The 57,411-nt window shown below is 66.8% G+C and carries 48 protein-coding genes (2 of these 48 running past the window's edge); 35 read left to right on the top strand and 13 right to left on the bottom strand.

Translation table 11 applies throughout. The annotated features are described in order from the left end of the window. The 9 genes from WNM05_RS10875 to WNM05_RS10915 form a co-directional block, all read left to right on the top strand. A protein-coding gene (locus tag WNM05_RS10875) for a MarC family protein (protein ID WP_434634965.1) crosses the window boundary here: on the top strand, nt 1-639 show its 3' portion. 63 nt of this gene lie to the left of the window's left edge; 639 of the gene's 702 nt are visible here — the last part of the coding sequence; its start codon lies off the left edge, out of view; it ends in the stop codon at nt 637-639. 90 nt (nt 640-729) lie between these two features. Then, complete coding sequence (yiaY, locus tag WNM05_RS10880) at nt 730-1,863, top strand: L-threonine dehydrogenase (protein ID WP_434634967.1); 1,134 nt, start codon at nt 730-732, stop codon at nt 1,861-1,863. A 164-nt stretch (nt 1,864-2,027) separates the two neighbouring features. Beyond that, nucleotides 2,028-3,209, top strand: a complete 1,182-nt coding sequence (locus WNM05_RS10885) for an O-succinylhomoserine sulfhydrylase (RefSeq protein WP_434634970.1) — start codon at nt 2,028-2,030, stop codon at nt 3,207-3,209. A 200-nt stretch (nt 3,210-3,409) separates the two neighbouring features. Further along, nucleotides 3,410-4,051 carry a TetR/AcrR family transcriptional regulator gene (locus WNM05_RS10890; RefSeq protein ID WP_434634971.1) on the top strand — a complete coding sequence of 214 codons (642 nt, stop codon included), beginning with the start codon at nt 3,410-3,412 and terminating at the stop codon, nt 4,049-4,051. 75 nt (nt 4,052-4,126) lie between these two features. Next, a complete protein-coding gene (locus WNM05_RS10895; RefSeq protein WP_434634973.1) occupies nt 4,127-6,580 on the top strand; it encodes an acyl-CoA dehydrogenase in 2,454 nt (817 codons plus the stop codon). Nucleotides 6,581-6,695: 115 nt separating this feature from the next. After that, nucleotides 6,696-7,073: an acyl-CoA thioesterase gene (locus WNM05_RS10900; protein ID WP_434634974.1), complete on the top strand. Its 378-nt coding sequence runs from the start codon at nt 6,696-6,698 to the stop codon at nt 7,071-7,073. A 174-nt stretch (nt 7,074-7,247) separates the two neighbouring features. Then, entirely contained in the window at nt 7,248-8,702 is a 1,455-nt protein-coding gene (locus WNM05_RS10905; protein WP_434634977.1) for an OmpP1/FadL family transporter, read from the top strand. A 427-nt stretch (nt 8,703-9,129) separates the two neighbouring features. Then, nucleotides 9,130-11,505: a 3-hydroxyacyl-CoA dehydrogenase/enoyl-CoA hydratase family protein gene (locus WNM05_RS10910; protein ID WP_434634980.1), complete on the top strand. Its 2,376-nt coding sequence runs from the start codon at nt 9,130-9,132 to the stop codon at nt 11,503-11,505. Nucleotides 11,506-11,699: 194 nt separating this feature from the next. Beyond that, nucleotides 11,700-12,902, top strand: coding sequence for an acetyl-CoA C-acyltransferase (locus WNM05_RS10915; protein WP_434634982.1), 1,203 nt, complete (start codon nt 11,700-11,702; stop codon nt 12,900-12,902). 131 nt (nt 12,903-13,033) lie between these two features. Here WNM05_RS10915 and WNM05_RS10920 read toward each other — a convergent pair whose 3' ends face one another. The 3 genes from WNM05_RS10920 to WNM05_RS10930 form a co-directional block, all read right to left on the bottom strand. Further along, a complete protein-coding gene (locus WNM05_RS10920) occupies nt 13,034-13,501 on the bottom strand; it encodes a hypothetical protein (RefSeq protein WP_434634985.1) in 468 nt (155 codons plus the stop codon). After that, nucleotides 13,498-15,294 (bottom strand): S8 family serine peptidase, encoded by a 1,797-nt coding sequence (locus WNM05_RS10925; protein WP_434634987.1) that lies wholly within the window; start codon nt 15,292-15,294, stop codon nt 13,498-13,500. The genes WNM05_RS10920 and WNM05_RS10925 overlap by 4 nt, the downstream gene beginning before the upstream one ends. A 198-nt stretch (nt 15,295-15,492) precedes the next feature. After that, nucleotides 15,493-16,950, bottom strand: a complete 1,458-nt coding sequence (locus tag WNM05_RS10930) for a PilZ domain-containing protein (protein WP_434634988.1) — start codon at nt 16,948-16,950, stop codon at nt 15,493-15,495. Between the two features lie 161 nt (nt 16,951-17,111). Between WNM05_RS10930 and WNM05_RS10935 the strand changes: the two genes are divergently transcribed. The 3 genes from WNM05_RS10935 to WNM05_RS10945 all read left to right on the top strand — a co-directional run bounded on the left by WNM05_RS10935 (nt 17,112) and on the right by WNM05_RS10945 (nt 21,388). Next, a complete protein-coding gene (locus WNM05_RS10935; RefSeq protein WP_434634990.1) occupies nt 17,112-19,343 on the top strand; it encodes a patatin-like phospholipase family protein in 2,232 nt (743 codons plus the stop codon). 187 nt (nt 19,344-19,530) lie between these two features. Further along, entirely contained in the window at nt 19,531-20,469 is a 939-nt protein-coding gene (locus tag WNM05_RS10940) for an esterase/lipase family protein (RefSeq protein ID WP_434634992.1), read from the top strand. Between the two features lie 19 nt (nt 20,470-20,488). Next, a complete protein-coding gene (locus WNM05_RS10945) occupies nt 20,489-21,388 on the top strand; it encodes a lipase secretion chaperone (protein WP_434635148.1) in 900 nt (299 codons plus the stop codon). 61 nt (nt 21,389-21,449) lie between these two features. Here WNM05_RS10945 and trpC read toward each other — a convergent pair whose 3' ends face one another. After that, on the bottom strand, nt 21,450-22,247 hold the full coding sequence (gene trpC, locus WNM05_RS10950) for an indole-3-glycerol phosphate synthase TrpC (RefSeq protein ID WP_434634994.1): 798 nt from the start codon (nt 22,245-22,247) through the stop codon (nt 21,450-21,452). A gap of 164 nt (nt 22,248-22,411) precedes the next feature. On the opposite strand from trpC, the gene WNM05_RS10955 reads away from it, so the two are divergent. Further along, the gene (locus WNM05_RS10955; RefSeq protein WP_434634996.1) at nt 22,412-23,596 is read left to right on the top strand and encodes an NnrS family protein; all 1,185 of its coding nucleotides are present in this window, start codon (nt 22,412-22,414) and stop codon (nt 23,594-23,596) included. Between the two features lie 195 nt (nt 23,597-23,791). Here the strand turns inward: WNM05_RS10955 and WNM05_RS10960 are convergent, their stop codons facing one another. Then, the gene (locus WNM05_RS10960; protein WP_434634998.1) at nt 23,792-24,487 is read right to left on the bottom strand and encodes a Crp/Fnr family transcriptional regulator; all 696 of its coding nucleotides are present in this window, start codon (nt 24,485-24,487) and stop codon (nt 23,792-23,794) included. Nucleotides 24,488-24,588: 101 nt separating this feature from the next. Beyond that, nucleotides 24,589-25,347, bottom strand: coding sequence for an SDR family oxidoreductase (locus WNM05_RS10965; protein WP_434634999.1), 759 nt, complete (start codon nt 25,345-25,347; stop codon nt 24,589-24,591). A 153-nt stretch (nt 25,348-25,500) separates the two neighbouring features. On the opposite strand from WNM05_RS10965, the gene WNM05_RS10970 reads away from it, so the two are divergent. The 4 genes from WNM05_RS10970 (at nt 25,501) to WNM05_RS10985 (ending at nt 31,003) form a co-directional block, all read left to right on the top strand. Beyond that, nucleotides 25,501-26,391 (top strand): LysR family transcriptional regulator, encoded by an 891-nt coding sequence (locus WNM05_RS10970; protein ID WP_434635001.1) that lies wholly within the window; start codon nt 25,501-25,503, stop codon nt 26,389-26,391. Between the two features lie 219 nt (nt 26,392-26,610). Then, a complete protein-coding gene (gene macA, locus WNM05_RS10975; RefSeq protein WP_434635003.1) occupies nt 26,611-27,717 on the top strand; it encodes a macrolide transporter subunit MacA in 1,107 nt (368 codons plus the stop codon). Beyond that, entirely contained in the window at nt 27,714-29,651 is a 1,938-nt protein-coding gene (locus tag WNM05_RS10980; protein WP_434635005.1) for a MacB family efflux pump subunit, read from the top strand. Before macA ends, WNM05_RS10980 begins: the two co-directional genes overlap by 4 nt. Before the next feature lie 5 nt (nt 29,652-29,656). Next, nucleotides 29,657-31,003, top strand: a complete 1,347-nt coding sequence (locus WNM05_RS10985) for an efflux transporter outer membrane subunit (RefSeq protein ID WP_434635007.1) — start codon at nt 29,657-29,659, stop codon at nt 31,001-31,003. A 28-nt stretch (nt 31,004-31,031) separates the two neighbouring features. Here WNM05_RS10985 and WNM05_RS10990 read toward each other — a convergent pair whose 3' ends face one another. Both WNM05_RS10990 and WNM05_RS10995 read right to left on the bottom strand, forming a co-directional pair. Then, nucleotides 31,032-31,526: a prolyl-tRNA synthetase associated domain-containing protein gene (locus WNM05_RS10990; RefSeq protein WP_434635010.1), complete on the bottom strand. Its 495-nt coding sequence runs from the start codon at nt 31,524-31,526 to the stop codon at nt 31,032-31,034. Nucleotides 31,527-31,583: 57 nt separating this feature from the next. After that, the gene (locus WNM05_RS10995) at nt 31,584-32,141 is read right to left on the bottom strand and encodes a TetR/AcrR family transcriptional regulator (protein WP_434635011.1); all 558 of its coding nucleotides are present in this window, start codon (nt 32,139-32,141) and stop codon (nt 31,584-31,586) included. 89 nt (nt 32,142-32,230) lie between these two features. Here WNM05_RS10995 and WNM05_RS11000 point away from each other — a divergent pair, with 89 nt between their 5' ends. The 5 genes from WNM05_RS11000 (at nt 32,231) to WNM05_RS11020 (ending at nt 38,090) form a co-directional block, all read left to right on the top strand. Next, entirely contained in the window at nt 32,231-32,698 is a 468-nt protein-coding gene (locus tag WNM05_RS11000) for a DUF1348 family protein (protein WP_434635014.1), read from the top strand. A gap of 217 nt (nt 32,699-32,915) precedes the next feature. Continuing rightward, nucleotides 32,916-34,376: a TldD/PmbA family protein gene (locus tag WNM05_RS11005; RefSeq protein WP_434635016.1), complete on the top strand. Its 1,461-nt coding sequence runs from the start codon at nt 32,916-32,918 to the stop codon at nt 34,374-34,376. After that, nucleotides 34,373-35,692 carry a metallopeptidase TldD-related protein gene (locus WNM05_RS11010; protein ID WP_434635019.1) on the top strand — a complete coding sequence of 440 codons (1,320 nt, stop codon included), beginning with the start codon at nt 34,373-34,375 and terminating at the stop codon, nt 35,690-35,692. Before WNM05_RS11005 ends, WNM05_RS11010 begins: the two co-directional genes overlap by 4 nt. 308 nt (nt 35,693-36,000) lie before the next feature. After that, on the top strand, nt 36,001-37,455 hold the full coding sequence (locus tag WNM05_RS11015; protein WP_434635022.1) for an aminoacyl-histidine dipeptidase: 1,455 nt from the start codon (nt 36,001-36,003) through the stop codon (nt 37,453-37,455). A 110-nt stretch (nt 37,456-37,565) separates the two neighbouring features. Then, complete coding sequence (locus tag WNM05_RS11020) at nt 37,566-38,090, top strand: DUF2165 family protein (RefSeq protein ID WP_434635024.1); 525 nt, start codon at nt 37,566-37,568, stop codon at nt 38,088-38,090. Nucleotides 38,091-38,132: 42 nt separating this feature from the next. Here WNM05_RS11020 and dxs read toward each other — a convergent pair whose 3' ends face one another. From dxs to WNM05_RS11035, 3 genes are all read right to left on the bottom strand, one after another. Further along, on the bottom strand, nt 38,133-39,983 hold the full coding sequence (gene dxs / locus WNM05_RS11025) for a 1-deoxy-D-xylulose-5-phosphate synthase (protein ID WP_434635025.1): 1,851 nt from the start codon (nt 39,981-39,983) through the stop codon (nt 38,133-38,135). A 75-nt stretch (nt 39,984-40,058) separates the two neighbouring features. Next, a complete protein-coding gene (locus WNM05_RS11030) occupies nt 40,059-40,955 on the bottom strand; it encodes a polyprenyl synthetase family protein (RefSeq protein WP_434635027.1) in 897 nt (298 codons plus the stop codon). Further along, entirely contained in the window at nt 40,945-41,178 is a 234-nt protein-coding gene (locus WNM05_RS11035; protein WP_434635028.1) for an exodeoxyribonuclease VII small subunit, read from the bottom strand. Before WNM05_RS11035 ends, WNM05_RS11030 begins: the two co-directional genes overlap by 11 nt. Nucleotides 41,179-41,317: 139 nt before the next feature. On the opposite strand from WNM05_RS11035, the gene WNM05_RS11040 reads away from it, so the two are divergent. From WNM05_RS11040 to WNM05_RS11060, 5 genes are all read left to right on the top strand, one after another. Further along, nucleotides 41,318-42,154 (top strand): SDR family oxidoreductase, encoded by an 837-nt coding sequence (locus WNM05_RS11040; RefSeq protein ID WP_434635030.1) that lies wholly within the window; start codon nt 41,318-41,320, stop codon nt 42,152-42,154. Nucleotides 42,155-42,340: 186 nt separating this feature from the next. Continuing rightward, complete coding sequence (locus tag WNM05_RS11045) at nt 42,341-44,134, top strand: ABC transporter substrate-binding protein (RefSeq protein WP_434635032.1); 1,794 nt, start codon at nt 42,341-42,343, stop codon at nt 44,132-44,134. Between the two features lie 21 nt (nt 44,135-44,155). Next, nucleotides 44,156-45,097, top strand: a complete 942-nt coding sequence (locus WNM05_RS11050) for an ABC transporter permease (protein ID WP_434635034.1) — start codon at nt 44,156-44,158, stop codon at nt 45,095-45,097. 16 nt (nt 45,098-45,113) lie between these two features. Then, nucleotides 45,114-46,166 carry an ABC transporter permease gene (locus WNM05_RS11055; RefSeq protein WP_434635036.1) on the top strand — a complete coding sequence of 351 codons (1,053 nt, stop codon included), beginning with the start codon at nt 45,114-45,116 and terminating at the stop codon, nt 46,164-46,166. A 10-nt stretch (nt 46,167-46,176) separates the two neighbouring features. Next, complete coding sequence (locus WNM05_RS11060) at nt 46,177-47,883, top strand: ABC transporter ATP-binding protein (RefSeq protein WP_434635038.1); 1,707 nt, start codon at nt 46,177-46,179, stop codon at nt 47,881-47,883. Nucleotides 47,884-47,931: 48 nt separating this feature from the next. Here the strand turns inward: WNM05_RS11060 and WNM05_RS11065 are convergent, their stop codons facing one another. Continuing rightward, the gene (locus tag WNM05_RS11065; RefSeq protein ID WP_434635040.1) at nt 47,932-48,306 is read right to left on the bottom strand and encodes a hypothetical protein; all 375 of its coding nucleotides are present in this window, start codon (nt 48,304-48,306) and stop codon (nt 47,932-47,934) included. 152 nt (nt 48,307-48,458) lie between these two features. Between WNM05_RS11065 and WNM05_RS11070 the strand changes: the two genes are divergently transcribed. Beyond that, nucleotides 48,459-48,758: a hypothetical protein gene (locus tag WNM05_RS11070; protein ID WP_434635041.1), complete on the top strand. Its 300-nt coding sequence runs from the start codon at nt 48,459-48,461 to the stop codon at nt 48,756-48,758. A gap of 1 nt (nt 48,759) precedes the next feature. On the opposite strand, the gene WNM05_RS11075 is transcribed toward WNM05_RS11070, so the two are convergent. After that, nucleotides 48,760-49,641 (bottom strand): LysR family transcriptional regulator, encoded by an 882-nt coding sequence (locus WNM05_RS11075; protein ID WP_434635042.1) that lies wholly within the window; start codon nt 49,639-49,641, stop codon nt 48,760-48,762. Nucleotides 49,642-49,730: 89 nt separating this feature from the next. Here WNM05_RS11075 and WNM05_RS11080 point away from each other — a divergent pair, with 89 nt between their 5' ends. From WNM05_RS11080 to bcsZ, 7 genes are all read left to right on the top strand, one after another. Beyond that, on the top strand, nt 49,731-50,180 hold the full coding sequence (locus WNM05_RS11080; RefSeq protein WP_434635043.1) for a multidrug/biocide efflux PACE transporter: 450 nt from the start codon (nt 49,731-49,733) through the stop codon (nt 50,178-50,180). A gap of 3 nt (nt 50,181-50,183) precedes the next feature. Continuing rightward, nucleotides 50,184-50,516 (top strand): DMT family transporter, encoded by a 333-nt coding sequence (locus WNM05_RS11085; RefSeq protein WP_101707963.1) that lies wholly within the window; start codon nt 50,184-50,186, stop codon nt 50,514-50,516. Between the two features lie 416 nt (nt 50,517-50,932). Beyond that, nucleotides 50,933-51,109, top strand: a complete 177-nt coding sequence (gene bcsR, locus WNM05_RS11090; protein ID WP_434635044.1) for a BcsR/BcsP family cellulose biosynthesis protein — start codon at nt 50,933-50,935, stop codon at nt 51,107-51,109. Between the two features lie 11 nt (nt 51,110-51,120). Next, nucleotides 51,121-51,876, top strand: a complete 756-nt coding sequence (gene bcsQ, locus WNM05_RS11095) for a cellulose biosynthesis protein BcsQ (protein WP_434635045.1) — start codon at nt 51,121-51,123, stop codon at nt 51,874-51,876. Continuing rightward, nucleotides 51,873-54,464, top strand: coding sequence for a UDP-forming cellulose synthase catalytic subunit (gene bcsA / locus WNM05_RS11100; RefSeq protein ID WP_434635047.1), 2,592 nt, complete (start codon nt 51,873-51,875; stop codon nt 54,462-54,464). The genes bcsQ and bcsA overlap by 4 nt, the downstream gene beginning before the upstream one ends. Further along, nucleotides 54,461-56,731 (top strand): cellulose biosynthesis cyclic di-GMP-binding regulatory protein BcsB, encoded by a 2,271-nt coding sequence (gene bcsB / locus WNM05_RS11105; RefSeq protein ID WP_434635048.1) that lies wholly within the window; start codon nt 54,461-54,463, stop codon nt 56,729-56,731. The genes bcsA and bcsB overlap by 4 nt, the downstream gene beginning before the upstream one ends. A gap of 1 nt (nt 56,732) precedes the next feature. After that, nucleotides 56,733-57,411: the 5' portion of a cellulose synthase complex periplasmic endoglucanase BcsZ gene (bcsZ, locus tag WNM05_RS11110; RefSeq protein WP_434635050.1), read on the top strand. The gene runs 452 nt beyond the window's last position; only the first 679 of its 1,131 coding nucleotides appear in the window; it begins with the start codon at nt 56,733-56,735; the stop codon falls past the right edge of the window.

Here is a 57,411-nt window from a genome sequence, read left to right on the forward strand (position 1 = left end):
ATGAATCCGCCGGGCCTGGTGCCCATCTTCATTTCGATGACGGCGCGCAACACGCCGCAGCAGCGGCGCTACCTGGCGCGACGCATCGCGCTGTACTGCGCGCTGCTGCTGGTCGGCAGCATGTATGTCGGCGGCTATGTGCTGTCCTTCTTCGGCGTGTCGCTGCCGGTGGTGCAGATGTCCGGCGGCCTGCTGATCACCTTCGCCGCCTGGCGCATGCTGAACGACACGCCGGCCGAGCCCAGCCAGGCCCCGGCCGAGCAGGCGCGCGCCGACAGCCAGGCCGAGCTGAAACAGCGCGCCTTCTACCCGTTGACCTTCCCGCTGACGGTGGGGCCGGGCTCGATCTCGGTCGCGATCACCATAGGCGCGACGCTGACCGGCAGCGGCAAGGGCATCGTCCGCTACGCGGTGGCGCCGCTGGCCGGCTCGGCCGCCATCGTGGCCTGCAGCGTGCTGGTCTATCTGTGCTACAGCCACGCCGACAAGCTGCTGCGCTATCTGGGGCAGACCGGCTCGGTGGTCTTCCTGCGGCTGTCGGCCTTCATCCTGCTGTGCCTGGGCGTGCAGATCATGTGGGACGGCTTCGGCGAGTTGGCCGGCCAGTGGCTGCGCGACAACGCCGCGCTGCTGCGCTGAGACTCCCCCTCGTTTGATCTGAGGCAAGGCGCGGGGGAGGGCGGCGGCTCAGACTGGGCTCATGACATCGTTTTAACCAAGGAGATGTTCATGGGCGTCAGCGCTTTCTTCATTCCCTCGTTCAATCTGATGGGCGCCGGCTGTCTGAGCCAGGCGATAGCCGAGATGCGCGGCCACGGTTTCCGCCGCGCGCTGATCGTCACCGACGCCGGACTGGTCAAGGCCGGCCTGGCGGGCCGGGTGGCCGAAATGCTGGGCCAGGCCGACATCGAGCCGGTGGTGTTCGACGGCGTTCACGCCAACCCCGGCTGCGCCGACGTCGAGGCCGGGCTGGCGCTGCTGCGCGACAAGCGCTGCGACGCCGTGGTGTCGCTGGGCGGCGGTTCGCCGCACGATTGCGCCAAGGCCATCGCGCTGGTGGCGGTGAACGGCGGCCGCATCCAGGATTACGAGGGCGTCGACAAGTCGGCCAAGCCGCAGCTGCCGCTGGTGGCGATCAACACCACGGCCGGCACCGCGTCGGAAATGACGCGCTTCTGCATCATCACCGACGAGGCTCGCCGCATCAAGATGGCCATCGTCGACAAGCACGTCACGCCGATACTGTCGGTCAACGATCCGGAAACGATGGCCGGCATGCCGCCGTCGCTGACGGCCGCCACCGGCATGGATGCGCTGACCCACGCGGTGGAGGCCTATGTGTCCACCGCGGCCACGCCGATCACCGACGCCTGCGCCTTGAAGGCGGTGGAGCTGATCGCCGGCTTCCTGCGCCGCGCGGTGCACGACGGCCGCGACATGGAGGCGCGCGAGGCGATGGCCTGCGCCCAGTTCCTGGCCGGCATGGCCTTCAACAACGCCTCGCTCGGCTATGTGCATGCGATGGCGCACCAGCTGGGCGGCTTCTACGATCTGCCGCACGGCGTCTGCAACGCGGTGCTGCTGCCGCATGTGCAGGCGTTCAACGCCGTCGAGGCCGGCGAGCGCCTCGGCGACGTGGCGCGGGCGCTGGGCGAAGCGGACGGCGACGCCCAGTCCGCCATCAGGGCGATCACCCGGCTGTCGGCCGATGTCGGCATTCCGCCGGGCCTGCGGGCGCTGGACGTGCGCGAGGCCGACATCCCGACGCTGGCCGACAACGCGCTGCGCGACGCCTGCGGCCTGACCAATCCGCGCCGCGCCAGCCACGAGGAACTGTGCGCGATCTTCCGCGCCGCGATGTAGCGCGCGCGGCCGACGACGGCGTTTGGGGCGAGAGGGGGGGCGCCAAATGCCGACGCCGGCCGGGCGATAGCGCCGGATGTGATTTAGCAAGCGCGCGGTTTTCAGGCAAGATAGCCGGGTAATGACAGCCGGCTCGCGGCCGGCGACGAGAAAGAGAGAAGCGAATGTCCGACCCGCATCACGCCCCCCTGCACCCGGAAACGCTGGCCATCCGCGCCGGCCGCGCCGTCAGCGAATTCGGCGAACACAGCCAGGGCCTGTTCCTCACCTCCAGCTTCACCTATGAATCGGCGGCGCAGGCCGCAGCGATGTTCCTCGGCGAAATCGACGGCTACACCTATTCCCGCTTCACCAATCCGACGGTATCGGCGTTCCAGCAGCGGCTGGCGCAGATGGAAGGCGGCGAGCGCGCGATCGCCACCGCCACCGGCATGGCGGCGATCCAGGCCATCATGATGACGCTGCTGCAGGCCGGCGACCACATCGTGTCGTCGCAAAGCCTGTTCGGCTCCACCACCAATCTGTTCGCCAACCAGCTGTCCAAGTTCGCCGTGGCCACCGACTTCGTCGACGCGCGCGACCTGTCCGCCTGGCGCGAGGCGCTGCGGCCGAACACCCGGCTGCTGTTCCTGGAAACGCCGTCCAACCCGCTGACCGAGGTCGCCGACGTCGCCGCGATCGCCGACATCGCCCACGCCCACGGCGCGCTGTTGGTGGTTGACAACAGTTTCTGTTCGCCGGCGCTGCAGCAGCCGCTGAAACTGGGCGCCGATCTGGTCATGCATTCCGCCACCAAGTTCATCGACGGCCACGGCCGGGTGATGGGCGGCGCCGTCGTCGGCAGCGACAAGCTGATCGAGCAGATCTATCTGCATGTGCGCGCGGCCGGCCCGTCCCTGTCGCCGTTCAACGCCTGGACGCTGCTGTCCGGCCTGGAAACGCTGCACCTGCGGATGGAGAAGCACAGCGCCAACGCGCTGGAGCTGGCGCGCTGGCTGGAGGCGCGGCCGGGCGTCGAGCGCGTCTACTATCCGGGCCTGGAGAGCCACCCGCAGCACGAGCTGGCGCTGCGCCAGCAGAAGAGCGGCGGGGCGGTGGTGTCCTTTGTCGTCAGCGGCGGCCGCGAGGCGGCATGGCGCGTGGTCGACGCCGTCGAGGTGATCTCGCGCACCGCCAATCTGGGCGATGTGAAAACCACCATTACCCATCCGGCCAGCACCACCCACGCCCGCGTCACGCCCGAGGCGCGCGCCCAGGCCGGCATCGTCGAGGGGCTGTTGCGCATCAGCGTCGGCCTGGAAAACGTGCTCGATCTCCAACAAGATCTGTTGCGGGGTCTTGACTAAGCGCTTTTAACGCGTGTTTCATTCAAACGGCGGTCTAAAATCAGACTGCCGTTTTTGTTGGCCCAAAAGCGATGGAGGGCGGGGCGATGGGGACATGCCTTGACATCCGTCAAGTTAAAACGTAAGTTTGAAACGCTTGTTCGAAAGCTGAGATGAGCAAGACAAAACCACAAGCAAACACAATAAAGGCACTGGAGACCATGGAGGCCAATCGTCCCGACACCGCAACCCGCATTCTCGACGTGGCGGAACGCCTGTTCGTCGAGCACGGTTTCGAGGCGACGTCGCTGCGCATGATCACCCAGCAGGCCGAGGTGAATCTGGCCGCGGTGAACTATCACTTCGGCTCCAAGGATGCGTTGTTCGAATCCGTGTTTCTGCGCAGGCTGGCTCCGTTGCTGGAGGACTGCCTGGCCGAACTGGACCGGTTGGAGGCGGAAGCCGGACCGTTGCCGTTGGAACAGCTGGTGCTGTCCTTCATACGGCCCTGTCTGGCCCTGTCCAAGGACCCGTCGCGCGGCGGCGCCATGTTCGTGCGCCTGCTGTCGCGCACGCTGGTGGAAAACCACCGCCTGCTGCGCGAGACCATCTCGCAGCAGTACAGCGTGTTCGTCCAGCGCTATAGCGGGGCCTTCCAAAGGGCGCTGCCGCATCTGGAGTCGGAGCAGCTCGCCTGGCGCATGCACCTCGCCTTCAGCGTCATGTTCAACGCCTTCGCCGGCAACGATGTGCTGAAAATCTTCACGCGCAGCCAGATCGTTACCGCCCGGGATCCGGACATGATCGTCAAGTATCTGGTGCCTTTCGTGATTGCCGGTTTGGTCGCGCCCGTCGAAGGCTGATTCCGCAAGCGCGTCGAACGACAACAGCAAGGCGGCGCGCGCGGAACCAAGGGGTCAACACGAGGGTAAAACACAATGATTGCTGCCATTCTTCTGATCGTGCTGCTCGGCGCGCTGGCCTATTGCGCCGCGCCGGTGCTGGCCTGGACCGTGGGCGTCGCCGCCTGGCTCGCCGCGCTCCAGTTCGTCTTCCACTGTCCGCCGCACGCCGCCGTCTGGGCGGTGTTCGCCGTGATCGCCGCGGTGCTGAACATCGTCCCGCTGCGCCGCGCCGTGTTCACCGGTCCGGTGTTCGGCGTGTTCAAGAAAATCACGCCGGCGATGTCGCAGACCGAGCAGGAAGCCATCAACGCCGGCACCGTCTGGTGGGATCGCGACCTGTTCTCCGGCAAGCCGGACTATGACCGCCTGCTGTCCTTCCCCGATCCGAAGCTGACGCCGGAAGAGCAGGCCTTCATCGACGGTCCGACCGAACAGCTGTGCGGCATGATCGACGACTGGAAGATCACCCATGAGCTGAAGGACCTGCCGCCCGACGTGTGGCAGTTCATCAAGGACCACGGCTTCCTGGGCATGATCGTCAAGAAGAAGTATGGCGGCCTGGAATTCTCCAACTACGCCCATGCCAAGGTGGTGACCAAGATCGCCACCCGCGGCGGCACCGCTGCGGTGTCGGTGATGGTGCCGAACTCGCTTGGACCGGGCGAACTGCTGCAGCACTACGGCACCGACGAGCAGAAGGACTACTACCTGCCGCGCCTGGCCAAGGGCGTCGAAGTGCCGTGCTTCGCGTTGACCAGTCCGTACGCCGGTTCCGACGCCGGCGCCATTCCGGACTTCGGCGTGGTATGCCGCGGCTCCTACACCCATCCGCGCACCGGCGAGCGTTTCGACGATGTGCTCGGCGTGCGCATCAGCTGGGAGAAGCGCTGGATCACGCTGGCGCCGGTCGCCACCATACTGGGCCTGGCGTTCAAGATGTACGACCCTGACCATCTGCTGGGCGACAAGGAAGAGATAGGCATCACCTGCGCGCTGGTGCCGACCGAGCACGAGGGCGTCGAGATCGGCCGCCGCCACTTCCCGGGCGGTTCCGCCTTCATGAACGGCCCGACCTGGGGCAAGGACGTGTTCATTCCGCTGGACTGGATCATAGGCGGCCGCGAATACGCCGGCCAGGGCTGGCGCATGCTGGTCGAGTGCCTGTCGGTCGGCCGCTGCATCTCGCTGCCGGCGATGTCGGTGGCCTGCGGCAAGCTGACCACCTGGACCACCGGCGCCTATGCCCGCATCCGCGACCAGTTCGGCCTGCCGATCGGCAAGTTCGAGGGCGTGGACGAGGCGATGGCGCGCATCGGCGGCTACACCTACCAGATGGAGGCCTCGCAAGACCTGGCGCTGACCGGCCTGGACAACGGCGAGAAGCCGTCGGTGCTGTCCGCCATCCTGAAGTACCACAACACCGAGCGCATGCGCAAAACGCTGAACGACGCGATGGACGTGCACGGCGGCAAGGCCGTGGTGCTGGGGCCGCGCAACTATCTGGCGCGCGGCTATCAGGCGATTCCGATCGGCATCACCGTCGAGGGCGCCAACATCCTGACCCGTTCGATGATCATCTACGGACAGGGCGCGATCCGCTGCCATCCGTTCGTGCTGCGCGAGATGAAGTCGGCGATGGCCAACGACGGCGCCGAGTTCGACAAGGCGATCACCGGCCACATCAACTTCGTGATCAGCAACTTCGCCCGCTCGCTGTGGCTTGGCCTGACCGGCGCCTGCTTCGCCAGGAGCCCTAAGGGCGGCGTCACCGCGGCTTACTACAAGCGCGTCACCCGCCTGTCCAGCGCCTTCGCGCTGCTGTCCGACATGGCGATGTTCAGCCTGGGCGGCTCGCTGAAATTCCGCGAGAAGCTGTCGGCCCGTCTCGGCGACATGCTGTCCGGCCTGTACATCGCCACCGCCTCGCTGAAGCGTTTCGAACGCGAGGGCGCGCAGAAGGAAGACGTCGCCGTGATGAGCTGGGCGGTCGAAAACGCGCTGTACGACGTGCAGGTGGCGATGGACGGCTTCCTGGCCAACCTGCCCAGTCGCGGCCTGGCCTGGATTCTGCGCCGCGTGATCTTCCCGTGGGGCCTGACGCTGAAGCCGGCGTCGGACCGCGTCGGCACCAAGGTGGCGCGCGCGATGATGGAACCGGGCGCGACCCGCGAGCGGCTGACCCGCGGCATGTATGTGCCGAAGGCCGAGACCGATCCGGTCGGCGTGCTGGATCATGCGCTGCACGCCATCCTGGCCACCGAGCCGGTGGAGCAGAAGCTGCGCAAGCTGGCGCGCGACGGCAAGTTCAATACCATCACCGCCCGCGAGCGACTGGCCGAGGCGCTGCAGACCGGCCTGATCAATCAGGAAGAGTTCGACGCCGTCACCCGCGCCCGCAAGCTGAAGCGCGATGTGATCATGGTGGACGACTTCGACAAGAAGCTGGAGCAGCATGACGACAAATTGTTGCAGCGCCTGATTTTCTAAATCGGGCCGCGTGCTACCATGCCGGAGACCGCAGGGGATCCGGCGCCGACATGACGGCCGCGGAGATCGCGGCCGTTTTCAATGAGCAAGGCCCGGAATCGGGCGGGAGTAGGCGATGGAGCAACAGGAAAGCCGGGTGCCGGCGCTGCGGGTCAGGGCGCTGCCGACCAGCACCAATGCCTACGGGCGGGTTCAGGCCGGCTGGTTGATGAGCCAGATCGACATGGCCGGCAGTCTGGACGCGGAGCGCCTGTCGCGCGGGCCGGTCACCACGGTGGCGGTCAACGCCTTCCAGTTCGCCGCGCCCATCCTGCTGGGCGACGTGGTGGACCTGTATGTCGAACGTCTGCGGATCGGACAGAAGTCGATCACGCTGAAGATCTCGGTCGAGGCGGAGCGCATGGACGGCGCGCATGTGCGGATCACCGAGGTGATCGCCACCTATGTCGCGATAGACCGCGACGGCAAGTCCCGCCTGCTCGGCGACGGTTGATTGTTGCCGGCTTCATCAATTGTTGTGGAAATGTTGCATTAAACGAACGTTTGGAATAAAAGCTCGGCACTTTGGTTGGATTGCTCTAATTCTCTGGTAGCATCAATGATGACTCGCACCATGACCGGGTCATCGTTAATGAAAATATCTACCCAAGCAATAAGAGAGGGAAGCATGAAGCTCAAGCATCTTAGCCTGTCCGTGATGATCATGGGCACCGCGCTCGGCCTGGCGTCCACACAGGCTGCTGCCTCGGGTTATCAGTTCGGTTCGCAGAGCGTTTCCGGCCAGGGCACCGCCCACGCCAACGGCGCCGAAGCCAATGATCCTTCCACCATCTTCTCCAACCCGGCCGGCCTGTCCCGGCTGGACGGCACCCAGATTTCCGCCGGCGCCACGCTGGTGGTGCCGCACTCCGAATATACCGACAAGGGCTCGGTCAATGTGCTGGGCCAGTCCACCGGCAACGGCAACGGCGGCAACTTCGCGCCCAAGGTCGTCGCCGCGCCGACCTTCTACCTGTCCAGCAAGATCAACGACAAGTTCACCGCCGGCATCGGCCTCTATGTGCCCTACGGCGCCAAGCTCGACTACGACTATAACTGGGCTGGGCGCTACGCGCTGAGAAGCATCAATCTGCAGTCGCTGAACATCAATCCGTCCATCGCCTTCAAGCTGGACGAGCGTCATTCCTTCGGCTTCGGCGTTTCCGCCCAGTATATGAAGGCGACGCTGGATCAGATGGCCGATGCCACTTCCGGCCTGGCGCTGGGTGTCGCCAGCCAACTGCCCGGCGGCGCGACGCCCGGCAACATCGCCACCGCCAGCGGCCTGCTGAGGGCCGCCGGCGTCCGCGGCGACGGCCTGGCCCACGTCCAGGGCGACGACTGGGGCTTCGGCTGGAACGTCGGCTACATGTTCCAGCTGGACGACAACACCCGCTTCGGCCTGGCCTACCGCTCCAGCATCAAGCAGACGCTGACCGGCAGCTCGACCTGGACCTTCAACAATGTCAGCGGCAGCCTGGTACCGTTCGGCATCCCGCTGTCGGCCGCCGCGGCCGCCAAGATGAAGCACCCGGATGCCTCGGCCTCGGTCGACGTCACCACGCCGGAGACCGCCTCGGCCAACTTCTTCCACCAGCTGAACAGCAAGGTCGCGCTGATGGGTGACGTGACCTGGGTGCGCAACTCGCGCCTGCAGCAGGTGGACATCAAGCAGTCCACCGTCAACAGCGTGGTGCAGGGCGACCTGGTGCTGCACCAGAACTGGAAGGATACCTGGCGCGTGTCGCTGGGCAGCAACTACCAGCTGAACGACGCCTGGATGCTGCGCGGCGGCCTGGCCTGGGAGCAGTCGCCGGTCAAGAGCGATCTGGACCGCCACCCGGCGATTCCGGACAGCGACCGCCTGTGGCTGTCCCTCGGCGCCAACTACAAGATCAACAAGCAGAGCTCCATCGACCTGGCGTACAGCTTCATCGACTTCAAGAACGCCAACGTCAACTATAGCGACACCTGCAATCCGACCGGCAATAACGGCACCTGCACCGGCAACGGCGGCACCGTCAAAGGTACTTACAAGACCTATCTGCAACTGGTCGGCGTGCAGTACAACTATCGCTTCTAAGGCGGCGCTAGCCGGCTGGAAAGCTTGACAGGGCGGGGCGCAAGGCGTCCCGCCCTGTTGTCTTTCCGGCTGGCGGACGGGCATTGTTGCGGGCGCGCCAGCGCCGCATGATTTTTTTTACAAAACCTGCTTTGATTTTGCCCAAAATGGGTTAGACTAATCCGACATAAAAGCGAGTGTTTGATATTTTATCTGCGCTCGACTGAATAGATCGCCCACGCCGTTCCGACAGCGGAGCGGCCAGGCGATCGGGTCCGGCGGGAACAACAGCGATAAACGCCGGCCTGACTATCAAGCAGTACCCTGCGCCGCGCTCGCCCCGGCCGGCGCGGAACAGGGCAAGGACGAATCAACGCCCGTCCTTGAAGCAAGCAGGACAGGTTGAGAGGGGCCTGTCTCATGTGTGTTTCGACAAAACGAGGAAACCATGTCTCAAACCAAATTCAATGTACGCAAGGTTGCCGTGCTCGGCGCCGGCGTGATGGGGGCGCAGATCGCAGCCCACCTGGTGAACGCCAAGGTACCGACGATTCTGTTCGACCTGCCGGCCAAGGACGGCGACAAGAACGGCATCGCGCTGAAGGCCATCGACGGCCTGAAGAAGCTGAAACCCTCCCCGCTGGCAGGCAGCGACGTGGTCGCCCACATCCAGCCGGCCAACTACGACGACCATCTGCACCTGCTGAAAGACTGCGATCTGGTGATCGAGGCGATCGCCGAGCGCATGGACTGGAAGGTCGATCTGTACCACAAGGTGGCGCCGCACCTGGGCGAGCACACCATCTTCGCCACCAATACCTCCGGCCTGTCGATCAACAAGCTGGCCGAAGGCTGCCCGGATTCGGTGCGCCCGCGCTTCTGCGGCGTACACTTCTTCAACCCGCCGCGCTATATGCACCTGGTTGAAATCATTCCCTGCGTCACGTCCGACGCCCACATCCTGGACAACCTGGAACGCTTCCTGGTGTCGACGCTGGGCAAGGGCGTGGTGCGCGCGAAGGACACCCCGAACTTCGTCGCCAACCGCATCGGCGTGTTCTCGATGCTGGCCACGATCGCCAATGCCGCCAAATACGGCATCCGCTTCGACGTCGTCGACGATCTGACCGGTCCGCGCCTGGGCCGCCCGAAGTCCGCCACCTTCCGTACCGCCGACGTCGTCGGCCTGGATACCTTCGCCCACGTGGTGAAGACCATGCAGGATACGCTGCCGCAGGACCCGTGGCACAGCCTGTTCGCGACGCCGGACTGGATGCAGCAACTGATCGCGAACGGCGCGCTGGGCTCCAAGACCAAGGCCGGCATCTACAAGAAGGACGGCAAGCGCATGCTGGTGCTCGACCCGGCCAAGGGCGAGTACGTCGGCTCCGGCGAGAAGGGCGACGACGCGGTCAAGGAAATCCTGAAGATCGCCGATCCGGCCGAGAAGTTCCAGAAGCTGCGCAGCAGCGAGCATCCGCAGGCGCAATTCCTGTGGGCCTGCTTCCGAGACGTGTTCCATTACATTTCCTTCCATCTGGCCGATATCGCCAACTGCGCCCGCGACGTCGACTTCGCCATCCGCTGGGGCTTCGGCTGGTCCGCCGGTCCGTTCGAGACCTGGCAGGCCGCAGGCTGGCAGCAGGTCGCCAAGTGGCTGAACGAAGACATCGCCGCCGGCAAGGCGCTGACCAAGGCCGAACTGCCGGCCTGGGTGCTGGAAGGCGGCCGCGCCGGCGTGCATTTCGCCGATGGCTCCTACAATGCAGCGGACAGCAAGCTGGTCGGCCGCTCCGCGCTTGATGTGTACAAGCGCCAGCTGGCTCCGGCCAAGGTGCTGGGCGAGAAGGCCGAGCAGCTGGGCGAAACCGTGTTCGAGAACGAAGGCGTGCGTGCCTTCACCACCGGCGACGAGGTGCTGGTGGTGTCGTTCAAGTCCAAGGCCCACGCGATCGGCCCGGCCGTGCTGGACGGCGTGAACACCGCGCTGGACATCGCCGAGGACCGCTTCAAGGGCCTGGTGATCTGGCAGACCGAAGAGCCGTTCTCCGTCGGCGCCGACCTGCAGGCGATGATGCCGGCCTTCATGATGGGCGATTGGGGCGCGATCGAGGCGACGCTGAGCCGCTTCCAGGCGACCGCGATGCGCCTGCGTTACAGCCAGATCCCGACCGTGGCCGCGACCCAGGGCTATGTGTTCGGCGGCGGCTGCGAGTTCGCGATGCACTGCGACAAGACCGTGGCCGCGCTGGAGTCCTACGTCGGCCTGGTGGAAGTGGGCGTCGGCCTGCTGCCGGGCGGCGGCGGTTGCAAGGAATTCGCGCTGCGCGCCTCGCAGGAGGCCAAGGGCGATCTGCTGGCCGCGCTGAAGGATTACTTCATGAACGTCGCCACCGCCAAGGTCGCCACCAGCGGCGTCGAGGCGCAGGAACAGGGCTTCTTCAAGAAGGGCGATCCGGTGGTGTTCAACGCCTACGAGCTCTTGTATGTCGCCAAGCAGCAGGCGCTGGCGATGGCCGAGTCCGGCTACCGCCCGCCGCTGAAGGTCAAGGGCTTCCCGGTGGCCGGCCGTTCCGGCGCGGCGTCGATCAAGGGCCAGCTGGTGAACATGCTGGAAGGCAACTTCATCAGCCAGCACGATTTCTTCATCGCCTCACTGATCGCCGACGTGATGACCGGCGGCGACGTGGAAGCCGGCACCCTGGTCAACGAGCAATGGATTCTGGACCTGGAGCGCAAGGCCTTCATGACCCTGCTGAAGAACTCCAAGACCCAGGACCGCATCGCCAATATGCTGACAACCGGCAAGCCGCTGCGCAACTAAGTACTTGGGGATGATTCTGCTGCGCGCGCCGATCTCGAATGCTGCGATGCTCGCCGTACCGCATGTACGGCTGCGCTTCTCGCTTCGACCTCGGCCCGCTCGCGACGAATCCTCCCGCAAGTACGGCCAATAGCCAGATGACAGGCCGCTTGATCGCCGTAGAGGCGATCAAGCGGCCGACAGGAGAATCGAAAATGAGCAAACAAGTACAAGAAGCTTACATCGTCGCCGCCACCCGCACGCCGGTGGGCAAGGCGCCGCGCGGCATGATGCGCCATGTGCGTCCGGACGACATGCTGGCGCATGTGATCACCGGCGCGCTGGCCCAGGTGCCGAATCTGGATCCGAAGCTGATTTCCGACTGCGTCGTCGGCTGCGCCTTCCCGGAGGCCGAGCAGGGCCTGAACATGGCGCGCATCGGGGTGCTGCTGGCCGGCCTGCCGAACACCGTCGGCGGCATCACCATCAACCGTTACTGCTCGTCCGGCATCAACGCCGTGCAGATGGCGGCCGACCGCATCCGCCTCGGCGAAGCCGACGTGGTGATCGCGGCCGGTTCCGAGTCGATGTCCCTGGTGCCGATGATGGGCAACAAGGTGTCGCTGAACCCGGAAATCTTCGCCAAGGACGAGAACTACGGCATCGCCTACGGCATGGGCCTGACCGCTGAAAAAGTGGCGCAGCAATGGGGCGTGTCGCGCGAGGACCAGGACGCGTTCGCGGTGGAATCGCACCGCCGCGCGCTGGCCGCGATCGACGGCGGCAAGTTCAAGAACGAGATCACTCCGCTGGAAGTGACCTACCGCACGCCGAATCTGGAAACCGGCGAAGTGGTGTCCAAGACCCGCGTGCTGGACACCGACGAAGGCCCGCGCCGCGAGACCTCGCTGGAAGGCCTGGCCAAGCTGAAGACGGTGTTCGACGCCAAGGGTTCGGTCACCGCCGGCAACTCCTCGCAGATGTCCGACGGCGCCGGCGCGGTGATCCTGGTATCCGAGCGCGTGCTGAAGGAGTTCAACCTGACGCCGCTGGCCCGCTACGTGACCTTCTCGGTCAAGGGCGTGCCGCCGGAAATCATGGGCATCGGTCCGAAGGAGGCGATCCCGGCCGCGCTGGCCCAGGCTGGCCTGAAGCAGGACGACCTGAAGTGGATCGAGCTGAACGAAGCCTTCGCCGCCCAGGCGCTGGCGGTGATCCGCGACCTGAACCTGGATACGTCCAAGGTGAACCCGCACGGCGGCGCGATCGCCCTGGGCCACCCGCTGGGCGCGACCGGCGCGATCCGCACCGCCACGCTGGTGCACGGCATGCGCGACGCCGGCATCAAGGGCCACGGCATGGTGACGATGTGCATCGGCACCGGCATGGGCGCCGCCGGCATCATCGAGGTGCTGTAAGCGGGGCTGTCCGTCGCCGCTTGCCAAGAAACGCCACAGCCTTGCGCTGTGGCGTTTTGCATTGCGCGGGCTCCGGAGGGCGAAACGGCCCCGGACTGAGTCCGGGGCCGTTCTCAAGCGGCGGAACGGCGCTACTCCGCCTGCTTGTCGTTGCTCGCGAGCTCCAGTTGGGCCTTCTTCACCCGCTTGTCGGCGGACAGCCGCTGCTGCAGCGCCAGCAGGTCCGCCTGGGCCGGCGTATTGAAGACGACGACGCTGGCGGTGCGGTAGCGCACGGTGAGGCTGTGGTCGCGGGCGACGGCGGCCTCGTCGCTCGGCGAGGCCAGCCGCACCAGCACCGTGCCGCTGACGGTGGCGGGAAGCAGCGCTTTCGGCGCCTGCACCACGTCGCCGCGCTTCAACGACGGTGCTTGGGCGCCGGCGCTGCGGGCGGAGACGCCGTTGGCGATCTTCGATTGCGGGACTTGCTTGTAGTAGGTCTTGCCGTTGATCACCACGGCCTGGCCGGCGGGCTTGGCGAGAAAGGGCGGCTCGGCGGCCTGGACGTGGGCGGCCAGGATCAGCAGGGCGACGGGGACGAGTCGGGTCATCGGTTTCATGTTGCGCTCCGGTGGCCGAAGAAGCGGATCGACCACGATTTCAGTTTGCCTTCCGCGTTCGGAAGAGAATAGATGTTGTTTTGATTGCCGGCGCGATAGACGTAGCGGTATTCGGCGCCGTTGGTGTCGATCACGCGCAGCCGCCATTGGCCTTTGGCCGATTCGCCGTAGAAGTGGTTGGACAGCAGGCGTTGCTGGTTCAGGCCGTAGTCCTCCGCGACCAGGGCCGTGCGCGGCGACAGCAGCACCGAGCGGGTGCCGGATGGCGAGATCAGTTCCACCGCCAGGTCGCTGGCGCGTCCGTGCTCGGCGTCGACCAGTATCTGCACCGCTTCGACGGTCAGGTCGTCGGGCTGCATGAACGCGCTTTCGACGCCGCGCTCGTCGGCGTCCGGGATGGCGGCCTGGGCGGTGACGGTCTGCCAGCGGGTCTTCTGCAACGGCGGCAGCGGATGGTTGTAGAACAGCGCCTTTTCGACCGCCTTGTCGATATCGATCAGGCCGAAGCCGTAGAACTGATGGAAGGACAGGCCGGCGGCGTTCTTCTGCCAGCCGGGAATGGCCTGGTAGCTGTGCGCGCCGCCGTTCTTGTCCTTGAACGCCAGCGACACGCCCGGTTGGGCGGCATCCACCTTGCGCGCGGTGCTGATCAGGATGTGGCGCACATCGCGGGCGCTCAGCGCCGGATTGGCCGACATCACCAGCGCGAACGAGCCCGAGGTGGCCGGCGCGGCCGACGAGGTGCCGTTCATCACGCCGTTGTAGTCGCAATTGGGGTCCAGCGCGGTGCCGCCGTGCAGGCCGTTGGCGGTGTTGCCGCTGACGTTGTAGCCGCGGGCGCAGCCGGACAGGTCGGTGGTGACCATGGCCGGGGAGTCGGTGCCGTATTCGCCGCCGGGCGCGGTCAACAGCACATTGGCCCCGACCGACGAGTAGGAGGAGCGCACGCCGTCGGCGTTCAGCGCCGACACCACGACGTTCCAGTAATTGCTGTTGTCCACGCTCAGGTTGGAGTCTTGCACCGGCAGGCCGCCGTTGCCCTGGTAGCCCAGCAGGTAGCCGCCGCCGACGCGGAAGTAGTTGTAGGCGTTGCCGGCCGATTTGACGAAGGTCGCGCCGCGGCCCCAGTGGCTGTGGCGGCTGACCTCCTCGTAGGTCTCCTCCTCGGTCTGCAACTCGATGTCGGCGTCGGGATTGCCCGGCCGCGAGGAGATGGCCGACGAGCCGTAGCTCTGGTTGAACACGCGCGCGTCGGTGAACGATTCCAGCGGCTTGCCGCCGGGCTGCTTGCCGTGGGAGAGCAGCCAGCCGTCCAGCGTCTGCGCCAGCAGCCAGTTGAAGCCTTTCAGGCCGGCCGACGGTGCGATGCCGCGGCCGCCCAGGCCGTTGAAGCCGACGGCGGCGGCGATGCCGGCCACCGAGGTGCCGTGGGCGTTGTCCGGCGATGCCGGCGTCGGATCGTCGCTGCCGTTCACCAGGTTCTTCGAGCCGGGAACGATGTTGGCGGCCAGGTCCGGGTGTCTGATTTCCAGGCCGTCGTCGATGACGGCGATGGTGGTGCCGACGCCGCGGATGCCGCGCAGGTGGGTGAAGGCGAGGTTCAGGTCCACGCCTTTGACGCCGCCGCGTTTGGAGAAGGCATTCTGACCGGTGTTCTTCAGATGCCATTGCTGATTGACCAGGGGGTCGCCCGGCGGCAGCGGGACGCTGCGCTCCTGCGCGGACGGGGCGGCGTGGCTTGCCAGCGAAGCCAGCGCCAGCATGACTGCGCTGCTCGTGATGCGAACGTGCATGGTTGAGATCCTCTATTTTGCCTTTGTATGTGCGGTTATCTCCGCCAGAGGATCATATTTGTTAATTTTTATTGCTCAAATATCTTTTTGTCATATTGTATCCGCGCGCAAGAATTTGCTTTGCGGCTGACCGGCATGCGGAGTGGGAAGCGGGGAGAGGGAGGGGGCCGCCGGTTCCAGCCGAACCGGCGGTCGGGATCAATCCATTTTGGACAGCGTGTCGAAATTGCTGTGGCTGCAGTCCTCGAAGTCCTGCTGAGGGTCCTTCAGCTTGATCTGGTAGGATTTGCCCTGGGCGGTGAGGACCAACTCCTTGCTGGCGCCGGTCAGCGTTTTCGGCATCAGGAACCAGCGCTGGTTTTTGCGCGAGTTGGGCTGGGTGATGTAAATGGCGGTGAACGGCAGCTGTTCCGGTTTTCCCGGATCGGTCAGCGACACGCCGACCGGCGTCTGGCCCAGGATCTCGATGCCGACCTTGGTGCCGTTGTTCTGCCGCAGGATGCGGCGGATCACGCCGAGCAGCAGCGGATGGCTTTCGGTCTTCACCAGGATCAGCCGGCCGATCGCCAGCTGGTCGGTGGTCTTGCCGATGAAGGTCAGCCCCATGCCGGTGCTGCTGATGTCGTTGATGCGCCAGTCGTCTCCGCGCTCGGACTCCAGCGCGCCGACGTCCTGCACCTTGATCTGGAACGCGACCCGGTCGAAGCCGATGGTCACCTGGGCGGTCGACGCGTGCAGCGAGCGCTCGGACTTGCGCAGCGACTTGCCGCCGTCGTTGGACCAGCGCACGGCGAGCTTCTCGCACAGGCCGGCCCATTCCTCCCGCTCCAGTTCACAGCCCAGCGCCGCCACCTGGTTCGGGATGCGGCTGTCCAGATCGAACATCAGATCGGCCAGCCGGCTGGTGATCTCGTAGGCCGACCAGTAGCGGTGCCATTTGCCCGCCATGCCGCGCAGCATCGGTTGCGGGGGCTCCGGGGCGGACAGGTTGTAGACGAAGATCGGTTCCTCGGCCGGCGGCTGCTTGTCCAGCGGGATGTGCTGGCTGATCAGCATCAGCAGCTGGTCGACGGCGACGATCTCCTTGTGCAGCATGTTCTCGGTCTGCGCCAGATGCAGCATGCCGGCCTGGATCAGCAGGTGCTCGCAGGTGATTTCCTGGCGCGCGTCCGGATAGAGCAGTATGGGGGTGCGGGCGAAGCCGGCCTCTTCGGCATGGATGTAGAAGCGGAAGCCCTGTTGCCAGGCCGTGCCTTCCGGCTTCAGATAGCGCAGGGCGTTCCAGGCCAGCAGACGCATCTGGTGGTGCAGGCCGCGCAGCGTGACCAGCTGCAGGTCCGACTCCGAGGTCTGGTTCTGTCCGCTCTTGTGCAGCCGCAGGCAGATCTGGTACGCGCTGGACAGTTCGTGCCAGTAGGCGAGGATGGTCGGCAGATAGCCCTTGCTGCCGCCTCGGGAGTGCAGGTAGTCCTGGCACAATTGCTGGTGGATGTCTGCCGCCTTGTCGTCGACATAGAGCAAAGTCTTGACCCGCTCCTTCAACGACATCTCGGTGTCTGCGTTGATCTTGGATACGGCCTTGATGATTTCCACCAAGGCGGTAAAGTATTCGGCTTGCGGCAAGTCGCGCACCAGCAGGGTCGCGGATTGCGCCACGCCGGAAGCCGGCGTGTTTTTGCTGAGAAGTGAGCTGACTAGGGATTTGAAATCAAACATTGAGCCAAGCTTTGAATGGAGGTTATGTTCTCACTTATATGTCACTCTATCTTACGTCACGCATTGACGATGGTGAAACCATAATCGCAAAATTATCCGAAATGCTTATCCGCAGAACTTTTTCCTTGTACGCGCCGGCCCTGGCCTTGTGTCTGGCCGGCATTATCTTGCCGCCGGCGGCGTCGGCCGCCGGGACGGCTCCGATGGGCGTCGGCGTCGTGCTGGGCGGCGGCGGAGCCCGCGGTTTCGCCCACCTTGGGGTCCTGAAGGAGTTGGAGCGTCTGCACATTCCCGTGGCCTGCATCGCCGGCACCAGCGCCGGCGCGCTGATCGGCGGCATCTATGCCAACGGCCTTCCGCTTGACGAGATGGAGAAGGAGTTCAACGCCGCCGACTGGGACCAGATGCTGTCCGGCAAGCCGGCGCGTTCCGACATCCCGTACGACCGCAAGCGCGACGACTACAAGAACTACCTGGACGTCAGCTTCGGCCTGAAGGACGGCGCCTTGCGGGTGCCGCGCAGCGCGATCAACTCCCAGGGCATCGAGCTGTACATCCACAAGATGACCCGCGACCGCGACATCGACGATTTCGACAAGCTGCCGATTCCGTTCCGCGCCGTCGCCGCCGATCTGAGCAATGGCGACGCGGTGGTGTTCGGCAAGGGTTCGCTGGCGCGCGCCTTGCGCGCCAGCATGGCGGTGCCCGGCGTGTTCGACCTGGTCGAGGACGACGGCCGCCTGCTGGTCGACGGCGCCATCGCCCGCAATGTGCCGGTACAGGACGTCAAGGGGCGCTGCGCCGAGCATGTGATCGTCGTCGATGTCGGCACCCCGCTGTTGAAGCCCGACGAAATCCAGACCTTGTTCGACGTGGTGGAGCAGAGCTCCAATCTGGCGGTGATGCGCAATGTGCAGGAGCAGATGAAGCTGCTGGACAAGAACGATGTGGTGATACGGCCGGATCTGAACGGCTACGCCGCCACCTCCTTCGGCGACCACCAGGCCATCGTCGAGCGCGGCGCCGAGGCGGCGCGCAAGATGGCCAAGCGTCTGTCGGCCTATTCGGTGTCCGAGGCCGAGTACGCGGCCTGGAAGAGCCATCTGCAGCGGCCGCGCTACCCCTTGCTGGACGAGGTCAGGGTGGAGGGCAAGGACGGCAGCTTCACCACGGTGTCGGCCTTGAAGCAGGCGCTGAGCTTCTCCGGCCCGACGGTGCCGGTCGGCGAGGCGAGGGACAGGCTGGCGGCCATCTTCACCGGCGGCGAATACGACAGGCTGGGCTATCGCATAGACAATATGTCGGGCCGCAACGTGATGACGGTGATGCCGGTCGAGCGCAGCATAGGCCAGAACTATCTGCATTTCGGCCTCAACCTCAGCAGCGACACGCCCGGCGACAGCAGCTTCACCTTGCGCGCCTCGCATGAGTGGACCGCCTTGAACAATGCCGGCGGCGCCTGGCGCAACGATGTCGCGATCGGCCAGGACAAGGGCATCAAGACCGAGCTCTACCAGCCGCTGTGGCAGGGCAGTCCGCTGTTCGTCTCCGCCTCGCTGGGCTACCGTCAGAAGCCGTTCCAGCTGTTCAACGACAACCATACGGTGCTGGCGACCTTCAAGGACAACATCGTCGACACCCAGCTGAACACCGGGGTGGCGCTGGGCCGCTACGGCGAATGGCGGCTTGGCGTCTACAAGCAGGACAACCATTTCACGGTCGCCCAGGGCTTTCCGGAGGATCTGGAGGCGCTGGCGTCCAGCCAGTACCGCGACGTCGGGGTGCAGAGCACGCTGGTCGTCGACCAGTTCGACAATCCGCGCTGGCCGCGCTCCGGTTATTACTTCAACGGCAGGATAGGCGCCGGTCTGCCCGGCCTCGGCAGCGACGTCAACCAGAAGTTCTACGACATGACCGGCGAGCTGGCGCATACCTACGGCAACATCACGGCGCGCTTCACCGCCAAGACCAGGGGCAGCGTCGACATCCGCTCCGAAGCCTTCATGCCGCAGAGCCTGGGCGGCTTCCTCAACCTGACCGGCTATCAGAGCGGCGAGTTGCTGGCGAGCCAGGTGGCGCTGGCGAGGCTGATGATGTACTGGCGCGCGACCTCGCTGCCGGCGGTGCTGGGTTCCGGCGTCTATGCCGGGATGTCGCTGGAGGCGGGCAAGCTGTTCGGCGAGAATTTCAGCAGCCAGCCCGGCAGCCGATGGATTCCGGCCGGCTCGGTCTTCCTGGCGGCGGACACGATACTGGGGCCGTTCTTCATCGGCGTCGGCACCGCCAGAGGCGGACAGCTGACAGGCTACATCTACCTCGGGGTCGATTACTGAGCGATGCCGGCCGCATGCTTAGGACGGCCCGCGCGGTTTAAGCCGCGCGGGCCGTCCGTCCTTTGGTACAGGTTTGATGATGATCTGAACAAACGTTTGAACAGTTGCTGGATTTTGCAACCTCCATGGCCTATCCCGGTATTTGCCGCCGTTTTGGCGGCATACAAACAATAACCGGGAGGAAACAATGAATCGTCTTTTGTCGCGTAGCGCGCTCCTCATCGCCTTGCTGCTGCTGCCGTTCGCCTCGGCACTGGCCTCCACCAACGGCGGTTATACCCAGACCCGCTATCCCATCGTCTTGGTACATGGCCTGTTCGGCTTCGGACAGGTGCTGGGCGTCGATTATTTCTATCAAGTCCCGGGCGCGCTGAAGGCCGACGGCGCCCAGGTCTTCGTCGCCGAGGTATCGGCGACCGACAGCAACGAGGTGCGCGGCGAGCAGCTGCTGCAGCAGGTGAGACAGATCCTGGCCATCACCGGCGCGCAGAAGGTCAATCTGATCGGCCACAGCCAGGGCGCGCCCACGGCCCGCTATGTGGCCGGCGTGCGCCCGGATCTGGTGGCCTCGGTCACCACCGTCGGCGGCGTCAACAAGGGCTCGGCCGTGGCCGACATCGTCCGCGGCGTCGCGCCGCCGGGATCGGTCAGCGAGACCGTCGCCGCCGCGGTGGCCGGCGCCTTCGTCAAGGTGCTGGCCTTCTTCTCCGGCACCAGCGACCTGCCGCAGCAGCCGATCGGCGCGCTGAACTCGCTGACCACCGCCGGCTCGCTGGCCTTCAATGCCAAGTTCCCGGCCGGCGTGCCGACCAGCGCCTGCGGCGAGGGCGATTATGTGGCCAACGGCGTGCGCTACTACTCGTGGACCGGCGCGGCGACCACCACCAACGTCCTCGACCCGCTGACCGTGCCGATGGGCGTGCTGGGGCTGGCCTTCGGCTCCACGCCGTCCGACGGCCTGGTGGCCGTGTGCTCGTCCCATCTCGGCCAGGTGATCCGCGACGATTACAAGATGAACCACGTCAACGAGATCAACCAGAGCTTCGGCCTGGTCGGCCTGTTCGAGGTGAGTCCGGTCACGCTCTACCGCCAGCAGGCCAATCGCTTGAAGAACGCGGGTCTGTGACATGCGGCGTCCGCGCTTGATGTTGCTGACGGTCTGCGTCGGCGCGTTGCTGGCGTGGTGGGCCTGGCCCTCGGCGCGTCCGGCAGGGGCCGGCGCCGCGGTGGCGGCGGCCGGGAGTTTCGCGCCGTCGCTGCGCGGCACCGCCGTCGACGGCGCGGTCCGCGCCGCCGGCGACGGCAGCCTGCGGGTGGACCAGGAGCTGCGCCGCCTGTTCGACTATTATCTGGCCACGCTGGGCGAGCGGCTGCTGCCGGCGATACGCGCCGAACTGCGCCGGCATCTGGCCGCGACGCTGGGGCCCAAGGCGCTGGGGCAGGCGTTGAGCCTGTTCGACCGTTATGTCGCCTACCGCCAGTCGCTGGCCGGCATGACGGTGGCGGCCGGCACCGGCCTGCCGCAGCGGCTGGCAAGCGTGCGGGCGGCGAAGCTGCAGTATTTCTCCGCGGCCGAAGTCGAGGGCCTGTTCGGCGACGAGGACCGTTACGACGGTTTCACCGCCGGGCGTCTGGCCATTCTGGCCGATCCGTCGCTGAGCGCCGACGAGAAGCGGCGGCGGGTCGCCGAACTGGAGCGACAACTGCCGCCGGAGCTGCGCGCGGCGCGCGAGGAACCGGTCAAGCACCTGGAACTGGCTCAGGCCGAGGAGGCCTTGCGCCGGCGCGGCGGCGGCGAGCAGGAGCTTTACCAGCTGCGCGCCGCGATGGTGGGGCAGGCGGCGGCGGACCGGCTTTCCGATCTGGACAGGGAGGAGGCGGCCTGGCGGCAGCGGGTCGACGATTTCAAGCGCGACGGCGCCGCCATCGCGGCGAACGCCCAGCTGAACGCTGCGCAGAAGCGGCAGGCGCTGGCGCAGCTGCAGGCCGGGCGTTTCACGCCGCAGGAGGCGCTGCGGCTGCCGGCCTACGCGCCGGCCAACTGAAGCGCTGCCGCAATGCAAACAGGCGCCGTTTCGGCGCCTGTTTTTTTATCGATGGCCGCGATCAGCCTTCGGCGTGGAACAGCCGCTGCAGCGCCTCGCCCGGTTCCGCCTCGCGCATGAAGGCTTCGCCGACCAGGAAAGTATGGACGCCGCTGCTGCGCATCAGCCGCACGTCGTCCACGGTGGCGATGCCGCTCTCGGTGATCGCGATGCGGCCGTCGCCTATCCGCGGCAGCAGTTTCAGCGTGGTGGTCAGGCTGACTTCGAAGCTGCGCAGATTGCGGTTGTTGACGCCGACCAGCTCGGTCTCGAGCGTCAGCGCGGCATCCAGCTCCGCCTCGTTGTGCACTTCGACCAGCACCGCCATGCCCAGCTCGCGGGCCAGCGCCTCCAGCGCCTTCATCTTGGGCAGCTCCAGCGCCGCGGCGATCAGCAGGATGCAGTCGGCGCCCATCGCGCGCGCCTCGTAGACCTGGTACTCGTCGACGATGAAGTCCTTGCGCAGCGCCGGCAGATGGCAGGCGGCGCGGGCAGCTTCCAGATAGCTCGCGTCGCCCTGGAAGTACTGGCGGTCGGTCAGCACCGACAGGCAGGCGGCGCCGTGGGCGGCGTAGCTCGCGGCGATGGCGGCGGGCTGGAAGTCCTCGCGTATCACGCCCTTGCTCGGGCTGGCCTTCTTGATTTCGGCGATGACCCCGGCCTTGCCCAGCGCATGCTTGGCGCGCAGGGCGGCGACGAAGTCGCGGCGGTCCTGGCGGGCTTCGGCGTCGGCCCGCACCGCGGCCAACGGGCGGCTGCTCAGCGCGGCGGCGATTTCCTGCCGTTTGGTGGCGATGATGGTGTCGAGAATGTCGGACATGCTGGCATAGGGTGTGCGTAATCGAATAGGCCATCATGCAGAACATCCCGTGCGATGGCAAGGGGCCCGGAGCCGGGCGGCTTCTCGGATGCTTGATTCAAATCATTCCCGTCTTGGACGGCGAATCCGATACTGCGGCCACATCCACCCGTCGGAGCTCCGCCATGGCGCGCGCCCATCCCTTGTTTTCCGCCCCGCACCGGGCGGCCTTCCTGCCCGGCATGCTGCTGGCCATCCTGATGTTGGCGCTGTGGAGCGCCGAGCTGGCGGCGCGCCTGTTCGGCCCGGGCCTGCCGCTGGCGCTGCCGTCTATGCTGGCCCACGGCTTCCTGATGCTGTTCGGCTTCTTCCCGCTGTTCATGGCCGGCTTCCTGTTCACCGCCGGTCCGCGCTGGCTGAACGTGCCGCCGCCGGGACGCGGCGCCTATCTGGCCGTGCCGGCCCTGCTGGTCTCCGGCCTGTCGCTGTGGCTGCTCGGCGCGGCGACGGGCGGCGTCTGGCTGCTGGCCGGCCATCTGGTCTACTGCCTGGGCTTTGTCGGCCTGGCCGCAGGCTTCGCCCGGCTGCTGCTGGGAAGCGCCGCGCCGGACCGGCGCCATGCCTGGGCGGTGCTGGCGGCCTTCGGCGCCGGCGCGCTGGCGCTCGCCTCGGCCGGCTACTGGCTGCTGAGCGGCGACGTCCGCGGCTGGCTGTGGATGCGGGATCTGGCGTTGTGGGGGTTTTTGCTGCCGGTTTTCCTGACGGTGTGCCACCGCATGCTGCCGTTCTTCTCCGCCGGCGTGCTGGCGCCGTATCGGCCCTGGCGGCCGTGGTGGCTGCTGGCGGCGATGCTGGGCGGCTCGCTGGCGCACGGCCTGCTGTCCATCGCCGGCTGGCCGTCCTGGGGCCTGGATCTGGCGCTGGCCTTCCTGTTCGGCTACACCAGCTGGCGCTGGGGTCTCGCAGCCTCGCTGCGCGTCAGGCTGCTGGCGATGCTGCATCTGTCCTTCGCCTGGCTGGCGGCCGGCTTCGCGCTGTACGCCTGGCAGGGCGCCTTCGGCGGCCTGGCCCGGGCGCCGCTGCACGCGATCGCCGTCGGCTTCTTCCTGACGATGATGATCGCCTTCGTGTCCCGGGTGTCGCTAGGCCACTCCGGGCGAGCGCTGGAGGCAGGCAAGGCCTTGTGGGGCCTGTATCTGGCCGCGCACTGGCTGGCGCTGGCGCGCGTCGCCGCCGACCTGTTGCCCCTGGGCTGGCGCGGCGGCCTGTACGGCCTGGCCGCGGCCGGCTGCTCGCTGACCCTGCTGTTATGGGGCGGCCGTTTCCTGCCCGTTTACCTGCGTCCGCGCGCCGACGGCCAGCCGGGTTGAGCGGCGCAGGGCCTCATCTGGAGCACATTGTGAACGCATCCGGATCACGGATCGGCCCGCTCGCGGCACGCGACGGTGAGGGCTTCCTGGCCGAGGCCGACAGGCTGACGATCCTGACCCGGCAGCGCAATATCGAAGGAGGAGAACATCCTGCTCCCGATGTGCGGGCTGCGAGCGCCGGACCGGGCGCGAGGTTCAGGCCGGCGGCGCCATGCCGTAGTCCGCCAGCGCGGCGGGGTCGGGCAGCGCGATGTCGCGGCCGTCGACTTCGACCAGGCCGGCCTTGCTCAATTGCTGCAGCACCCTGGAGAAGGTTTCCGGTGTCAGGTTGAGGCGCGAGGCGATCAGGTTCTTGTTGGCCTCCAGCGTCAGCGTCGCCTTCCGGCCGTCCGGCGCACCGTCCAGTTGCTGCAGCAGATAGCCGATCACGCGCTGCAGCGCGCTTTCCACCGAATAGCGCTCGACGTCCCTCACCATGCCGTGCAGGCGCAGCGACATGCCGGCCAGCATATTGCGGGCGAAGCCCGGATCTTCGGCCAGCGCCCGGAACACGCCGGCGGCGGCGATGTGCAGCAGCAGACTGTCCCCCAGCAGCTGGGCCAGCACCGGATAGGGCTTGCCGAGGAACATCACCGCCTCGGCGAAGCTCTGGCCCGGATGGATGATCTCCACCACTTTTTCGACGCCCTGGGGCGACGGTATGGCCAGTTTCACCTTGCCGTAGACCACCACGTACATGCCGTCGCAATCGTCGCCGCGCTGGAACAGCAGTTGGCCCTTGTCGCCGCGTTGCGAGCGGACATGGGGCTGCAGCGCGGCCAACTGCCGCTCCGACAGCTGCTGGAACAACGGTTGGTGGCGAAGATGCTGGACGATGTCGATCTGGGACATGGCATGGCCTTGGATATGGCGTGACAGCCACCGATGCTAGCCTATCCGGTCAAATGGAAAAAGGCCGCCGGCATCGGCGGCCTTGTCGGCGGGACGGTGGATCAGCGGGACACGAAGCCGCCGTTGATGAACAGGGTCTGGGCGGTGGTCCAGCGGTTTTCCGGCGAGACCAGATGCTTGACCAGCGGCACCAGGTCGGCCACCTGGCCCAGCTCGCCGTTGATGCTGGCGCGCTTCAGGTAGGCGACGGTTTCCGGCGTTTCCACCGAGTAGAAGAAGGCGGTGTCCATCGGGCCGGGGGCGACCACGTTGACGGTGACGCCGCGGTGGCCGACTTCCTTGGCCAGCGCGCGCGTGAAGTCCTCCAGCGGCGCCTTGCTGCCGGCGTAGACGCCGTAGTAGCCGGTGGTGGCGGCCAGCAGCGAGGTGCCGATGCTGACGATGCGGCCATTGTCGCGGATGCGGCGGCCGGCTTCCTGCAGCGCGAAGAACGCGGCCTTGGTGTTCAGCGTGAAGATGGCGTCGAACTCCTCCTCGCTGACTTCGGTGACCGGTTTCTTCACCATCATGCCGGCGGTGTTGATCAGGATGTCGAGGTGGCCGAAACGGTCTTCCACCGCGTCGAACAGGCGGCGCACTTCGGCCACCTTGGTGAGGTCGGCCTGGACGGCGAAGGCCTGTCCGCCGGCGGCGTGGATCGCGGCGGCCGCCTGCTCGGCGCCGTCGCGGGAGCCGTCGCTGTTGTAGTGGATGGCGACGGCGGCGCCGTCGGCGGCCAGCGCCTCGGCGAAGGCTCGGCCCATATTGCGCGATGCGCCGATGACCAGGGCGACTTGGCCTGCGAACTTGGTTTGGCTCATTTCACTTCTCCGTGATGGTTTGCCGCGGCAGCGCGGCGGGCTGTTGACGCTTCGCAGTGTATTGTTTCGATATATCAAGATAAACGGTGCAAATCTGATTACACTATCCAGATAATCGATCTAATTGGAGCGGAGATGGACCGGATTCAGGCAATGCGGGTTTTCGCCGCGGTAGTGGACGCCGGCGGCTTCACCCGCGCGGCGCAGCAATTGCAGCTGCCGCGCGCCACCGTTTCCAGCGCGGTGCAGCAGTTGGAGGCGCAGCTGGGCGTGCGTTTGCTGCACCGGACCACGCGCCGGGTGCAGCTGACGCTGGACGGCGGCGGCTTCTATGAGCGCTGTCAGCAGCTGCTGGCCGACTTCGACGAGGTGGAGGCCTTGTTCAGCCAGCAGGGCGCCAGCCCGCGCGGCCGTTTGCGCATCGACGTGCCGGGGCCGATAGGCCGGCAGGTGCTGGCGCCGGCGCTGCCGGACTTTTTCCGCCAGTATCCGGACATCGAACTGGAACTGGGCGTGACCGACAGGCCGGTCGACCTGATCCAGGAGGGAGTGGACTGCGTGATCCGGGTCGGGCATCTGGGCGAATCGCGTCTGGTGGCGCGCCGCATCGGCATGCTGCCGCAGGGCAGCTATGCCAGTCCCGACTATCTGGCTCGCTTCGGCGAGCCGCGCACGCCGGACGATCTGCCGCGCCATCGGGCGGTCAACTACGCCTCGCCGTCCACCGGCAAGGTGTTCGGCTGGGAATACCTGCGCGACGGCGAGCGGCGCGAGCTGGCGCTGCGCTCGCCGATCAGCGTCAACCAGGTGGAGACCTATATCGCCTGCGCGCTGGCCGGCCTGGGATTGATCCAGCTGCCGCGCTACGACGCCGAGCCGCACCTGGCGGCCGGGCGCCTGGTCGAGGTGCTGGCCGACTGGCCGCCGCCGCCGATGCCGGTCTCGGTGCTGTATCCGCACCGCCGGCATCTGTCGCGGCGCGTTCAGGTCTTCGTCGAATGGGCGGCGGCGTTGTTGCGCGAGCGCCTGCAACTGGAGGGCTGAGCGGCTGTTTGGGATTACTCTGAAAAAAGACGGAGGGTGGAACTATCTTGTAAGTAAATTGCCAGACCGGATAGTTTTTTGTTAACGAATTGGTTTGAGATGATGCGGTTCAGGCGATGGTTTGGCATATTGTTGCGCCCGGTGCGCGGGGGAGGCGCCCTGTGGCGGCGCTTCCGGCGCCGGGGATTAGGCGGGCGGCCGCGGCGCAATGCCGCGGTCTTGCTGGCGGCGCTGGTCTTGATAGGCTGGGGCGCGCACCGCTGGCTGGCGGAGGCGCCGCCGCCGGCGGTGCTGACAGCGAAGGTGGAAAGCGGCGAACTGGAAGACCTGGTGCTGGCCAGCGGCGCGATCCAGGCCTTGCGGCAGGTCGATGTCGGCGCCCAGGCCACCGGCCAGCTGAAGACGCTGAAGGTCGGGGCCGGGGACAAGGTCAGGCGGGGTCAGTTGCTGGCCGAGATCGATCCTGAGGACAGCCTGAACGAATTGCGCGCCGCCGAGGCGTCGCTGGACGCCCGCATCGCCCAGCGCCAGGCCAAACAGGCCTCGCTGCGCCAGGCCGAGCGCGAGCTGGCGCGGCAGCGGCGCATGCAGGCTGAAGGCTCCACCTCGGACAAGGAGCTGCTGAACGCCGAGACCGGCTACCTGACGCTGAAGGCCGGCCTGGCCGATCTGCAGGCGCAGATCCGCCAGGACCAGTCGGTGCTGGACGGCAAGCGCACCAAGCTGGGCCATACCCGCATCCTGGCGCCGATGGACGGCGAGGTGCTGGAAATCGTCACCCAGCAGGGCCAGACCGTGATCGCCACCCAGACGGTGCCGGTGATACTGAAGCTGGCCGACCTCAGCAAGGTGACGGTGCGCGCCTATGTGGCCGAGGCCGACGTGATCCGCATCAAGGCCGGCCTGCCGGTCTACTTCACCGTGTTGGGCGCGCCTGACCAGCGCCGCTGGGGCCGCTTGCGCGCCATTCTGCCGACGCCGGAAAAGATCAATAACGCGATGTTCTACAAGGCGCTGTTCGACGTGTCCAACCCGGATGGCAAGCTGCGCGTCGACATGACCACCCAGGTCAGCATCGTGCTGTCGCGCGTGGACAAGGCCTTGAGCATTCCGCTGTCCGCGCTCGGCGAGGCCGGCAAGGACGGTCGTTACGCCGTCAGGGTCAAGAGCGGCGACGGCAGGCTGGAGGAGCGGCGGGTGCGTACGGGCCTGAGAACCTCGACCCGCGTCCAGGTGCTGGACGGGCTGAAGGCCGGCGAGCTGGTCGTGACCGGCGAGCAGGCCGACAAGCCCGAGGACGGCGCCGCCGTGGTGGTCAGCGCATGAGCGAAACCGGTCTGGAACTCGATGGCGTCTGGCGCCGATTCCCTTCCGGCGACGGCGAGGCGGCGGTGCTGAAGGACGTGAGCCTGAGCATCGCCGCCGGCGAGATGGTCGCCATCGTCGGCGCCTCCGGCTCCGGCAAGTCGACGCTGATGAACATTCTGGGATGCCTGGATCAACCGTCGGACGGACGCTACCGGGTGGCCGGACGGGACGCCGGCAGCCTGGACGGCGAGCAACTGGCCGCGCTCAGGCGCGAGCATTTCGGCTTCATCTTCCAGCGCTACCACCTGCTGCCGCACCTGTCGGCACTGGACAATGTCGCGATGCCGGCCGTCTACGCCGGCATGCCGCTAGAGGCGCGGCGCGCGCGGGCCCAGGCCTTGCTGGACCGGCTGGGTTTGGCCGGCAAGGAGGGCCACAGGCCGGGCCAGTTGTCCGGCGGCCAGCAGCAGCGGGTGTCGATCGCCCGCGCGCTGATGAACGGCGGGCGCATCATCCTGGCCGACGAACCGACCGGCGCGCTGGACAGCCGCAGCGGCGACGAGGTGATGCGCATCCTGAAGGAGTTGAACGCCGCCGGCCACACGGTGATCGTCGTCACCCACGATGCGGCCATCGCCGCCCAGACCGACCGCGTGATCGAAATCCGCGACGGCGAGATCCTGCGCGACAGCGGCGCGACGCGGCCGCCGGCGCGAAGCATCGACGAGCAGGCGCCCGCCGCCGCCAGCCCGTCGCTGCGCGAGCGGATGGCCGAGGCGTTCAAGATGGCGCTGCTGGCGATGCTGTCCAACCGCCTGCGCACCGCGCTGACCATGCTGGGCATCGTCATCGGCATCGCCTCGGTGGTGTCGGTCATCGCGATAGGCGAGGGTTCGCGCGACTATGTGCTCAAGAGCATCCGCGCGATGGGCACCCAGACCATCACCGTCTTCCGCGGCAAGGACTGGGCCGACGACAAGGCCGACGGCATACGGACCTTCCTGCCCGGCGACATCGCCGCGCTGGCGGACGAAAGCTATGTCGACAGCGTGACGCCGCAAACCACCCAGCCGCAGCGCATCCGCTATCGCAATGTCGACGTCAACGGCTCGGTCAGCGGCGTCGGACGGGACTTCTTCCGCGTGCAGGGCATGAAGATGGCCGAGGGCCAGGTCTTCAGCGTCGACGACGTCCGCCTGCAGCGCCAGGTGGTGCTGCTGGACACGAACGCGCGCCGCAAGCTCTTCGGCGACGGCGAGGCGGTGGGGCGAGTCATCCTGGTGGGCACGGTGCCGGCCACGGTGGTCGGCGTGGTGGCCCCGCGCGACCGCGGTTTCGGCGGTAATTCGCTGCAGCTGTGGATGCCGTATTCGACGACGGCCAGCCGCCTGTTCGGCCAGCAGCATTTCGACCACTTCGTGATCCGGGTGAGGGACGGCCAGCCGACCAAGCTGGCCGAAAAGGCCATCACCGCGCTATTGACGCAGCGACATGGCGGCAAGGACTTCTTCACCTACAACCTGGACGAAGTACTGAAGACGGTGGAGAGCTCCAGCCGCTCGCTGTCCCTGTTGCTGGCGCTGGTCGCGGTGATTTCGCTGCTGGTCGGCGGCATAGGGGTGATGAACATCATGCTGGTGTCTGTGACCGAGCGCACCCGCGAGATAGGCATACGGATGGCGGTCGGCGCGCGCCAGGGCGACGTGTTGCAGCAGTTCCTGATCGAGGCGGTGCTGGTCTGCCTGATCGGCGGCGCGGTCGGCGTGGCGCTGTCCTACGGCTTCCGCTTCGTGTTTTCGCTGTTCGTCACCGAGTGGCAGATGTCGCCGCTGTCGCCATCGGTGATCGCGCTGGCGGTGGCCTGTTCGTCGCTGATCGGCGTGCTGTTCGGCTTCCTGCCGGCGCGCGGCGCCGCCAGGCTGAATCCGATAGACGCGCTGGCGCGGGAGTGAGAAGCATGAGAAACCATAGATGGCCGTGGCTGGCGCTGGCGCTGTTGCTGGCGGGCTGCCAGGCCACGCCGTATCAGCGCCAGGCCTTGCAGGCGCCGGCGCGATGGACGCAGCCGGTCGAGGCGGCCCAGGACATGCGGCGCGAGGCGTGGTGGCGCGGCTTTGACGATCCGATGCTGCTGCAGGTTCTCGGGCAGGCGCGCAGCCGCAATCCCGATCTGGCAATCGCCCTGCTGAAACTGCGCAAGGCGCAGCTGGCGGCCGGCCTGGCCGACAGCGACGCGCGGCCGACGCTGGACGGATCGCTGTCGGCCAAGCATACGCGGCCGCTGGACGGCGGAAGCGGCGCCGGCACCCGTTCCATCGGCCTGACGGTATCGTACGAGGCCGACCTGTGGGGCCGCTTGGACGCGTCGCGGCGCGCGGAGGGCGAGGCTTTCGTCGCCAGCCGCTACGACAGCGCCAGCGCCGATCTGCTGTCCGACAGCGCCGCCGCCGGCCTGTATTGGGACATCGCCGCGCAAAAGGCCAGGCTGGCGCTGACCGAGGCCGCGCTGGCCGACGCCGTCCGCATGCAGGCGCTGGCGCGTTCCAAATGGCGGGCCGGCGCGCTGGCAGATCAGGACGCGATCCAGGCCGACGGCGAGGTGTTGACGCAACGAGCCGGTCTGCTGGGCGGGCAGGAGGCCCTGCGCAAGAAGGAAAACGCGTTGGCGCTGCTGCTCGACGCGCCGCCGGGCGCGCCATTGCCGGCCATCGCGCCGCTGGCCGCCCGGCCGGCGCTGCCGGGCATCGCCGCCGGCCTGCCCGGCGAGCTGCTGCGGCGGCGTCCGGACCTGCGGGCCGCCGAGGCCAGGCTGCGCGGCAAGCTGGCCGAAGTCGACCAGAAACGGGCGGACTTCTTTCCGCGTTTCAGCCTGAACGGGGACCTGGGCCGGAGCAGCGCCGTTCCCGGCGCGCAGCTGGGCCTGGGCGCGAGCTTGTCGCTGCCTTTTCTGAACTGGCGGCAGATGCGGCTGAAGCTGCAATCCAGTGAAGCCGACTACCGGCTGGCCGAAATCGAGTTCCGCAAGACCGTGTACGGCGCCTACGGCGAAGTCGAGGAGGGCCTTGCCGCGAGGCGCCGGCTGAAGGACAGCGCCGCGCTGCAAGGCGAGGCGCTGGCGCTGGCTGGCCGGCACGCCCGCCTGGCCGAGAGCCGTTACCGGGCCGGCGAGACCGATATGCAGCCCTGGCTTGACGCCGCTCGCGGCGAGCGTCAGGCGCGGGAGAAGCTGCTGGACCTGAATCTGGAGCGGCTGAAGAATCTGGCCCTGCTGTACAAGGCCCTGGGCGGGGCGCCGTCTGCCTGAGAGGGGCCGGCTTTCATGCCGGTCCGGCTCAATCGCGGCGCGGCACGGCGATCACGCGCGGCGCATGGCCGGTGTGCTCCAGCAGCCGCGCCAGGTCCTCGATCGGCACGCTCAGCGTCGCGGTGTTGACCAGCGGGTGGCAGAGTATCGCCTCCCGCGCCCATAGGGCCTCGTCCACCACCACTTCCACCAGACGCTCGCGGTCGTTGACCGCGGCCAGCAGCGTCACCGATCCCGGCTCCAGTCCCAGGTATTTCTTCAGCCTCTCGGGCGAGGCGAAGCGCAGGCCCTTGGCCTCCAGCGCCTCACCCAGCGCCTTGATGTCGACGCCTGCGTCGGCCGGCACCGCCACCAGGAAATGGCGGCGGCCCTTGGCGTCGCACAGGAACAGATTCTTGCATTCGGCGCCGGGCAGGCCCGGCGTCAGCCGCGCGGCCTCCTCGCAGGTGTAGACCGGCGGGTGTTCGAAGCGCTGGTAGCGGATCCGTTGTTGCTCAAGCAGGCGGTACAGCACGTGTTCCATCGGTCGGTCTCCGGCGTTTCGATTCCATTCGAAACTATCACGGCCTGCGTGTCCGCGTCATCCCGCCAGCTTCGCGATCAGCTTCTCCAACGCTTGCAGCGCGGCATCCGGCCGGCCGTCTATCTGGGCGCGCACGATGGCGCCGTCGACGGCCAGGGCCAGCATTTCCGCCCGCGTCTCCTTGTCCGCGCCATCGGACAGCACCGCGGCGATCGCTTGCCGCATTTCGGCCTTGTGCCGGCGCGCGGCCTCGGCCACCGCCGGCTCCGCCGGCATTTCCCCTACGCCGTTGATGAAGGCGCAACCGCGGAAATCGTCCGACTCCAACCATTCCCGCAAGGCGGCCGCCGGCGCGGCGGGTCCGGCATGGCGGGCCAGCGCGTCGCGGAACCATGCCATCCACAGGACGTGGCGCTGTTCCAGATAGGCCAGGATCAGCTCGTTCTTGCTGGGGAAGTGGCGATAGAAGGTCACCTTGGTGACGCCGGATTCGGCGATGAGCCGGTCTATCCCGGTGGCGCGCAGGCCTTCCTGGTAGAACAGTCTGTGGGCGGTGGCGAGGATGCGGTCGCGGGCGGACGGCGCGGCGTGGTCGGCCATGGGATTCGTTTTCATGGAATGATTGTAGACAGACTTGTCTACTTCGGTCTAGACTGGCTTGCATGTAGACAGGTCTGTCTACTTAATTCGAAAAGGAAATCGATATGGAAACCCGCCCGCCGCTGCCGCCGTTCACCCGCGATACCGCGATCGAGAAAATCCGCCTGGCCGAAGACGGCTGGAACAGCCGGGACCCGGCGCGCGTCGCCCTGGCCTACAGCCTGGATACCCGTTGGCGCAACCGAGTCGATTTTCCGCAGGGCCGGGCCGAGGCTCAGGCCATGCTGGAACGAAAGTGGAGGCGGGAGCTGGATTACCGGCTGATCAAGGAACTTTGGGCCTTCGACGGCAATCGCATCGCCGTGCGCTTCGCCTACGAGTGGCGCGACGACGCCGGCCAGTGGTATCGTAGCTATGGCAACGAGAATTGGGAGTTCGGCGCCGACGGCCTGATGGCGCATCGCCACGCCAGCATCAACGACATGCCGATCGCCGAGTCCGAGCGCAAGTTCTTCTGGCCGCTGGGACGGCGGCCGGACGCTCATCCCGGGCTGAGCGAGCTGGGGCTGTAGCCGCCGCCTCCGGGCCTTTGCCGGCTTGAGCGGCCGGCCGGGAACGCCGGGCGCGGCGAGTTCAGGGCTCGGCCGGGCAGGGCGACGGGCGGCTCGCCGTGGCGAGCCGTCCGTCGTCTTGCGAATGCGGGATGGACAGAATGCGGTTCGGCTGATTAGTATCAATGCCGATGACATTTCACCGGGCGGCCGCGCCGCTCCATCTGGAGTCTTGACCATGCTTGAAACCATCCGGCGGCGTTTCCGGGCGCTGCAGCCGCGCGCGGACTTCTGTTCGCTGCGTTACGTCGAGGAAGACAAGGAAGGGCTGAGCGTGCGCCAGGGGCGGCAGCAGCCGCTTGTCCGGCGCCACGACCGCGGCGCGATGATCACCGTGCTGGACGGCGGCGGCTACGGTTACGCCGCCACCGCCGATCTGAGCGAGGCCGGCCTGCGCGCGGCCTTCGAGCGCGCCCGCGACTGGGCGCGCGCCACCGCCGGGCGGGGCGTGTTCGACTATCGGCGGATCCAGCTGCCGTCTCCCCAGGGCTGTTACCGGGGGCCGGGCGTCGCCGAGGACCAGGCATGGCCGCGCGCGGCCATGCTGGACCTGCTGCTCAGCGAGTCGGCCGCGGCGAAGGGCGACGACGCGCGCGTCGTCGACTGGTCGGCCGGCCTGGTACGTCAGGACATCCGCCAGCTTTACCTGACGTCCGGCGGCGGCGAGGCCGAGCAGCAGTTGCGCGCCTTGACGCCGTCGCTGGTGGTGACCGCCTTCGCCGACGGCAGGGTGCAGACCCGCAGCCTGGGCGGGCAGTACGGCGGCCTGGGACGCCAGGGCGGCATGGAGCTGATCGCCGAGGCCGGCCTGAGGGGCGCGGGTCGCCGCGTCGCCGATCAGGCCCTGCAACTGCTGTACGCGCCGAACTGCCCGAGCGGCGCGATGGATCTGCTGCTGATGCCGGAGCAGATGATGCTGCAGATCCACGAGAGCATAGGCCACCCGCTGGAGCTGGACCGCATACTCGGCGACGAGCGCAACTATGCCGGCACCAGCTTCGTCACGCCGGATATGTTCGGCAGCTACCGCTATGGTTCCGAGCTGCTCAACGTCACCTTCGACCCCTTGCAGCGCAATGAGTTGGCCAGCTACGGCTGGGACGACGACGGCAAGCCGGCAGCCAAGGCGTGGCTGATCCGGGACGGTGTGCTGGAGCGGCCGCTGGGCGGGGACATCTCGACGGCCCGGGCGCGCCTGGACGGCTTCGCGCTGGACGGCGTGGCCAATAGCCGCGCCTGCAACTGGAACCGTCCGGCGATAGACCGCATGGCCAACCTCAACGTCGAACCGGGAGACAAGACTTTCGAGCAGCTGGTGGCCGGCATCGAACGCGGCGTGTTGATGCAGACCAATGTCAGCTGGTCCATCGACGATTCGCGCAACAAATTCCAGTTCGGCTGCGAATGGGGCCAACTGGTCGAGGACGGCGAGCTGAAGGGCGTGGTGCGCAATCCGAACTACCGCGGCGTCTCCGCCAGCTTCTGGCGCTCGCTGAAGGCGGTCGGCGATGCGAGCACCTTCGCGGTGATGGGCACGCCGTATTGCGGCAAGGGGGAGCCGAACCAGGTGGTGAGGGTCGGCCATGCGTCGCCGGCCTGCGTGTTCGGCGGCGTGGACGTATTCGGAGGAGCGGCATGATGCGCGCGCATTTGCAAACACTGGCGGCGGCGCTGAACGGCCTGCTGCGCGACGGGGAAGCTTATACGCTGTGGCTGGAGGCCGAGCGCAGCGATTTCATCCGCTTCAATCACGGCAAGGTGCGCCAGGCCGGCTCGGTGGAGCAGGCCTATCTGGATCTGCGGCTGATCCACGGCAGGCGCCAGGTCACGCAGCAGCTGTCGCTGTGCGGCGGCGCCGACGATCTGGCGCTGATCGAGGCGGCGTTGCCGGCGTTGCGCGCGGCGCTGGAGCAGGTGGAGGACGACCCCTTCCTGCTGTTGAACGAGCGGGTGCAGAGCGGCGAGCGCGTCGCTGCCGGCGCCTTGCCGCCGGCGGAGACCATGGTCGCCGACATTCTCGCCGCCGCCGACGGGCACGACCTGGTCGGCATCCTCGCCAGCGGCGAGATCAGTTTCGGCTTCGCCAATCACCTGGGCCAGTTCAACTGGCAGCAGGGCGAGAGCTGGCACTTCGACTGGAGCCTGTATTCGCACGGCGACAAGGCGGTGAAGCGCAGCCGGGCCGGCAGCGCCTGGGATGCGCGGGCCTTGCGCGCCGACATCGACGAAGCGGCCGAGCAGCTGGCCTTGCTGAAGCTGCCGCTGAAGACGCTGGAGCCGGGCGAGTACCGCGCTTATTTCACGCCGACGGCGCTGAGCGGCCTGTTGTCGATGCTGAACTGGGGCGGCCTGTCGGAGAAGGAGTTGCGCGCCAAGCGCAGTCCGCTGCTGAAGCTGGCCAGCGGCGAGGCGAGGCTGTCGCCGCGGGTCGCGCTGGCCGAGGCCGGCGGCGAGGGGCTGGGGCCCTTGTTCCAGGGGGAGGGCTTCATCCGGCCGGAGCGGGTCGAGCTGATTTCCGGCGGCGAGCACCGCAGCAGCCTGATCGGGCCGCGCAGCGCGCGCGAGTTCGGCCTGGAGCCGAACGCCGGCGCAGACGAGTACGCCGAGGCCATGCAGCTGGCCGCCGGCGAGCTGCCGCGCGATGAAGTGCTGAGCGCGCTGGGCACCGGCGTCTACCTGTCCAATCTGTGGTATCTGAATTTTTCCGATCGCGCCGCCTGCCGCATCACCGGCATGACCCGCTTCGCCTGCTTCTGGGTCGAGGACGGCAAGATCGTCGCGCCGCTGGGCGTGATGCGCTTCGACGACAGCCTGTTCCGCCTGCTGGGCGACGAGCTGGAGGCGCTGACTGTCGAGCGCGAACTGCTGGTGGATGCGGGCAGCTACGGGGGGCGGGCCACCCAGAGCAAGCTGCTGCCGGGCGCCTTGGTCAGGTCGCTGCGTTTCAGTCTGTAGGCCGCGCGCCGGCCGCCATGTGGTTTTTGCATGATTGATGTCTTTGGCATGAACTGGCGGCCGGGCGATATGACCGATGTCCATTGCGTTTCTTTCGGGGGATTTGGGCGCGCGCGTCCGGAGAGGCATGCTTTCTCTTCATCGCGCATCGTGTAGAATGTCCTGACGGCGAGTCCGTCGCGGCACGAGCGGAAAGGTTCCGGCGCGCCGATGCCCATATTTCCAGCCTTCGCCTCGATGGCGAAGCTTGTACCCGGCGGCGCGGCCCATCGTGTGCCGCGCCGCGATACCGAATCAAGGAACGCGTTGTGACCGAAATCGCCAAGCTCGAACCGAAAGCCGTCTGGGAGCATTTCCAAACCCTGTGCGACATTCCGCGCCCGTCCAAGCACGAAGAACAGGTGCGCGACTACATGAAGGGCTGGGCGGAGCTGAGGGGCCTGGAGACCGTCGTCGACCAGGCGGGCAATCTGATCATCCGCAAGCCGGCCACTCCGGGCTACGAGGACAGGGCTGGCGTGGTGCTGCAGGGCCATCTCGACATGGTGTGCCAGGCCAATAGCGGCACCGAGCACGATTTCTTCAAGGATCCTATCCGTCCGGTGCTGAAGGACGGCTGGCTGATCGCCGAGAACACCACGCTGGGCGCCGACAACGGCATCGGCGTCGCGCTGGGCATGGCGGTGCTGTCCGGCGACGACGTCGCGCACGGCCCGGTGGAAGTGCTGCTGACGCTGGACGAAGAGGCCGGCATGGGCGGCGCGCTGGGCCTGGAGACCGGCCTGCTGCAGGGCCGGTACCTGATCAATATCGATACCGAGGAGTGGGGCGAGTTCTATATGGGCTGCGCCGGCGGCGTCGACGTCAACGTCAGCCGCGAATACGCCGTCGAGCCGGTTCCGGCCGGCTTTCAGGCAGCGGGCCTGACCGTCAAGGGCCTGAAGGGCGGCCACTCCGGCGCCGACATCCACCTGGGTCGCGGCAACGCCAACAAGCTGCTGATCCGCCTGATCCGCGAACTGGAAGCCGAAACCGACTTGCGCCTGGTTTCGCTGAAGGGCGGCACGGCCCGCAACGCGCTGTCGCGCGAGGCTTTCGCCGTGGTGGCCTATCCGGCCGCCGACGCCGCCAAGGTGGCGGCCAAGCTGGACGCCTTCCAGGCGCTGATGCGCTTCGAGCTGGCGGGCGTCGACGAGGGCGTGGCCGTGCTGTCCGAGTCCGCTCCAGCCGCCGGCGTCCTGTCCCGCGCCGACCAGGGCGCCATCCTGGCCGCGCTGCACGCGGCGCCGCACGGCGTCAAGCGGATGAGCCAGCGCGTGGACGGCGTCGTGGAAACCTCGAACAATCTCGGCGTGGTGACCATCGCCGACGGCAAGGTGTTCGCCAATCTGATGGTGCGGTCCTTGCTGGATTCCGGCACCTGGATGCTGGCGCGCGAGATCGAGAGCCTGTTCGGTCTGGCCGGCTTCTCCATCGGCATGGAGGGCGGCTATCCGGGTTGGGCGCCGAATCCGCAATCGAAGCTGCTGGCGCTGTTCAAGGACGTGTACCGCAAGGAGTTCGGCGGCGAGGCGGCGGTGCAGGTGATCCACGCCGGCCTGGAGTGCGGCATCCTCGGCTCCAAGTATCCGAATCTGGACATGGTGTCCTTCGGCCCGAACATCCGCGGCGCGCATGCGCCGGGCGAGCGGGTCGAGGTGGAGTCGGTCGGCAAGGCCTGGCAGTTGCTGCAGGCGGTGCTGAAGGCGATTCCGGCGCGCTGAGCGGTATCGTCGGCAATGAAGAACGGTCCGGCTTTGCCGGGCCGTTTTTTTATATCGGGATCCGCACCATCGTGGCATGCTGTGGCTTTGCCAAAAGCCTAAAGAAAGCCATGACAAAAGAACAAGTGAATATCCACCTGCGCATCCAGTACCTGTGCAAGGGCGTGCTGGCCCTGTCCATCGGCCTGTTCGGCCTGCTGGTGGCCTCGGGCAATATCGTCGATTATGACTCCAACTGGCAGTTCGTCCGCCATGTGCTGTCCATGGACACGATGGAGCCGTGGTTCCAGGGCGCGGCGCTGAAGCAGCGCGCGGTGCACGATCCGCTGTGGCAGCGCGCCGGCTATTTCGCCATCGTCACCGGCGAGATGGTGTTCGGCCTGCTGTGCACCGCCGGCGGCGTCGGCATGCTGCTGGCGGCGGCCGGCAACGGTTGCCTGCGCTGGAGCAAGAGCGTGTTCAACCTCGGCGCGATGCTGGCCATTCTGGTGTGGTACTTCGGTTTCGCGGTGGTCGGAGGAGAGTACTTCGCGATGTGGGCCAATCAGTGGAACGGCCAGATGAAGGCTTACGCCTTCATCAGCTTCATCGTGATCAGCCTGATCTACATCCGCCAGCAGGAGCAGGCGGACTAGCAGGGCGGGAGGCCGCCGCCGCGTGGGGGCGGCGGCGGGGCGTCAGCCGGCCAGGCGCTCGCGTATGCTTTTCTCGATGCCGGCGGCGTCCAGGCCGCACAGCGACAGCAGCAGCGCCGGATCGCCGTGCTCGACATAGTCGTCCGGCAGGCCCAGCTGCAGCACCGGCGTCGCCAGACGCATCGCCTGCAGCGCCTCGACGCAGGCCGAGCCGGCGCCGCCCATCACCACATTCTCCTCGACGGTGACGATCAGCTCGTGGCTTTCGGCCAGCCGGCGCACCAGCTCGACATCCAGCGGCTTGACGAAGCGCATGTCGGCGACCGAGGCGTCGAGCGATTCGGCCGCGGCCAGCGCCGGGTGCACCATGCTGCCGAAGGCCAGGATGGCGATCTTGCCGCCCTGGCGGCGCAGTACGCCCTTGCCGATGGGGAAGGCCGTCATCTGCTGTTCGATCGCGGCGCCGGGACCGGTGCCGCGCGGATAGCGCACCGCGCTCGGGCCGTCGTGCCGGAAGGCGGTGTACAACAGCTGGCGGCATTCGTTCTCGTCCGACGGCGCCGCGACCAGCATGTTCGGAATGCAGCGCAGATAGCTGAGGTCGAAGGCGCCCGCGTGGGTCGGGCCGTCGGCGCCGACCAGGCCGGCGCGGTCTATCGCGAACATCACCGGCAGGTTCTGCAGCGCCACGTCGTGTATCAGCTGGTCGTAGCCGCGCTGCAGGAAGGTGGAGTAGATTGCCACCACCGGCTTGATGCCGTCACAGGCCATGCCGCCGGCGAAGGTCACCGCGTGCTGCTCGGCGATCGCCACGTCGTAGTAGCGGTCCGGATGCTCCTTCTCGAAGCGCACCATGCCGGAGCCTTCGCGCATCGCCGGCGTGATGCCGACCAGGCGGGCGTCCTGCTTGGCCATATCGCACAGCCAGTCGCCGAACACCTGCGTGTATTGCGGCTTGCCGGCGCCGCCCTTGCCGCCGGCCAGGCCGTTGGCCGGGTCGAACTTGGTGACGCCGTGGTATTTGACCGGGTCGTTCTCGGCCAGCTTGTAGCCCTGGCCCTTCTTGGTGACGATGTGCAGGAACTGCGGCCCCTTCAGGCTGCGGATATTCTTCAGCGTGTCCACCAGCACGTCGACGTCGTGGCCGTCGATCGGGCCGATGTAGTTGAAGCCGAACTCCTCGAACAGTGTGCCCGGCGTGAAGAAGCCCTTGACGTGCTCCTCCATCTTGCTGGCGATCTCCTTCAGCGGCGGGGCGATGCCCAGCACCTTGCTGGAGCCTTCGCGCATCGCCGCGTAGAAGCGGCCGGACATCAGCTTGGCCAGGTAGTTGTTCAGCGCGCCGACGTTCGGCGAGATCGACATATCGTTGTCGTTCAGCACCACCAGGAGGTCGGTGTCCATCGCGCCGGCGTTGTTCAGCGCCTCGAAGGCCTGGCCGGCGGTCATCGCGCCGTCGCCTATGATGGCGACGCTCTTGCGGTCCAGGCCCAGCGTCTTGGCGGCGACCGCCATGCCCAGCGCGGCGCCTATCGACGTCGACGAGTGGCCGACGCCGAAGGTGTCGTACTCGGACTCGTCGCGCTTCGGAAAGCCGGCGAGGCCGCCGTGCTGGCGCATCGTGCCCATCCGCTCGCGGCGGCCGGTCAGTATCTTGTGCGGATAGGTCTGATGGCCGACATCCCAGACCAGGCGGTCGTTCGGCGTGTCGAACACGTAGTGCAGCGCGATGGTCAGCTCTATGCTGCCCAGGTTGGAGGCGAAGTGGCCGCCGGTCTTGCTGACCGACTCCACCAGGAATTCACGCAGTTCGCGCGCCAGTTGGGGCAGCTGGTTGCGCGGCAGCAGCCGCAGATCGGCCGGGCTATTGATCGTTTCTAGCAGCGGATACATTGTTGTGGGTCTGCAATGGTAGGGCTCGCCGGGCGGTGAGCCGCCCTGGTTTCGATTGTTCTGGCGTCGAGCGGTTCAAAACGAGCGGGCGACGATGTAGTCGGCCAGTTGTTTCAGGCGTTCGGCGCTCGGGCCGAAGCCCTCGAGCGCGGCGAAGGCCTGGTCGTGCAAATCCTTGGCCATCCGCTTGGCCTCGGCGAGGCCAAGCAGGCTGACATAGGTCGGTTTGTCGTGGGCGGCGTCCTTGCCGGCGGTCTTGCCCAGCGTGGCGGTGTCGGCCTCGCAGTCCAGGATGTCGTCGACCACCTGGAAGGCCAGGCCGATGCGCTTGGCGAAGGCGTCCAGCGCCTCCTTTTCCGCGCCGGACAGCTCGCGGCCGGCCATCGCGCCCATCAGCACCGACGCGCGTATCAGCGCGCCGGTCTTCAGCATGTGCATGAATTCCAGTTCCGGCAGCGTCAGCGGCAGGCCGACGCTGGCCAGGTCTATCGCCTGGCCGCCGGCCATGCCAGCGTGGCCGGCGGCGTGCGCCAGCGTGCGCGTCATCTCCAGCTGGCCGGCCGGGGCGATGCCGGGCATCGGCTGCGAGATCAGCTCGAAGGCGCGGGTCTGCAGCGCGTCGCCGACCAAGAGCGCGGTGGCCTCGTCATAGGCGACGTGGCAGGTCGGCTTGCCGCGGCGCAGCACGTCGTCGTCCATGCACGGCATGTCGTCGTGCACCAGCGAGTAGGCGTGGATCATTTCCAGCGCCGCGCCGATGCGGGCCAGATTGTCGCGCTCGGCGCCGACCACCTCGCCGGCGGCGAAGACCAGCAGCGGGCGCACGCGCTTGCCGCCTTCCAGCGTCGCGTAGCGCATCGCCTGGTGCAGCCGTTGCGGCGCGCAGTCGGCGGCCGGCAGCAGCTTCTCCAGCGCCTGCTCCATGTATTGCTGGATGGCGCTCATCCAGCCGGTGAAGGTTTCATTGGCCATTGGGCAGATCCAGCGCCTTCAGTTCGTTGTTTTCCAGGATTTTCAACTGCTGTTCCGCGTCGGCCAGCTTGCCTTGGCAGAACTTGATCAATTCGGTGCCCTGCTTGTACGAAGCGAGGGCGGTTTCCAGCGGCATGTCACCGCTGTCCATCGCCTGGATGATGTCCTCCAGCTGGGCCAGCGCGGTCTCGAAACTGGCCGGGGCTTTGGCGGCTTTTGCCATGGCGGTTTTCCTATTGCATGTCAGGTCGCCATTCTAGTCCAATTCCGCATCCAAACGACAGCGTCGTTTCGGGCGGTCGGTTCCGGCGCGGCGTCGATTGGTGTACGGTGTAGGGCCTGTTTCCCGATCCGAGGCCCGCATGACCGTTCCCGTCCGTTCCATCCTGATCACCGGCTGCTCCAGCGGCATCGGCTACCATACCGCCAGATGCTTCAACGATCGCGGCTGGCGCGTGTTCGCCAGCTGCCGCAAACCGGAAGATGTGGACAGGCTGCGCGCCGAGGGCTTGAACTGCCTGTTGCTGGACGTCGACGATCCGGCGTCCATACGCTCGGCGCTGGACCAGGTGCTGGCGCAGACCGGCGGCCGGCTGGACGCGCTGTTCAACAACGCCGGCTTCGGCCAGCCCGGCGCGGTCGAGGACATTTCGCGGCGCGCGATGCGCGAGCAGTTCGAGACCAATCTGTTCGGGCCCTGGGAATTGAGCAATGCGGTGATGAAGACGATGCGCGCCCAGGGCCATGGCCGCATCGTGTTCAACAGCTCGATACTCGGCTTCGCCGCGATGCGCTGGCGCGGCGCCTACAACGCCAGCAAGTTCGCGATGGAAGGGCTGTGCGACACGCTGCGGCATGAACTCTACGGCAGCGACATTCATGTGTCGCTGGTGGAGCCGGGGCCGATCGAAAGCCGTTTCCGCCCGAACGCGCTGGCGCGTTTTTTGAAGAACGTCGATATCGACGGCAGCGTGCATCGCGACAATTACCAGACGCAGCTGGAGCGGCTGAAAAAAGAGGGCCACGCGGCGCCGTTCACCTTGCCTGCGACGGCGGTGGCCGAGGCGGTCTGGCAGGCTGTCACCAGCCGGCGGCCGCGCGCCCGCTACCGCGTCACCTTTCCGACCAAGCTGTACTGGTTGCTGCGCCGTTGCCTGCCGCAGAGCTGGTACGACCGCGCTTGCCGCAGTGCAACATGAGGCGTATTGCCCGCATTTGAATTTTCCTGATGCCATCTTGATAATTTTTTGTTGATCCGCGTAGCGAATTGGCCTTACAGTCATTCGCGCCCGTCATGGCTGGACGTATGCGACAGCCCTCTGGCCGGCGACAAAAAGAGGGGAGCCGTTCAAGGCTCCCGCGCTACGAAGGAGATGACAATAATTATGAAGCACCTGAAATGGTTGCCTGTGCTGGCATTGGGCGCCTCGCTCGCGCCGCCGGCCTTGGCGGCGGATCCGGCCAAGGTGTTGCGGGTGGCGTTCAGCGCCCCGGAAACCGGCTTTGACATGGTCAAAGTGCACGATGTCTATTCGATGGCAGTCGGAGAGAACATATTCGACGGCCTGCTGACCTACGATTACCTGGCCCGGCCGCTGAAAGTGGTGCCCAACACCACCAGCGCGATGCCCGAGGTATCGGCCGACGGCAAGGTGTTCACGTTCAAGATCAAGCCCGGCATCTACTTCGCCGACGATCCGGTGTTCAAGGGCAAGCGGCGGGAGCTGACCGCGGCCGACTACGCCTACACCTTCAAGCGCTTCGCCGATCCGAAGAACAACGCCCCTAACGGCGCGTCGTATACCGACTTCATCGCCGGCCTGGACGAGGCGGCCAAGAAGGCGGCCAAGACCGGCAAATTCGATTACGACACGCCCATCCCCGGCCTGCAGGTGCCGGACCGCTATACGCTGCGCATCGTGCTGAAGAAGCCCAATTTCGGCTTCCTCTACACCGTCGCGGCCAAGGACGCCGGCGCGGTCGCGCGCGAGGTGATTGAGGGCTACAGCCAGGACACGCTGTCCCATCCGGTCGGCACCGGCCCGTTCATGCTGAAGGAGTGGAAGCCGGGCAACCGCATCGTGCTGGTGGCCAATCCGGGCTTCCGCAAGACCGTTTTCGACGGCCTGCCGGGCAGCGAGCCCGGCGACGCGGAAATCTACCGGGCGCTGAAGGGCAAGTCGCTGCCGCAGGTCGGACGCGTCGAGATCCGCGTCATCGAGGAAGACCAGCCGCGCTGGCTGTCCTTCATGAACAAGCAGCTGGACTGGATCGTCGTGCCGAAGTCGGCGATGAAGTCGGCGCTGAACATCAATCCCGACAATCCCTACGACACCACGCTGCGTCCGGCGCTGGCCAAGCGCCATATCCGCCTGAGCCACACCCTGGGACTCGACAGCACCTACGCCTACTTCAATCTGAAGGATCCCGTCGTCGGCGGCTACGGCAAGGACAAGGTGGCCTTGCGCCGCGCGATCGCGCTGGCCTATCCGCTGAAGAAGGAGGTAATCCCGCTGCTGTACGGCAACCAGGCGATCCCGATGCAGGGCCTGGTGCCTGTGGGCATGGTCGGCTTCGACCCGCACTTCCAGGGGCAGGTCGGCTACGACCCGGCCACCGCCAACGCGCTGCTGGACGAGTTCGGCTACAAGATCGGCGCCGACGGCTACCGTACGCGGCCCGACGGCGCGCCGCTGGTGATCGAGCAGGCCACCCAGTCCTCGGCCTCCGACAAGCAGTTCAACGAAATCTGGCAGAAGGCCTTCGACAGCATCAAGATCCGCGTGCGCTTCAAGACCGCCAAGTGGAACGAGAACCTGAAGGCGGCGTATTCCAACAAGCTGCAGATGTGGAGCCTGGGCGGCTCCGCGTCGACGCCGGACGGCGACGACTTCGTGACCGTGTTCTCTTCGCGCTCGATAGGCCAGGGCAATCTGGCCGGTTACCAGGTGGCGGCTTTCGACAAGCTGTACGACGCTTCGCAAATCCTGCCCGACGGACCGGAACGCCAGGAGCTGTACCGCAAGATGAACCGGCTTGTTGCCGCGCAGCAGCCATACATACTGGGCGTCACCCGTTTCTACAACGAACTGACCCAGGGTTATGTCAGCGGCTTCAAGCGCCATCCGATTTCCGCCCAGGCCGGCTTCTGGCGCTACGTCGACGTCGCGCCGCACTAAGCGCTTGATCGAGGGGAAAACATGTTTGCATATATCGTTCGCCGTCTCTGGCAAATGATTCCCACGATGCTGGGCGTCATGTTGCTGGTGTTCGTGCTGTTCAACTGGGTGGGCGGCGATCCCACCTACATCCTGGAAGGCAAGCGCCTGACGCCGGAAATGATCGCCAATTTCCGCGCGCAGATGGGGCTGGACAAGAGCCTGCCGGAGCAGTTCCTGCTGTTCGTCAAGCAGGTGCTCAGCTATGACTTCGGCAATTCCTGGGCGACCCAGCACTCGGTGGCGCACACGCTGGCCACCCGCGTCGGCCCGTCGCTGATGCTGGCCGGCGGCCTGCTGGTGCTGGAGCTGTTCACCGCGCTGCCGATCGCCGTCGCCGTCGCCTATTTCCGCGGCGGCCTGACCGATCGCATGGTGACGCTGATCTGCACGGTGGCGATGTCGGTCAGCTCGCTGGTCTACATCATCGTCGGCCAGTACCAGCTGGCCTTCGCCTGGGACCTGTTCCCGGTGATGGGCTGGGACGACGACAGCGTCGTCGCCAATCTGCTGCTCTATCTGCCGCTGCCGCTGCTGCTGGGCCTCTTGGTGTCGCTGGCGCCCAGCGTGCGCTTCTACCGCAGCTTCGTCGTCGAGGAGCTGAACCACGACTATGTCCGCACCGCGCGCGCCAAGGGCCTGTCCGAGCCCGCCGTGCTGTTCAAGCACGTGCTGCGCAACGCGCTGATCCCGGTGGTCACCAATGTCACGATGTCGCTGCCCTTCCTGATGCTGGGCTCGATGCTGCTGGAGCGCTTCTTCGGCATCCCCGGCATGGGCAACGAACTGCTGAACGCGGTGGACAAGAGCGATTTCCCGGTCATCAAGGCCATCACCATCACCATCGCCGCCGCGGCCATGGTGTTCAATCTGCTGGCCGACATCCTGTACAAGTGGATCGACCCGCGCGTGCAATTGAAGTGAGCGGGGGAGAACGAAAATGACGACATTGCAGAATACCGCCGGCGGCGCGCCGGCGGCGCCGTCCCGCAGCCTGTGGGCGCTCGGATGGCAAAGGCTGAAGCGCGACCGCGTCGGCTTCGTTTCGCTGTGGGTGGTGCTGGCCTTCATGGCGCTGGCGCTGGCCAGCTGGCTGGGCCTGATCGGCCGCGGCTGGAACGACGAGATCGCCGTGTCCTACGCGCCGCCGACCTTCCTGTTCCAGGCGCAGAAAGCGGACGCGGTGGCGCATCCTCGCAAGCCGGCCGCCGAACCGGTGGCCGAGGGCCTGTTGCCGTCGGAAGACCCGATCTGGGCGGAAACCCAGAAGGCGCGCCAGAACCGCGACCGGTACGTGCTGCCGGAGGCGAAGAAGGCCGAGTCGCTGACCTTCGGCGCCGACCAGCGCGGCCGCGACATCCTGGACAAGGTGATCAAGGGAACGTCGACCTCGCTGTTCGTCGGTTTCTTCGGCTCGATGCTGGCCATCGTGATCGGCACCGCGCTGGGCGCCTGCGCCGGCTTCTTCGGCCGCAAGACCGACGACTTCCTGATGTGGTTCTACAGCGTGTTCACCGCGATGCCGGACATGCTGCTGCTGCTGGCCTTCGCCGCGGTGGCCGGCCGCGGGCTGGGCACGGTGATCCTGGTGTTGTCGCTGACCACCTGGACCGGCGTGTTCCGCCTGGTGCGCGCCGAGTTCATCAAGCTGCGCTCGCGCGAGTTCGTGCAGGCGGCCGACGCCATCGGCGCCAGCAGCGCGCGGCGGATGTTCGTCCACATCCTGCCCAATATCTCCCACCTGCTGCTGGTGCAGTTTTCCTTGCTGATGGTGGGCCTGATCAAGTACGAGGTGATCCTGTCCTTCCTCGGCTTCGGCGTCGACGTGCGCCAGGTCAGCTGGGGCTCGATGCTGGCCGAGGTGCCGGAGGAGCTGATGCAGGGCTATTGGTGGCAGTTGGCGATGGTGGTGGTGTTCATGTCGCTGCTGGTGACCGCATTCAGCATGCTGACCGATGCGCTGCGCGATGCGCTGGACCCGAAGGTAAAGTGAGGATCACACGATGAGCAATGATAATCAAACCTTGCTGTCGGTCCGCGACCTCAGGGTGCGCTTCCGCCAGGAGGACGGCGGCCGTTTCGAGGCGCTGAAGGGCGTCAGCTTCGACATTCCGGCCAACCGCACGGTGGCGCTGGTCGGCGAATCGGGCTCGGGCAAATCGGTGACGTCGATGGCCATCATGCAGCTGCTGCCGCAACAGGGCTGCGAGATCGACGCCGGCAGCCAGCTGCTGTTCCAGGGCCGCGACCTGCTGAAGCAGAGCCCGGCCGAGCTGCGCCGGCTGCGCGGCAAGGACATCGCGATGATCTTCCAGGAGCCGATGAGCTCGTTGAATCCGGTGTTCACCGTCGGCGAGCAGATCGTCGAGACGCTGACGCTGCACGCCGGCCTGAGCCGGAGCGCGGCGTGGAAGCGGGCGGTGGAGCTGTTGCGCGAAGTGGGGCTGCCGGAGCCGGAGAAGCGGGTGAAGCGCTACCCGCACGAGCTGTCCGGCGGCCAGCAGCAGCGGGTGATGATCGCGATCGCGATCGCCTGCGAGCCCAAGCTCTTGATCGCCGACGAGCCGACGACGGCGCTGGACGTGACGATACAGAAGCAGATCCTGCAGCTGATCGCCGATCTGCAGAAGAAGCACGGCATGTCGGTGCTGTTCATCACCCACGACCTGGGGGTGGTCGGCGAGTTCGCCGACGAGGTGGTGGTGATGCGTCACGGGGTGATCCGCGAGCAGGGCACGGTGGAGCAGATCTTCGAGCATCCGCAGGACGCGTACACGAAGGCGCTGCTGTCGTGCCGTCCGCACCTGGACCGTCGTCCGGAGCGGCTGGCGGTGATAGACGACTTCCTGAAGCCGGGCGGCTATGCGGAGCCGGCGGAGCGCAAGCGCGGCTACGCGGCCGGCGACGAGATCGTGCTGGACGTGCAGGGCCTCAGCAAGAGCTTCGACATCCGCGAGGGCCTGTTCGGCAAGCGCCAGTTCCACGCGGTGCAGGACGTGTCGTTCAAGCTGGCGCGGGGCAAGACCTTGGGCATCGTCGGGGAGTCCGGCTCGGGCAAGACGACGGTGGGGCTGACGCTGGTGCGGCTGCACCAGGCGACGGCGGGCAAGGCGCTGTTCCACGGCCAGGACCTGATAGGGATGAGCGCCAAGGCGTTCCACGCGTACAAGAAGCGTATCCAGATCATCTTCCAGAACCCGTACGCGTCGCTGAACCCGCGCTTCACGGTGGAGCAGATCCTGACCGAGCCGATGCTGCTGCACGGCATCGGCCAGGACGGGGGGCAGCGCCGCAAGCTGGCGCAGGACCTGCTGGACAAGGTGGGTCTGCCGGCGGGAGCCTTGGCGAAGTATCCGCACGAGTTTTCGGGCGGCCAGCGTCAGCGCATCGCGATCGCGCGTTGCCTGACCTTGAAGCCGGAGGTGCTGATCTGCGACGAGTCGGTGTCGGCGCTGGACGTGTCGGTGCAGGCGCAGGTGCTGAACCTGCTGCAGGACCTGCAGGACGAGTACAAGCTGTCCTACCTGTTCATTTCGCACGATCTGGCGGTGGTGAAGCACATCTCGGACCAGGTGCTGGTGATGAACCAGGGCAGGGTGGTGGAGCAGGCGGACGCGGACGTGATCTACCGTGAGCCGCAGGACGGCTACACGAAGAAGCTGCTGGGGGCGATCCCGCAGGGCTGGAGCGCGGCGCTGGCGCCGGCCTAGCCCGCTTGACGAGGACCGGCCCCGCGGGGCCGGTTTTTTTTGAGCGGCTCAGTTGTCGGCGAAATCTATCAGCATCGCCCACTCGGTCTGCGGGCAGGCGGTATACCGGATCTTGGCCTCGCCGTCGCCGTCGGTGACGTCCAGCAGGCCCCCGTCGGGCAGCTGGCCGATCGACAGCCGGTAGAAGCCGTCGCCGTCCTGGCCGTAGGCCGGGCCGTCTGCGAAGATCACGCCCAGCATCCGCTCGGAGCCGGGGCCGCGCCAGGTCGTGCCGATCTCGGCGGTCCAGTCCGGGGGCAGCCTGTAGCCGCGTTGCAGGGGCTGGCCGTCTATCAGCAGCGCCTGGCCGTCCCAATCGGGGTCGCCGTCGATGTAGATGTCGTGGCTGGAATGGTTTTTCACCGTCACGGTGGCCAGGCTCATCGCTTTCTCCTTGGGGGCGAGTGCTTCGCCAGAATAGGCGGGATGCGGCGGCTGGCCGGCCGGCGCCATCCTTTCAGACAGGCCTTGGCGGTCGCTCGCGGCCGCCGGAGAGCGGCCGGCGATAACTGCCCCGGTGGGGCGTGGAGACAATAATGAGGAAATGGACGGCGATGGCGGGCATCGCCCTGGCGTGCTCGTCCGCGGCGCAGGCGCAGACCAAGGCGCCGGATGGCGCCTATGGCTTCGACTGGCATGGTGACACGCCCTGCCGCAAGATGGACCAGGCGGCGCTGCGGCGTTTCCAGTCCTGCGAGGACGGCGGCAGCGGCTTCGGCGACGGTGTCCGGCCGCTACTGACCTGTCGTCATGGCAAGAATGATGAATGGGTGATCTACGCCAGCAAGGCCCAATGCCGCGACGCGCGCGCGACGATGGAGGCCAACGCGCCGTGAGTCAGCCGTCGGCGGGCGGCGCAACCCCGTCCGCCAGCTGTCGCAGCAGCCAACCGGCCGCCGCGCCCATCGGTCGCCGCGCCGCCCAGACCAGATCCACCGGCATCCGCTTTGGCCAGCCGGCCACGTCCAGTTGTTTCAATTCCCCGCCGCCGAAGCTGTCGACCAGCCAGCATGGCAGCTCGGCCCAGCCGACGCCCAGCCGGGCCATGTCCAGCAGCATCAGATAGCTGGGCGCATACCATTGCCGCTGGCCGGAGTCGGGCGGCGTCTTGTCGCCATAGGTGTTCAGCCGCAGTTGGCGGTGCCGGCCCAGCAGCGTTTCGTCGACGCGCCCGCTCGCGGCCAGCGGATGGCGATGGGCGGCGTACAGCGCCAGCTCGCTGGCCTCGCGCTGGCGCTGGTGGCGGATGTCCGGCGGATAGCGGTCCAGCGCGCCGACCAGTCCCAGCTGGGCGCGGCCGGACAGGATCAGGTCCAGCACGTCCTCCTGTTCGCCGACCAGGCATTCCAGCTCCAGCAACGGGTAGCGCGCCTCCAGCAGGCAGGCCACGTTTTCCAGCGTCCGGGATTGGAAGGTGTCGGACAGCACGATGGTGAGCCGGGTCTCGACGCCGGCGCCGAGCTGCTCGGCCTGCTGCCTCAGGTCCTGGCTGGCGGCGATGATCTGGCGCGCCTGCGGCAGCAGCAACTGGCCGGCCGGCGTCAGGCCGGGAATGCGGGTGCCGCGGTCGAACAGGACGCAGCCAAGGTCGATTTCCAGATTGGCGATGGCCTCGCTGACGGTGGATTGGCTCTTGCCCAGGCGGCGCGCGGCGGCGGAGAAGGAGCCGAGTTCGGCGGCGTAGACGAAGGCGGTGACGGCGTCGATGGAGAGAGTCATATCGGTTTTGCCGATGGTTTATATTTTTATAGTATCCGAAACGCCAATCATAATGCCAAGCATCGCACTTTTAGAGCAAGGAACGGTCCATGCATGCTACGGACAAGAAACTGGCGGAGCGCGTGCTGCACGCGGTGCTTTACGAGGTTTGCGCGATGGCGCTGCTGGTGCCGCTGGCCGCGCTGGTGATGGATAAGGACATCGTCCACATGGGCGCGCTGGCGCTGATGATGTCGACGGCGGCGATGTTGTGGAATATGGTGTTCAATGCGCTGTTCGAGCGCCTGGAGCGCCGTTTCGGCTGGCGGCGCACGGCGTCGGTGCGCTGTCTGCACGCGCTGGGTTTCGAGGGCGGCCTGGTGGTCCTGCTGGTGCCGCTGGCGGCCTGGTGGCTGGACAGCAGCTATTGGCAGGCCTTCTTGCTGGACCTGGGCTTCTTCGCCTTCTTCCTGCCGTACACCTATGTGTTCAACTGGCTTTACGACCATCTGCGCGCGCGCCTTGTCGCGCGGAGGCGTCTGGCCGCCGTCGTGGAGTGATTGATGAAAGTCTGGCTGTTCCTGATCGGCGCCATCTTGTCCGAGGTGGTCGCCACCTCGGCGCTGAAGGCCTCGGACGGTTTTACCCGGCTGTGGCCGTCGCTGTTGACCGCCGGCGGTTATCTGCTGGCCTTCTACCTGCTGTCGCAGACGCTGCGCCACATTCCGGTCGGCGTCGCCTATGCCTTGTGGTCCGGCATAGGCATCGTGCTGGTATCGCTGATCGCCTGGCTGCTGTACGGCCAGAAGCTGGACCCGGCGGCGATCGCCGGCATGGGGCTGATCATCGCCGGCGTGGCGGTGATCAATCTGTTCTCGAAAGCCTCGGCGCATTGAACGGCGGCGCCGCGCCCCGCGATGTGTTGCGCGGCGCCACCTGTTGCCATCCGATTATCGGCGCGTGTTCCCGCCGGTGGGCGGGTGGCAAATTTCATAAGTTTCTCATCGTCAAATGACGTTGTATTTTTAATTTTGTCATTTCCATCCAGGTATTTGGCGGGAAGCTCCCGGCGAATCCGAATGTCCGATTGTTGAATATTAGCGCCTGCTAAGCTGCTTTCCGCGGCAGTGTATTCCGATATGGCGTATTTCAAATATATTTACATTCCCATTTTGCATTCATTACAATCAACGGTTTAGCCGAGATTGCCGGCCGCTTCACACGTGTCTGGAGGTCATGTGATCTCGACAAGCGTGATGACCTGCCGAATTCTGAAACTCATCCATACTTTATGCATAAAGACACTTCCCGCTTGCGTATCCACCTGCAGTGCCCGGATTTTCACTACCAGGAAATAGGCCAGGATGCCGCGGTGATCGAGGTCTGCGAGCGCTGGCCGTTGCTGGGGGCCATTTATTGCGGCGCCGGGCCGGCGCGGCGGGACGAGGCGGCGGTGCGCGAGCGTGAAGCGGCGAGCGATACGGCTTGATGGAGTGAAACATGGCGATTCTGGCGGTATGCGGCGTAAAGGGCGGTTGCGGCGCCACGACGGTGGCCGCGTCGCTGGCCTTGCTGTGGCAGCGGCAGCAAAGACCGGTGCTGGCGATGGACTTGTGCCGGCAGAATCTGCTGCGCCTGCATTTCGGCATGGCCTGGGACGAGGATGACGGCTGGCGCGGCAGGCTGGATGCCGGCGCCGATTGGATGCGGGCAGCCTGGGAGGTCGGCGACCACCATCTGACGTTGGTGCCGCACGGCCGGGTCGGCGTCGACGCGGGCCGGGGCGCGCCGAAGGACGGCTGGCTGCGCGACGAGCTGGCGCTGCTGGAGACGCGTGACGGCCAGCGCACGGTGCTGGACCTGCCGGCGTCCGGCGTGGCCGAGCGCAAGCAGGGGCTGAACGCCGCCAGCCATGCGCTGGTGATATTGTCGGCCGAGCCGGCGTCCTGCGCGCTGCTGGAAATGACCGAGGATGAGTTGGTGGCCGGCGGCCTGCCGCCGGAGCGCATCCTGTACGCCATCAACCATTTCAATCCCTTGCGCAAGCTGGACGGCGACGTCGAATTGATGCTGCGCAAGACGCTGGGGCCCAGGCTCGCGCCTTTGCCAATACACCGCGACGAGGCGGTCCGCGAGGCCTTCGCCCAGCAGCAGCCCTTGTTCGATTACGCGCCGGACAGCCAGGGGGCCGATGATTTGCGCCAACTGGCGACCTGGCTGTCGGTGCGGCTGGATGCCCACCGGAGCGAGGCATGAAGCTGCCTGCGGCCAATTGGCGCGACTGGGGCCTTAGGCTGGGACTGCTGCATCCGGCCGACGCGCCGCGGTTCGCCTTGCTGCTGCTGTCCTTGTTCTTCGTCACGCCGGCCGACGGCTGGACCGCCTGGGGCGGGGTGGCCCGCCGGTATTTCCCGCAGGTCGACTTCTCCCGGCCACGGCCGGCCGATGCCTTGCGCATCCTGTTGCAACTGCTCTGGCTGTCGCTGATCCAGCCGCCGCGGCCCAGGAAGCCCGCGCGGCAGACGTCTTTGCCCCCTCTGCTGGAATTCGGCCGCCACGCGCTGGCCGCCGTCGCCGACCGTCGCCGCAACCTTTCCGCCTGGCTGGAGGCGCGCTATCCGCGGCTGTTCGACCCGGCTCGTCTGCGCGTCTCGGTTGAGGGATTCGCCGAGCACGCCTGGTGGCGCAATGCCGCGATCCGCACCGCCTGCTATCTGTTGGCGGCCTTGCTGGGCACGGTGTTGGTGACCACGCCGTTCGACGAGTATTCGCAGGCGGTGTTCACCGTGGTGCTGCTGGCGATGGCCCTGTGGGTGCGGCGCATTCCGGGACCGGTGCCCACCTTGATCCTGATGGTGTTCTCCATCGCGGTGTCCACCCGCTACATCTGGTGGCGCACCACCTCCACCATCAATGACGACAGCTGGCCGAATCTGATTGCCGGCGTGATTCTGCTGGGCGCCGAAATCTACGCCTGGCTGGTGCTGCTGCTGGGCTTTTTCCAGTCGTCCTGGATGCTGGAACGCAAGGTGGTGCCGCTGCCGGCCGACACCGCGCTGTGGCCCACCGTCGACGTCTTCATCCCGATCTACAGCGAGCCGCTGCGGGTGCTGAAACCCACCGTTTTCGCGGCGGCGAGCATGGACTGGCCGGCCGACAAGTTGCGCGTCCACATCCTGGACGACGGCACCCGCGACGAGATACGCGAATTCGCGGCCCAGATCGGCGTCGGCTACATCGTCCGCAGCGAGCACAAGCACGCCAAGGCCGGCAACATCAACCACGCGCTGGGTCTGACCGACGGCGCCTTCGTCGCCATTTTCGACTGCGACCACATCCCGGCCCGATCCTTCCTGCAGACCACGATGGGCGGCTTTCTGAAGGATGAGAAGCTGTCGCTGGTGCAGACGCCGCACCATTTCTTCTCGGCCGACCCGTTCGAACGCAATCTGGACACCCGCGACAGGGTGCCCAACGAGGGCGAGCTGTTCTACGGCCGGGTGCAGGACGGCAACGACCTGTGGAACGCGTCCTTCTTCTGCGGCTCCTGCGCGGTGCTGCGGCGCGACGCGCTGATGTCGGTCGGCGGCATCGCGGTGGAGACCGTCACCGAGGACGCGCACACCTCGCTGAAGATGCACCGGCGCGGCTACCGTTCGGCCTACATCAATCTGGTGCAGGCGGCGGGCCTGGCCACCGAGAGCCTGTCCGCCCACATCGGCCAGCGGATACGCTGGGCGCGCGGCATGGCGCAGATCTTCCGCAGCGACAACCCGATGCTGGGCAGGGGGCTGACGCTGGGACAGCGTTTCTGCTACCTGAACGCGATGATGCATTTCCTGTACGGCATTCCCCGCCTGGTCTTCCTCACCGCGCCGCTGGCCTTCCTGCTGTTCCACGCCTACACCATCTATGCGCCGGCGCTGGGCCTGGTGCTGTACGTGGTGCCGCACATGGTGTTCTCCGTGATGTCCAATTCGCGGATGCACGGCGCCTTCCGCCGCTCGTTCTGGGGCGAGGTCTACGAAACGGTGCTGGCCTGGTACATCACCTTGCCGACGACGGTGGCGCTGCTGTTCCCCGGCCTGGGCAAGTTCAACGTCACCGCCAAGGGCGGCCTGGTCGAGCAGGACCATGTCGACTGGAACATCACCAAGCCCTATCTGTTTCTGCTGGGCCTGAACCTGCTGGGCGTCGGCTTCGGCGTCTACCGGATCTGGACCGGTCCGTCGGACGAGATCGGCACCGTGATCGTCAACCTGTTCTGGGTCGGCTACAACACGCTGCTGCTCGGAGTGGCGCTGGGGGTGGCGCGCGAACTGCGCCAGGTGCGGGTATCCCACCGGGTGCAGAGCCGGCTGCCGGTGTCGCTGCATCTGCGCGACGGCAGGGTCTATCCCTGCCACACCATCGATTACTCCGAGGGCGGCATGGCGCTGGAACTGCCGGAGGGCCTGAAGCTGAGGCTGAAGCAGAACGCCGAGCTGACGGTATCGATGCGCCGCAGCGGCCGCAGCGTCGCCTTGCCCTGCCGCCTGGTCTTCGCCAAGGGCGGGCGGCTCAGCGTCCGCTTCGTCGGCCTGAAGCTGGACGATGAGATGGCGCTGGTGCAATGCACCTTCGGCCGAGCCGACGCCTGGCTGAAAACCGACGAGCGCAGGCACGAGGGCTCGCCGCTGGGCGGGGCCTGGGACATCTGGCGCATGGGCGGCCGCAGCCTGTGGCAGCTGGCGCAGCAAGCGGCTTCGCCGCTGATGGTCCGCAGCAGTCGCTGGGCGGGCTTCTGGAATTGGCTGGGCAGCCTGCTGCCGCGGCAGCCGCATATTTATCGGGACAACAAATGATCAGCCGCATACCAAGAAAAACCCTGTCCATCGTGCTGGCCGGCCTGCTGCTGGCCGCCCCGGCGCTGAACGCCAACGCCACCGGAGAGACCGCCGCGGCGCCGGAGCCGGCCAAGGCGGCGCCGCTGGTCTCCGTCCGCACCCTCAGCTTCAAACAGATGGGCGCCGGCTATCCGCTGAAGATGCGCGGCGACAACAGCATGGTCGGCGTCGGCTTCGGCAGCCGCGGCGACGAGGTGATCACCGGCCTGACGCTGTATCTGCGCTATGCCTTCTCGCCGGCGATGCTGGCCGACCTGTCGCATGTGCAGGTGCTGCTGAACGACGAGGTGGTGTCGGTGCTGGCGCTGCCGAAGGAGCAGGGCGGCAAGCCGCAGCAGCTGACGCTGCCGCTGGACCCGCGGCTGCTGGCCAATTTCAACCAGCTGAAGTTCCGTCTGATCGGCCACTACACCAATCGCTGCGAAGACGAGACCCACAGCAGCCTGTGGGCGGAGATCAGCAATACCAGCGAGTTGCAGCTGACGGTGCAGGCGCTGCCCTTCGTCAACGACCTCAGTTATTTCCCCGAACCCTTCTTCGACCGCCGCGACTTCTCGCCGCTGAAGCTGCCCTTCGTCTTCGCCGCGCGCCCGTCGACCACCGCGCTGCAGGCCGCCGGCGAGCTGGCCTCGTGGTTCGGCGCCCAGGCCGGCTGGCGCGGCGTGCGCTACAGCGCCGCGCTGAACAGCCTGCCGGCGGCGCAGCACATGATAGTCTACGCCACCAACGGCCAGCGGCCTGACTTCCTGGCCAAGCTGCCGCCGGTGTCGGCGCCGACCATCAGCATCATGCCGCACCCGGACCGGCCGGAGCGCAAGCTGCTGCTGATCATGGGCCGCGACGACAAGGATCTGAAGCTGGCCACCGACGCGCTGGTACTCGGCCAGGCCGGCATCAGCGGCAGCCAGGTCGTGGTGCGCGGCCTGAAGCTGGCCGCGCCGCGCCAGCCGTACGACGCGCCGAACTGGGTGAGACCGGACCGGCCGACCAAGCTCGGCGAGCTGGTCGACAATCCGCGCGACCTGCAGGTGACCGGCCAGCAGCCGGCGCCGATACGGGTCTCCTTCCGCGTGCCCGGCGACCTGTTCACCTGGGGCAGCCGAGGCATTCCGCTGGACCTGAAGTTCCGCTACACCGGCCAGCAGCAGGCCGCCGGCTCCCGGCTGAACATCGGCATCAACGAGTTGTTCGTGCAAAGCCTGAACCTCAACGCCAGCGGCCTGGGCAGCACCCAGACCAGCCTGCGCCTGCCGGTGCTGGAAAACGGCCTGCTCAGCAATATCGACCGCATCCTGCTGCCGCCGTTCCGCGTAGGCAGCCGCAACGAGATGCAGTTCCAGTACGTGTTCTCGGCGGAGAAGCAGGGCGAGTGCGCCAATAATCTGGCCGACGGCAACCGGGCGTCGATAGACCCCGACTCCACCGTCGATTTCAGCGGCTATCCGCATTACGCGGCGATGCCCAATCTGGGCCTGTTCGCCACCTCGGGCTACCCGTTCACCCGGATGGCCGACCTGGCCGACACCGCGGTGGTGCTGCCGAGGCAGCCTGCCTTGCAGGACATCGGCGCCTTCCTCAATGTGATGGGCAATATGGGCCAGTCCACCGGCTATCCGGCGCTGCGCTACCGGCTGGTCGACGAGGGCGCGCTGGACGGCGTCAAGGACAAGGACCTGCTGGTGGTCGGCAACGCCCGCAATCTGGGCCTGCTGAAGGCCTGGCGTGACAAGCTGCCGACCTCGCTGGACGGCGCCGGCCGCAAGGTGGCCGAAGGCGACGCCAATACCATGCCGGCCGGCCTGCTCCAGGCGCCCGGACAATCGGCCGGCGGCCGCATCAACGGCCAGGCGGACTTTGCGGCCCGCGGCAAGCTGGGGGCGGTGCTGGGGCTGGAGTCGCCGCTGGCCAGCGGCCGCAGCGTCGTCATCGTCACCGGCAGCGAGCCGGACGCGATGAGCGCGGCGACCGGCGCCCTGTCCGACGACGGCAAGGTCGCGCAGATGTCCGGCAGCGCGGTGCTGATACGCGGCGACAATATCGACAGCCAGCAACTGGGCCCGGTCTACTACGTCGGCAGCCTGCCGCTGTGGACCTGGGTATGGCTGTTCCTGTCCGCCCATCCGCTGCTGCTGGCGGCGCTGTCGGCCCTGGCGGTGCTGATCTTCGCCTTCGCGATACTGCGGCTGTTCAAGGCGTTGGCGGCCCGCCGACTGAAGGGGGGCTGAGATGAGTACGCTGCGACGCGCGTGCCTGGCGGCGCTGGGCGCGCTGGCCTTCGCCTCCGCCCAGGCGGCGCCGTGCGACGGCTGGCCGGCCTGGCAGGATTTCCGCCGGCACTTCGTCTCCGACGGCGGCCGGGTGCTGGACCGCGGCGCCGACGGCCAGCCGACGACGTCCGAAGGGCAGAGCTACGCGCTGTTCTTCGCGCTGGTGGCCAACGACAGGCCGGCTTTCGACAAGCTCTTGCAATGGACGCGCGACAATCTGGCCGGCGGCGACCTCAGCGCCAGGCTGCCGGCCTGGCAATGGGGCAAGCGCGCCGACGGCCAGTGGGGCGTGATGGACGCCAACAGCGCCTCCGACTCCGACCTGTGGATAGCCTACGACCTGCTGGAAGCCGGCCGGCTGTGGCGCGAGCCGCGCTATACCGCGCTGGGCAAGCTGCTGGCCTTGCGCATCCTGCGCGAGGAGGTGGCGGACCTGCCAGGCCTGGGGCCGACGCTGCTGCCGGGCCGCGAAGGCTTCCGCAAGCCCGGACTGGCCCGCTTGAACCCCAGCTATCTGCCGCCGCAGCTGCTCGCGCGCATCGCCAACGCCTTGCCCGGCTCCGGCTGGGCCGCGCTGCGCGGCACTTCGCAGCGCATGCTGCTGGAAAGCGCGCCGGCCGGCTTTGCGCCGGACTGGA

Origin of the sequence: Chromobacterium sp. CV08 (genome assembly GCF_051129845.1) — a bacterium.
Taxonomy (GTDB): Bacteria; Pseudomonadota; Gammaproteobacteria; order Burkholderiales; family Chromobacteriaceae; genus Chromobacterium.

Coding starts and splice junctions, on each gene's coding strand:
- yiaY (WP_434634967.1), top strand. CDS start 730: ATGGGCGTCAGCGCTTTCTTCATTCCCTCGTTCAATCTGATGGGCGCC.
- WNM05_RS10885 (WP_434634970.1), top strand. CDS start 2,028: ATGTCCGACCCGCATCACGCCCCCCTGCACCCGGAAACGCTGGCCATC.
- WNM05_RS10890 (WP_434634971.1), top strand. CDS start 3,410: ATGGAGGCCAATCGTCCCGACACCGCAACCCGCATTCTCGACGTGGCG.
- WNM05_RS10895 (WP_434634973.1), top strand. CDS start 4,127: ATGATTGCTGCCATTCTTCTGATCGTGCTGCTCGGCGCGCTGGCCTAT.
- WNM05_RS10900 (WP_434634974.1), top strand. CDS start 6,696: ATGGAGCAACAGGAAAGCCGGGTGCCGGCGCTGCGGGTCAGGGCGCTG.
- WNM05_RS10905 (WP_434634977.1), top strand. CDS start 7,248: ATGAAGCTCAAGCATCTTAGCCTGTCCGTGATGATCATGGGCACCGCG.
- WNM05_RS10910 (WP_434634980.1), top strand. CDS start 9,130: ATGTCTCAAACCAAATTCAATGTACGCAAGGTTGCCGTGCTCGGCGCC.
- WNM05_RS10915 (WP_434634982.1), top strand. CDS start 11,700: ATGAGCAAACAAGTACAAGAAGCTTACATCGTCGCCGCCACCCGCACG.
- WNM05_RS10920 (WP_434634985.1), bottom strand. CDS start 13,501: ATGAAACCGATGACCCGACTCGTCCCCGTCGCCCTGCTGATCCTGGCC.
- WNM05_RS10925 (WP_434634987.1), bottom strand. CDS start 15,294: ATGCACGTTCGCATCACGAGCAGCGCAGTCATGCTGGCGCTGGCTTCG.
- WNM05_RS10935 (WP_434634990.1), top strand. CDS start 17,112: ATGCTTATCCGCAGAACTTTTTCCTTGTACGCGCCGGCCCTGGCCTTG.
- WNM05_RS10940 (WP_434634992.1), top strand. CDS start 19,531: ATGAATCGTCTTTTGTCGCGTAGCGCGCTCCTCATCGCCTTGCTGCTG.
- WNM05_RS10945 (WP_434635148.1), top strand. CDS start 20,489: ATGTTGCTGACGGTCTGCGTCGGCGCGTTGCTGGCGTGGTGGGCCTGG.
- trpC (WP_434634994.1), bottom strand. CDS start 22,247: ATGTCCGACATTCTCGACACCATCATCGCCACCAAACGGCAGGAAATC.
- WNM05_RS10955 (WP_434634996.1), top strand. CDS start 22,412: ATGGCGCGCGCCCATCCCTTGTTTTCCGCCCCGCACCGGGCGGCCTTC.
- WNM05_RS10960 (WP_434634998.1), bottom strand. CDS start 24,487: ATGTCCCAGATCGACATCGTCCAGCATCTTCGCCACCAACCGTTGTTC.
- WNM05_RS10965 (WP_434634999.1), bottom strand. CDS start 25,347: ATGAGCCAAACCAAGTTCGCAGGCCAAGTCGCCCTGGTCATCGGCGCA.
- WNM05_RS10970 (WP_434635001.1), top strand. CDS start 25,501: ATGCGGGTTTTCGCCGCGGTAGTGGACGCCGGCGGCTTCACCCGCGCG.
- WNM05_RS10980 (WP_434635005.1), top strand. CDS start 27,714: ATGAGCGAAACCGGTCTGGAACTCGATGGCGTCTGGCGCCGATTCCCT.
- WNM05_RS10985 (WP_434635007.1), top strand. CDS start 29,657: ATGAGAAACCATAGATGGCCGTGGCTGGCGCTGGCGCTGTTGCTGGCG.
- WNM05_RS10990 (WP_434635010.1), bottom strand. CDS start 31,526: ATGGAACACGTGCTGTACCGCCTGCTTGAGCAACAACGGATCCGCTAC.
- WNM05_RS10995 (WP_434635011.1), bottom strand. CDS start 32,141: ATGAAAACGAATCCCATGGCCGACCACGCCGCGCCGTCCGCCCGCGAC.
- WNM05_RS11000 (WP_434635014.1), top strand. CDS start 32,231: ATGGAAACCCGCCCGCCGCTGCCGCCGTTCACCCGCGATACCGCGATC.
- WNM05_RS11005 (WP_434635016.1), top strand. CDS start 32,916: ATGCTTGAAACCATCCGGCGGCGTTTCCGGGCGCTGCAGCCGCGCGCG.
- WNM05_RS11010 (WP_434635019.1), top strand. CDS start 34,373: ATGATGCGCGCGCATTTGCAAACACTGGCGGCGGCGCTGAACGGCCTG.
- WNM05_RS11020 (WP_434635024.1), top strand. CDS start 37,566: ATGACAAAAGAACAAGTGAATATCCACCTGCGCATCCAGTACCTGTGC.
- dxs (WP_434635025.1), bottom strand. CDS start 39,983: ATGTATCCGCTGCTAGAAACGATCAATAGCCCGGCCGATCTGCGGCTG.
- WNM05_RS11030 (WP_434635027.1), bottom strand. CDS start 40,955: ATGGCCAATGAAACCTTCACCGGCTGGATGAGCGCCATCCAGCAATAC.
- WNM05_RS11035 (WP_434635028.1), bottom strand. CDS start 41,178: ATGGCAAAAGCCGCCAAAGCCCCGGCCAGTTTCGAGACCGCGCTGGCC.
- WNM05_RS11040 (WP_434635030.1), top strand. CDS start 41,318: ATGACCGTTCCCGTCCGTTCCATCCTGATCACCGGCTGCTCCAGCGGC.
- WNM05_RS11045 (WP_434635032.1), top strand. CDS start 42,341: ATGAAGCACCTGAAATGGTTGCCTGTGCTGGCATTGGGCGCCTCGCTC.
- WNM05_RS11050 (WP_434635034.1), top strand. CDS start 44,156: ATGTTTGCATATATCGTTCGCCGTCTCTGGCAAATGATTCCCACGATG.
- WNM05_RS11055 (WP_434635036.1), top strand. CDS start 45,114: ATGACGACATTGCAGAATACCGCCGGCGGCGCGCCGGCGGCGCCGTCC.
- WNM05_RS11060 (WP_434635038.1), top strand. CDS start 46,177: ATGAGCAATGATAATCAAACCTTGCTGTCGGTCCGCGACCTCAGGGTG.
- WNM05_RS11065 (WP_434635040.1), bottom strand. CDS start 48,306: ATGAGCCTGGCCACCGTGACGGTGAAAAACCATTCCAGCCACGACATC.
- WNM05_RS11070 (WP_434635041.1), top strand. CDS start 48,459: ATGAGGAAATGGACGGCGATGGCGGGCATCGCCCTGGCGTGCTCGTCC.
- WNM05_RS11075 (WP_434635042.1), bottom strand. CDS start 49,641: ATGACTCTCTCCATCGACGCCGTCACCGCCTTCGTCTACGCCGCCGAA.
- WNM05_RS11080 (WP_434635043.1), top strand. CDS start 49,731: ATGCATGCTACGGACAAGAAACTGGCGGAGCGCGTGCTGCACGCGGTG.
- WNM05_RS11085 (WP_101707963.1), top strand. CDS start 50,184: ATGAAAGTCTGGCTGTTCCTGATCGGCGCCATCTTGTCCGAGGTGGTC.
- bcsQ (WP_434635045.1), top strand. CDS start 51,121: ATGGCGATTCTGGCGGTATGCGGCGTAAAGGGCGGTTGCGGCGCCACG.
- bcsA (WP_434635047.1), top strand. CDS start 51,873: ATGAAGCTGCCTGCGGCCAATTGGCGCGACTGGGGCCTTAGGCTGGGA.
- bcsB (WP_434635048.1), top strand. CDS start 54,461: ATGATCAGCCGCATACCAAGAAAAACCCTGTCCATCGTGCTGGCCGGC.